This is a genomic window from Paenibacillus sp. HGH0039, assembly GCF_000411255.1.
In the GTDB taxonomy this organism is placed as follows: domain Bacteria; phylum Bacillota; class Bacilli; order Paenibacillales; family NBRC-103111; genus Paenibacillus_F.
This window is the reverse complement of record NZ_KE150413.1, coordinates 966,670-1,024,340: the sequence shown is the minus strand read 5'-3', so window position 1 is coordinate 1,024,340 and position 57,671 is coordinate 966,670. Positions and strand designations below refer to the sequence as shown.

General features: G+C 51.0%; 53 protein-coding genes and 2 pseudogenes (1 of these 55 running past the window's edge). 8 read left to right on the top strand and 47 right to left on the bottom strand.

The window, feature by feature from the left end:
• The first annotated feature begins 1,008 nt into the window (after window positions 1–1,008).
• The 3 genes from iscB (at window position 1,009) to HMPREF1207_RS18915 (ending at window position 3,809) form a co-directional block, all read left to right on the top strand.
• The gene (gene iscB, locus HMPREF1207_RS18925; protein WP_009671551.1) at window positions 1,009–2,268 is read left to right on the top strand and encodes an RNA-guided endonuclease IscB; all 1,260 of its coding nucleotides are present in this window, start codon (window positions 1,009–1,011) and stop codon (window positions 2,266–2,268) included.
• A gap of 24 nt (window positions 2,269–2,292) precedes the next feature.
• On the top strand, window positions 2,293–2,724 hold the full coding sequence (locus tag HMPREF1207_RS18920; RefSeq protein WP_231392113.1) for a hypothetical protein: 432 nt from the start codon (window positions 2,293–2,295) through the stop codon (window positions 2,722–2,724).
• Between the two features lie 287 nt (window positions 2,725–3,011).
• Window positions 3,012–3,809: a hypothetical protein gene (locus tag HMPREF1207_RS18915; RefSeq protein ID WP_009677152.1), complete on the top strand. Its 798-nt coding sequence runs from the start codon at window positions 3,012–3,014 to the stop codon at window positions 3,807–3,809.
• 231 nt (window positions 3,810–4,040) lie between these two features.
• Here the strand turns inward: HMPREF1207_RS18915 and HMPREF1207_RS29905 are convergent, their stop codons facing one another.
• Window positions 4,041–4,187, bottom strand: coding sequence for a hypothetical protein (locus HMPREF1207_RS29905; protein WP_009677149.1), 147 nt, complete (start codon window positions 4,185–4,187; stop codon window positions 4,041–4,043).
• A 178-nt stretch (window positions 4,188–4,365) separates the two neighbouring features.
• Here HMPREF1207_RS29905 and HMPREF1207_RS18910 point away from each other — a divergent pair, with 178 nt between their 5' ends.
• On the top strand, window positions 4,366–4,872 hold the full coding sequence (locus HMPREF1207_RS18910; protein ID WP_009677161.1) for a hypothetical protein: 507 nt from the start codon (window positions 4,366–4,368) through the stop codon (window positions 4,870–4,872).
• 178 nt (window positions 4,873–5,050) lie between these two features.
• Here the strand turns inward: HMPREF1207_RS18910 and HMPREF1207_RS18905 are convergent, their stop codons facing one another.
• From HMPREF1207_RS18905 to HMPREF1207_RS18770, 28 genes and pseudogenes are all read right to left on the bottom strand, one after another.
• Window positions 5,051–6,946, bottom strand: coding sequence for a putative bifunctional diguanylate cyclase/phosphodiesterase (locus tag HMPREF1207_RS18905; protein ID WP_009677126.1), 1,896 nt, complete (start codon window positions 6,944–6,946; stop codon window positions 5,051–5,053).
• Window positions 6,943–8,433: a PAS domain-containing sensor histidine kinase gene (locus tag HMPREF1207_RS18900; RefSeq protein ID WP_009677136.1), complete on the bottom strand. Its 1,491-nt coding sequence runs from the start codon at window positions 8,431–8,433 to the stop codon at window positions 6,943–6,945. Before HMPREF1207_RS18900 ends, HMPREF1207_RS18905 begins: the two co-directional genes overlap by 4 nt.
• A 219-nt stretch (window positions 8,434–8,652) precedes the next feature.
• On the bottom strand, window positions 8,653–9,024 hold the full coding sequence (locus HMPREF1207_RS18895) for a DUF423 domain-containing protein (RefSeq protein WP_009677133.1): 372 nt from the start codon (window positions 9,022–9,024) through the stop codon (window positions 8,653–8,655).
• Window positions 9,025–9,142: 118 nt separating this feature from the next.
• Entirely contained in the window at window positions 9,143–9,448 is a 306-nt protein-coding gene (locus HMPREF1207_RS18890) for a hypothetical protein (protein ID WP_009677148.1), read from the bottom strand.
• Window positions 9,449–9,599: 151 nt separating this feature from the next.
• On the bottom strand, window positions 9,600–11,111 hold the full coding sequence (locus HMPREF1207_RS18885; RefSeq protein ID WP_016423884.1) for a DHA2 family efflux MFS transporter permease subunit: 1,512 nt from the start codon (window positions 11,109–11,111) through the stop codon (window positions 9,600–9,602).
• Window positions 11,086–11,556: a MarR family winged helix-turn-helix transcriptional regulator gene (locus tag HMPREF1207_RS18880; protein ID WP_009677172.1), complete on the bottom strand. Its 471-nt coding sequence runs from the start codon at window positions 11,554–11,556 to the stop codon at window positions 11,086–11,088. The genes HMPREF1207_RS18885 and HMPREF1207_RS18880 overlap by 26 nt, the downstream gene beginning before the upstream one ends.
• Window positions 11,557–11,837: 281 nt before the next feature.
• A complete protein-coding gene (gene kduD, locus HMPREF1207_RS18875) occupies window positions 11,838–12,593 on the bottom strand; it encodes a 2-dehydro-3-deoxy-D-gluconate 5-dehydrogenase KduD (RefSeq protein ID WP_009677168.1) in 756 nt (251 codons plus the stop codon).
• Window positions 12,594–12,622: 29 nt separating this feature from the next.
• Window positions 12,623–13,372 (bottom strand): DeoR/GlpR family DNA-binding transcription regulator, encoded by a 750-nt coding sequence (locus HMPREF1207_RS18870; RefSeq protein WP_009677137.1) that lies wholly within the window; start codon window positions 13,370–13,372, stop codon window positions 12,623–12,625.
• Window positions 13,373–13,410: 38 nt separating this feature from the next.
• On the bottom strand, window positions 13,411–14,241 hold the full coding sequence (gene kduI / locus HMPREF1207_RS18865; RefSeq protein ID WP_009677151.1) for a 5-dehydro-4-deoxy-D-glucuronate isomerase: 831 nt from the start codon (window positions 14,239–14,241) through the stop codon (window positions 13,411–13,413).
• Window positions 14,242–14,647: 406 nt separating this feature from the next.
• Complete coding sequence (locus HMPREF1207_RS18860; RefSeq protein WP_009677135.1) at window positions 14,648–15,112, bottom strand: hypothetical protein; 465 nt, start codon at window positions 15,110–15,112, stop codon at window positions 14,648–14,650.
• Window positions 15,113–15,201: 89 nt separating this feature from the next.
• Window positions 15,202–15,668, bottom strand: a pseudogene (locus HMPREF1207_RS30355) (DoxX family protein).
• A 383-nt stretch (window positions 15,669–16,051) separates the two neighbouring features.
• Complete coding sequence (locus tag HMPREF1207_RS18850; protein ID WP_009677171.1) at window positions 16,052–17,377, bottom strand: SMI1/KNR4 family protein; 1,326 nt, start codon at window positions 17,375–17,377, stop codon at window positions 16,052–16,054.
• Window positions 17,378–17,396: 19 nt separating this feature from the next.
• Window positions 17,397–17,936 (bottom strand): endonuclease V, encoded by a 540-nt coding sequence (locus tag HMPREF1207_RS18845; protein ID WP_269212172.1) that lies wholly within the window; start codon window positions 17,934–17,936, stop codon window positions 17,397–17,399.
• A 104-nt stretch (window positions 17,937–18,040) separates the two neighbouring features.
• Window positions 18,041–18,805, bottom strand: a complete 765-nt coding sequence (locus HMPREF1207_RS18840) for an ABC transporter ATP-binding protein (RefSeq protein ID WP_009677124.1) — start codon at window positions 18,803–18,805, stop codon at window positions 18,041–18,043.
• Window positions 18,806–18,808: 3 nt separating this feature from the next.
• Complete coding sequence (locus HMPREF1207_RS18835; RefSeq protein ID WP_009677144.1) at window positions 18,809–21,127, bottom strand: ABC transporter permease; 2,319 nt, start codon at window positions 21,125–21,127, stop codon at window positions 18,809–18,811.
• On the bottom strand, window positions 21,112–22,410 hold the full coding sequence (locus tag HMPREF1207_RS18830; RefSeq protein ID WP_009677141.1) for an MFS transporter: 1,299 nt from the start codon (window positions 22,408–22,410) through the stop codon (window positions 21,112–21,114). The genes HMPREF1207_RS18835 and HMPREF1207_RS18830 overlap by 16 nt, the downstream gene beginning before the upstream one ends.
• Window positions 22,403–23,053 carry a TetR/AcrR family transcriptional regulator gene (locus HMPREF1207_RS18825; protein WP_009677164.1) on the bottom strand — a complete coding sequence of 217 codons (651 nt, stop codon included), beginning with the start codon at window positions 23,051–23,053 and terminating at the stop codon, window positions 22,403–22,405. Before HMPREF1207_RS18825 ends, HMPREF1207_RS18830 begins: the two co-directional genes overlap by 8 nt.
• A 372-nt stretch (window positions 23,054–23,425) precedes the next feature.
• Window positions 23,426–23,797 carry a YybH family protein gene (locus HMPREF1207_RS18820; protein WP_009677117.1) on the bottom strand — a complete coding sequence of 124 codons (372 nt, stop codon included), beginning with the start codon at window positions 23,795–23,797 and terminating at the stop codon, window positions 23,426–23,428.
• Between the two features lie 25 nt (window positions 23,798–23,822).
• Window positions 23,823–24,476, bottom strand: coding sequence for an HAD family hydrolase (locus HMPREF1207_RS18815; protein ID WP_009677143.1), 654 nt, complete (start codon window positions 24,474–24,476; stop codon window positions 23,823–23,825).
• 33 nt (window positions 24,477–24,509) lie between these two features.
• The gene (locus HMPREF1207_RS18810; RefSeq protein WP_009677153.1) at window positions 24,510–24,929 is read right to left on the bottom strand and encodes a hypothetical protein; all 420 of its coding nucleotides are present in this window, start codon (window positions 24,927–24,929) and stop codon (window positions 24,510–24,512) included.
• 32 nt (window positions 24,930–24,961) lie between these two features.
• Window positions 24,962–25,144, bottom strand: a complete 183-nt coding sequence (locus HMPREF1207_RS18805; RefSeq protein WP_442950136.1) for a DUF6199 family natural product biosynthesis protein — start codon at window positions 25,142–25,144, stop codon at window positions 24,962–24,964.
• A 120-nt stretch (window positions 25,145–25,264) separates the two neighbouring features.
• Window positions 25,265–27,166 (bottom strand): lamin tail domain-containing protein, encoded by a 1,902-nt coding sequence (locus HMPREF1207_RS18800; RefSeq protein ID WP_009677160.1) that lies wholly within the window; start codon window positions 27,164–27,166, stop codon window positions 25,265–25,267.
• Between the two features lie 218 nt (window positions 27,167–27,384).
• On the bottom strand, window positions 27,385–27,987 hold the full coding sequence (locus HMPREF1207_RS18795; RefSeq protein ID WP_016423882.1) for a glycerol-3-phosphate responsive antiterminator: 603 nt from the start codon (window positions 27,985–27,987) through the stop codon (window positions 27,385–27,387).
• Window positions 27,988–28,130: 143 nt separating this feature from the next.
• The gene (locus tag HMPREF1207_RS18790) at window positions 28,131–28,922 is read right to left on the bottom strand and encodes an HAD-IIA family hydrolase (RefSeq protein WP_009677139.1); all 792 of its coding nucleotides are present in this window, start codon (window positions 28,920–28,922) and stop codon (window positions 28,131–28,133) included.
• Window positions 28,923–28,956: 34 nt separating this feature from the next.
• Window positions 28,957–29,706: an MBL fold metallo-hydrolase gene (locus HMPREF1207_RS18785; RefSeq protein WP_009677150.1), complete on the bottom strand. Its 750-nt coding sequence runs from the start codon at window positions 29,704–29,706 to the stop codon at window positions 28,957–28,959.
• Window positions 29,707–29,719: 13 nt separating this feature from the next.
• On the bottom strand, window positions 29,720–30,532 hold the full coding sequence (locus HMPREF1207_RS18780; RefSeq protein WP_009677169.1) for a carbohydrate ABC transporter permease: 813 nt from the start codon (window positions 30,530–30,532) through the stop codon (window positions 29,720–29,722).
• A gap of 21 nt (window positions 30,533–30,553) precedes the next feature.
• Complete coding sequence (locus HMPREF1207_RS18775) at window positions 30,554–31,450, bottom strand: carbohydrate ABC transporter permease (RefSeq protein ID WP_009677173.1); 897 nt, start codon at window positions 31,448–31,450, stop codon at window positions 30,554–30,556.
• A gap of 152 nt (window positions 31,451–31,602) precedes the next feature.
• Window positions 31,603–32,919 (bottom strand): ABC transporter substrate-binding protein, encoded by a 1,317-nt coding sequence (locus HMPREF1207_RS18770; protein WP_036740487.1) that lies wholly within the window; start codon window positions 32,917–32,919, stop codon window positions 31,603–31,605.
• A gap of 378 nt (window positions 32,920–33,297) precedes the next feature.
• On the opposite strand from HMPREF1207_RS18770, the gene bluB reads away from it, so the two are divergent.
• Window positions 33,298–33,945 (top strand): 5,6-dimethylbenzimidazole synthase, encoded by a 648-nt coding sequence (gene bluB / locus HMPREF1207_RS18765; RefSeq protein WP_009677134.1) that lies wholly within the window; start codon window positions 33,298–33,300, stop codon window positions 33,943–33,945.
• A gap of 149 nt (window positions 33,946–34,094) precedes the next feature.
• On the opposite strand, the gene HMPREF1207_RS18760 is transcribed toward bluB, so the two are convergent.
• The 15 genes from HMPREF1207_RS18760 to HMPREF1207_RS18690 form a co-directional block, all read right to left on the bottom strand.
• Window positions 34,095–34,892, bottom strand: a complete 798-nt coding sequence (locus HMPREF1207_RS18760) for an NUDIX hydrolase N-terminal domain-containing protein (protein WP_009677123.1) — start codon at window positions 34,890–34,892, stop codon at window positions 34,095–34,097.
• A gap of 14 nt (window positions 34,893–34,906) precedes the next feature.
• Window positions 34,907–35,908, bottom strand: coding sequence for an MBL fold metallo-hydrolase (locus HMPREF1207_RS18755; protein ID WP_009677129.1), 1,002 nt, complete (start codon window positions 35,906–35,908; stop codon window positions 34,907–34,909).
• A gap of 40 nt (window positions 35,909–35,948) precedes the next feature.
• Window positions 35,949–37,394: a CoA-acylating methylmalonate-semialdehyde dehydrogenase gene (locus tag HMPREF1207_RS18750; protein ID WP_009677131.1), complete on the bottom strand. Its 1,446-nt coding sequence runs from the start codon at window positions 37,392–37,394 to the stop codon at window positions 35,949–35,951.
• Window positions 37,395–37,403: 9 nt separating this feature from the next.
• Complete coding sequence (locus HMPREF1207_RS18745) at window positions 37,404–39,365, bottom strand: hypothetical protein (protein ID WP_009677121.1); 1,962 nt, start codon at window positions 39,363–39,365, stop codon at window positions 37,404–37,406.
• Window positions 39,366–39,392: 27 nt separating this feature from the next.
• Entirely contained in the window at window positions 39,393–40,391 is a 999-nt protein-coding gene (locus HMPREF1207_RS18740) for a hypothetical protein (protein ID WP_009677163.1), read from the bottom strand.
• Between the two features lie 33 nt (window positions 40,392–40,424).
• Window positions 40,425–41,438, bottom strand: a complete 1,014-nt coding sequence (locus tag HMPREF1207_RS18735; protein ID WP_009677142.1) for a hypothetical protein — start codon at window positions 41,436–41,438, stop codon at window positions 40,425–40,427.
• A 67-nt stretch (window positions 41,439–41,505) separates the two neighbouring features.
• On the bottom strand, window positions 41,506–42,750 hold the full coding sequence (locus HMPREF1207_RS18730) for an LL-diaminopimelate aminotransferase (protein ID WP_009677145.1): 1,245 nt from the start codon (window positions 42,748–42,750) through the stop codon (window positions 41,506–41,508).
• Between the two features lie 67 nt (window positions 42,751–42,817).
• A complete protein-coding gene (locus tag HMPREF1207_RS18725) occupies window positions 42,818–45,706 on the bottom strand; it encodes an AMP-binding protein (RefSeq protein ID WP_009677154.1) in 2,889 nt (962 codons plus the stop codon).
• A gap of 1 nt (window position 45,707) precedes the next feature.
• The gene (locus HMPREF1207_RS18720; RefSeq protein ID WP_009677162.1) at window positions 45,708–46,427 is read right to left on the bottom strand and encodes a class II aldolase/adducin family protein; all 720 of its coding nucleotides are present in this window, start codon (window positions 46,425–46,427) and stop codon (window positions 45,708–45,710) included.
• 41 nt (window positions 46,428–46,468) lie between these two features.
• The gene (locus HMPREF1207_RS18715; protein ID WP_009677174.1) at window positions 46,469–46,726 is read right to left on the bottom strand and encodes an acyl carrier protein; all 258 of its coding nucleotides are present in this window, start codon (window positions 46,724–46,726) and stop codon (window positions 46,469–46,471) included.
• Between the two features lie 30 nt (window positions 46,727–46,756).
• Window positions 46,757–48,031, bottom strand: a complete 1,275-nt coding sequence (locus HMPREF1207_RS18710) for a cation:proton antiporter (RefSeq protein ID WP_009677170.1) — start codon at window positions 48,029–48,031, stop codon at window positions 46,757–46,759.
• A gap of 21 nt (window positions 48,032–48,052) precedes the next feature.
• Window positions 48,053–49,747: an NAD(P)/FAD-dependent oxidoreductase gene (locus tag HMPREF1207_RS18705; RefSeq protein WP_009677138.1), complete on the bottom strand. Its 1,695-nt coding sequence runs from the start codon at window positions 49,745–49,747 to the stop codon at window positions 48,053–48,055.
• Window positions 49,748–49,788: 41 nt separating this feature from the next.
• Window positions 49,789–50,040: an acyl carrier protein gene (locus HMPREF1207_RS18700; protein ID WP_009677159.1), complete on the bottom strand. Its 252-nt coding sequence runs from the start codon at window positions 50,038–50,040 to the stop codon at window positions 49,789–49,791.
• A gap of 15 nt (window positions 50,041–50,055) precedes the next feature.
• A complete protein-coding gene (locus HMPREF1207_RS18695; protein WP_009677165.1) occupies window positions 50,056–51,015 on the bottom strand; it encodes a hypothetical protein in 960 nt (319 codons plus the stop codon).
• 261 nt (window positions 51,016–51,276) lie between these two features.
• A complete protein-coding gene (locus tag HMPREF1207_RS18690; protein ID WP_016423881.1) occupies window positions 51,277–52,602 on the bottom strand; it encodes an MFS transporter in 1,326 nt (441 codons plus the stop codon).
• A 142-nt stretch (window positions 52,603–52,744) separates the two neighbouring features.
• Here HMPREF1207_RS18690 and HMPREF1207_RS18685 point away from each other — a divergent pair, with 142 nt between their 5' ends.
• Window positions 52,745–54,208: an aminotransferase-like domain-containing protein gene (locus tag HMPREF1207_RS18685; protein WP_009677146.1), complete on the top strand. Its 1,464-nt coding sequence runs from the start codon at window positions 52,745–52,747 to the stop codon at window positions 54,206–54,208.
• Between the two features lie 100 nt (window positions 54,209–54,308).
• Window positions 54,309–55,346 carry a metallophosphoesterase family protein gene (locus HMPREF1207_RS18680; RefSeq protein ID WP_009677122.1) on the top strand — a complete coding sequence of 346 codons (1,038 nt, stop codon included), beginning with the start codon at window positions 54,309–54,311 and terminating at the stop codon, window positions 55,344–55,346.
• 201 nt (window positions 55,347–55,547) lie between these two features.
• On the opposite strand, the pseudogene HMPREF1207_RS28845 reads toward HMPREF1207_RS18680, so the two are convergent.
• The 3 genes and pseudogenes from HMPREF1207_RS28845 to HMPREF1207_RS18670 form a co-directional block, all read right to left on the bottom strand.
• Window positions 55,548–55,667, bottom strand: a pseudogene (locus HMPREF1207_RS28845) (cell wall hydrolase); the annotation flags it as partial.
• Window positions 55,668–55,696: 29 nt separating this feature from the next.
• Window positions 55,697–56,605: an aldo/keto reductase gene (locus HMPREF1207_RS18675; RefSeq protein ID WP_009677147.1), complete on the bottom strand. Its 909-nt coding sequence runs from the start codon at window positions 56,603–56,605 to the stop codon at window positions 55,697–55,699.
• 121 nt (window positions 56,606–56,726) lie between these two features.
• Window positions 56,727–57,020: a Dabb family protein gene (locus HMPREF1207_RS18670; RefSeq protein ID WP_009677155.1), complete on the bottom strand. Its 294-nt coding sequence runs from the start codon at window positions 57,018–57,020 to the stop codon at window positions 56,727–56,729.
• Window positions 57,021–57,218: 198 nt separating this feature from the next.
• On the opposite strand from HMPREF1207_RS18670, the gene yhbH reads away from it, so the two are divergent.
• On the top strand, window positions 57,219–57,671 hold the 5' portion of the coding sequence (gene yhbH / locus HMPREF1207_RS18660) for a sporulation protein YhbH (protein WP_009677120.1). Its footprint extends 708 nt past the window's final position; 453 of the gene's 1,161 nt are visible here — the first part of the coding sequence; its start codon is at window positions 57,219–57,221; its stop codon lies off the right edge, out of view.

Here is a 57,671-nt window from a genome sequence, read left to right as displayed (position 1 = left end):
TATAGCGATTGCAAGCACAAATTATTTTCGCGTTTGCGAAATAAATATTCGAAAAGTAATTGACAGAATTTTTGCGAATGTGTATATTTAATTTAATAAATCGAAAATTAAATTCGTGAAAACGAAAATAAAAGGAGTTTCGTTATGAAAAACAAATTCGCAATTGCACTCTTCACCAATCCTATTAGACCTGTAAATGAAAATGATTTGCGAGGCTCGTTTAAGGCTAAGATGGCATAAAAAATTGATAAGGCGGTGATACCTTTGTTTACTTGCCCAAAGTGTAATTCTGAAGTTGATTTCGCTGGTTACCATGTTACAGACGAAGAAATAAAAGAACAATATGAATGCTTCAACGAACACTGCAACTATGTTGAGTTAAGGGATGCAATTACTCAAATTTAGGTATTTGGAACTACTCATTGACATCTTCTGGAACTAATGATACATTTTAATACGAACACACATTCTTATTTTGCGAACAAAAAAAGAACCTGTTTAAGGTTCTTTACTAATCTCTGAGTCCTTTACGGTAATAATATCTGCAATATCCAATAATCGTTTTTTATCGAAATCAGATAAGAGCTTACCGTTATGTGAAATTTTATTCTTACTACGTAATAGTTGCTTAAGTTCAATGAACATGTAGCGCCCAATTTCTTCGTGAACATAAATAACGCCCTTTGACCGATCCGTATATATCTCACCTTCATGATCACTCATTGATTGCTCATCGAGATAACCGGCTCTTTGTAATAGGTCTTCATAAGGATCAATAATCCACCACTTACCTAATGGTTGAAGTGGGGGCTTGAAAAGCCCTTATTGACTACCCTAAGTCTTTCGCAGACTACGTTGGATTGGTCATGACACCTTCGAATGCTCTTCAAGTTCGCTGCTCTGTCGTCTATGGTTAAATGTTCTGATGGGTAGGAACTGTGCTGTAGACCTAACAAGCCTTTCCAACATTGGGTATGAGGCATAATACTCCGAATGGAGGTATACGCAATGTTCGTATACGTTATCAATCAACATGGGAAACCTTTAATGCCTTGTTCACCAAGAAAGGCAAGGAATCTATTAAAGTCTAAAAAAGCAAAGGTTGCAAAACGTACTCCATTTACTATCCAGCTAGTTCATGGAAGTGCTGGTTACATACAACCGATTTCATTAGGTGTTGATGCCGGTACAAAGCATATTGGTATATCCGCTACTACAGAAAAGAAGGTTTTATTGGAAGCAGATATCAAACTGCGTACCGATATTCAAGAACTTCTGGCGACACGCTCACAATTTAGAAGAGCTAGGCGAAGTCGAACTACTCGTTATCGCAAAGCAAGGTTTCTCAACCGTAAAAAACCGAAGGGTTGGCTCGCCCCATCAATTCAACATAAAGTGGATTCACATGTTAAAATAGTAAAATTTGTTCACAATATTCTTCCTGTCACTCATATCATTATTGAAGTTGCACAGTTTGATACGCAATTATTAAAAAATCCTTCAATCCAAGGCGTGGAGTATCAGCAAGGAGAACAAATGGGTTTTTGGAATGTGCATGAATATGTATTATTTCGTGATAAACATATCTGTCAACGTTGTAAAGGAAAGAAAAAAGATAAAATCTTAAATGTACATCATATTGAAAGTCGTAAGACAGGCGGAGATAGACCAGATAATTTGATTACCCTTTGTGAAACATGCCATAACGAGATACATCAAAAAGGATTGGAACATACAATTTCACGTAAATCACCTTCCTTACGTGATGCTTCACAAATGACTGTAATGCGGTGGTTTATCTATAACGGATTGAAAGAAATCTATCCCCATGCAAAGTTAACTTACGGATATATCATAAAGAACACTCGTATAAGGCACGGATTAGAAAAATCCCATATGGCCGATGCGCGCTGTATTAGTGGTCATCCATTAGCGAAATCAAACGATGCGGTTTATACCATGAAATTTGTTCGCAAGAACAATCGTCAACTGCACACAGCAACCATTGGCAAAGGTGGAAGACGTAAGACTAATAAAGCAGAGCGTTTTGTGTTGGGTTTTCAGTTGTTCGATAAGGTAATCTATGAAGGGCAAGAGTGCTTCATCTTCGGCAGAAGAATAAGAGGTTATTTTGATATCAGACAGTTAGACGGCACTAAGATTCACACCTCCACTAGTTTCAAGAAACTAAGAAAAGTCGAATACGCAAGCACATTGTTAATAGAGAGGAGAATAAGCGATTCCTCCCCGACTTACTCATCCGCTTAAAAGTTGGGGTATCTTCGCTTACATTTGATGAACTATCTATTTGCTATTGCAATCTTTATTAATCCTAAAGGTAAGAAAGAACTTTATTATGGTGAATCAGAAGAAATCCAAAACAGACTCTCTAACATTCATGCCGATTTCAATTATTTCCAAAACGAGGAACAGCTAATCGCAAAATTAAAGATCATTTCAGAGACAAAGGAGTATAAAAAAATTAAATATACACCCTTGATGAGTAAATCTAGTATTATAATACCTCATTGGATATATCAAATATATAATTATAATGGGGTTTACATTCATTATGGCGAAAAAGAAGCCGTAAGGCAAGCTGTCGCAATTCATAGCAAAGGGAAACAAGTGTACGGAAAAGCTTATCCATCTAAATTTCAAATGTTATGGCAACTCGAATATTACAAGATTGAAAAGGAAAATGCGACATACATAGCTGTTTAAGTCATCATGAGACATAAGAGTAAAATGAAAGGAGACAATACTTTGAAAATTGAACCTATTAAGATTACCTACTCACATATTCCTCATTGGTCATTAAAGATACAATCAATCACATTTAAAGTCGAAATGGATAGCAATAGCAAAAAGGAAACTTAGGTATAGAGAAAGGCTCCAGATATAATAATCGGGAGCCATTTGCAATTTATTAGTGAATACTTTTAAACAATTCTATGACCTCACTAATGTGATATAATTATCCAGCATATTACAATTCAGGGGGAATGGATTTGACAGAAGAAATAAACAAGGGGAAGCATGAAAAATCTTCAAATGGACTAATTGGTGAAGCACTTATTGTTATCTTAATAACGGCCTTCGGTTATCTTGCTGGCTATCTTTATGAAGTTGGATATAAAGATTATTATGAGCTGCCAGACATGTTTGTAGAGGTAGGGTTACCGACAATCATTAAATCAACATGGAGCCTTTTTAGGTCTATCATGATTACACTTCTTTTAGTCAATTTTTTATCTTTCCTTGATTCAAATAGATTTGAAATCTCTACAAATCAAAACAGCTTATTCTGTTATATCGTACTGTTTAGCATTTTTTATAATCTTGGAAGCATGATTGTAATTTTCGCTGTTGTTGTTCTTTTTGCCTTCTCTATTTTAGTATATGTTATTATCCCGATATTTAAGTACAAGGAACTAAAAAAAATTAGTGCTCGCATTATTCATAATGAGAAGGTAATTGGAGACAACATACTTAAAGGTATTACGTTAAAGTATGGTAGTAAGGTAACTGTAATAATCTTTTTTGTTGCAATTGTTACTAGCAATATGTTCCTTGTTCAAGAGAAAGGGAAAAATGACGCAAGAGAAGAAACGGAATATTTAGTTACTAACACAACAGAACCAATGATCGTCATAGACTCATACAAGGATTACTTTATACTTGCACCCGTGGACATTAAGAATAAGACTTTTACCCCACAATACAAACTGCTCAAACAATCTAAAGATACCCCAGACTTACCTACATTTGAAAAGAAAAAAATAGGACCACTTAAACCAAAGGAATAGTCAAACAACCCACTATCTTAACTGTTAGTTGGTCTATTTAATTGGTGCAAATTTTGGACAAAAGTGTAATTTAAAATAGTCACGTTTTGAACCGTTTGTCCTTAAATTTTGGTCACAAGTGTGATCACAAAGACTTCAAAAAAGACATTTTGTCCATGTCTCAAAAAACATTCAAAAATCCCGTGAGGCCTTGTCCCATAAGGAATTACAGCTTTTCAAAGCCATTATTGTTCACCCTGTAAAATAGGGTATAAATTGGGCTCCGCACATGATATAGCCTTTATCCGTCGTCACGACTAGCAGCGTCGTTTTTGGCAGCTTTACTTCTATCGCAATGGCCGTATTTCCATCCAGTTCGATGGGTTCCACTTTCATCATAATGACACATCTCCTCGCTTCAAAATCATAGGCAGTATATGCCGGAGAGAAGTTTTGGTGCCGGAAAAACAGGGTGTATCTAAAGACCCATTTCATGCTATAGTAAAAGGACCAGATTCAGTGAGACGGAGGTCTTATTACGACTACTAACACGAACCAAACATCCAAACAAGGCCATTTGTTTACCGTTAAAATTTTGATGGAAGAAGAGACGAATGGACTTGCGCTTCAAAAGCTGCTGCAGGTCTTGAATAATGCTAATTTCACAGATTTTACGATCGAACAGGGGATTGAGCTCGGCAAGCTGATCGCATTAAATACGCCTTCCTCTGGCACATCTTCGACCGCAGCTTCTTCACATGCTGCCGTATCGGACGGATCACCGTCATCATCCGAGAAACAGCCGGCATCCGCTCCGGCATCCAAAACCGGATCGTCTGCGCCTCCCGCTGCATCCGCTTCCAATCAGCATAGGCCCCAGGTGGAAGACCAGCTCCGGAAGATGATCAAGGACAACACCCTGATCCGCCTTTCCGTCGTAAAAGGGGCTGGCATCCGTCTCAGTCTTCCCTGCCGGGTTCTGAATTTCGATGAAGAATCGGGCAACGTTACCGTCTACCATGTGGACGAAAAGAAAGTTTATCTGTTTAAGCTCAACGAGATTGACAATATGTCTTTACATTAAAAAAAGGCCCGGCGCTTACGCGCTCGGGCCTTTCTTCTATAGGGCGGCGAGGTTGACTGGCGTCAAACGGCGCCGCATCGGGCACCTGAACTGCATCCCGGCGCCGCTTTCTCTCAATCGCGAGTCTGGCAGAACGGTTTCCCGGAAACTGCTGGCTCTATTTGTTTTTCCGGCCGGTCTAGGCTTCCTTGAGCCTCCCTGCGCTGCAGGTGATCCGGCGCAGCATGGAGCCCATCTTATCCGCCGTCAGAGGCGGGCTGAACCAGTAGCCCTGAACCTCATGGCACTGATTGCGGTGCAGGAAGGAAAGCTGCTCCTCCGTCTCCACGCCCTCGGCGATCACTTTCAAGTTCAAGTGCCGCGTCATGGAAATAATCGTGGCGACGATAGCGGCGTCGCTCGGGTCCTCCATGATGTCCCGGACGAAGGAACGGTCGATTTTCAGCCGGTCGACCGGAAATCTTTTCAAATATGACAGAGAGCTGTATCCCGTGCCGAAATCGTCGATGCTCACCTGGACGCCGAGCTGCTTCAGTTCCAGAAGCGAAGCGATGGCATGCTCCACATCCATGGTCATGCTCTCGGTAATCTCGAGCTCCAGAAACTGTGGAGCCAGCCCCGTATGCTGCAGCACCTGATCGACTTTCGCCTTCAGATTGTGCTGGAGAAACTGCCGGGAGGACAAGTTCACGGATACCGGAACTTTCGGAAGGCCGGCATCCTGCCAGGTTTGGTTCTGCTGGCACGCCTCGTGCAGCACCCACTCCGAGATCGGCACGATCAGTCCCGACTGCTCCGCAAACGGGATGAAATCTCCCGGCGGAATAAAGCCCTTCTGGGGGTGGTTCCAGCGGATGAGCGCCTCCATCCCTACGATTTGACCGCTTTCGATCTCGACCTGCGGCTGATAATGCAGCACGAATTCGTTGTTTGTAATGGCCCGTCTCAGGTCGTTTTCCAATTGAAGTTTCTGAAGAGAGACGGATCTCATTTCGGAGTTAAAAATCTGGATGTCGCTTTTTCCGTTCTCCTTGGCCCGGGTGACGGCCATATTCGCATGCTTCATCAGCGTATCCGCATCCTCGCGTTCGCGCGAGAGCAGCGAGATGCCTATACTTGCGGTAACGTGCAGCTCATACTGCTCCAGCATGAAAGGCTCCTCAAGCACGGACAGCAGCCGGGAGGCGAGCTGCAAGGCCTGTTCCCTCCCCTGAATGCCCGTGTAGAAGAAGGCGAATTCGTCGCCTTCCGTTCTGGCGATGAAGTCGTTATCTGAGATGCAGCGGGTGAACCGCTCCGCCACCTGAAGGAGCAGCATGTCCCCGTAGTCGTAACCGAAGCAGTCGTTAAACAGCTTGAAGCCGTCGATGTCCACGTACATGACCGCTACCCGCTGATGATGGCTTTCCGCCAGAAGCAGCGCCTCCGTAAGCTGTTCCTTGAACAGCCGACGGTTCGGAAGGCCCGTCATATCGTCGTAGTAGGCCATGTGCCGGAACTGCTCGTCGGCTCTCCGCCGTTCCGTGATATCCTGGAACATGAACAGGAACCGCCGGCTTGCCCCCTGCGTCTCGAGCGGCACACCCGTAGCCGACAAGTCGATCCGGTACCCGCTCCGGTGGAGCACCGGGATATCGAACAGCTGCGGCGTTCCTGTGCGCAGTTCTCCGTAGCGCTGCTTGAGCTTATCCTGATGCTCGTCGGATACGTAAGCTCCGAAAGAATTGCCGACCAGCTGCTCGTTCGTCGCTCCGAGGAGCCGTTCCATGGTCCGGCTTACCCGGGTTAATTTGCCGTGCTCATCCGTTACGCTGATCGCGTTCGGGCTGTAATCGAATAAAGTGTCCAGCAATCGGGAGGATTCATCCGCTATTGGCGGGTCCACCGGCCTGTTGTCTAATGCCGTAAGTCCTTCCTGCCCGGAAGCAGCGGGGTTGCCGCGCTTGTTAAAGGTATACAGCGCCCCCGCCAGTACGGCCGAGGCTCCCAGGCAGATCCAGACTGCATAGGCTCTCAGCAGCACACTTCCGATCACGATAACTGCTGCATACCCGCCTAAGAGAACCGGTATCATTTCCGTTTTTCCTCCATTTCGCCGCTTTCTCTGTTTATGGGCAGCCGAACGTAAACGGTCGTCCCTTCCCCCATGACGCTTTCAATCTGAAGGATGCCTTTGTGCTCCTCCACAATTTTGCGGCTGACCATCATGCCCAGCCCGCTGCCCTGATCTTTGGTCGTATAGAAGGGAACGCCGATCTTGTCGATCAAATCCTGCGGGATCCCGCTTCCCTGATCCGCAATGGCGAAACAAATCCGCTTATCCGCCTGCTCCTGCAGCCGGATCGTGATAAGTCCTCCGTCCGGCATGGCCTCGATCGCATTTTTCAATAAATTCACGAACAACTGCTTCAGCTGATTCTCGGCCCCCATCATGCCGGAGAGACTGCCGTCCACATTCGTCAAGAATTCGACGTTCTTGAGAATGGCCTGCGCTTCAAGGAGCGCAAGTACATGCCGGATCACAAGCTCCGGGTTTAACCAGGCGAATTCGGACGCTTTGGGTTTGGCTAGCATAAGCAGTTCCGAAAGGATGAGATCGATCCGGTTAAGCTCGGACATCATGATTTCGTAGTATTCCTGCTTCCCCTCTGCCCCGGACTGCAGAAACTGGGTAAAGCCTTTCAGAGCTGTCAGCGGATTCCGGATTTCATGGGCGACACCCGCCGCAAGCTGCCCCACGGCCGACAGCTTCTCGGACGTTCTCAGCCGTTCTTCCGTTTCCCTGCGCCTCGTTACGTCTTTGGCTATCGCATAAATCCCTTCCACGCGGCTGCCTACCTGAATCGGAAGCGTGTTGACTTCCACGGTGATCCAGCTTCCGTCCTTGCGCGAGACATTGAATTCGCCCGTCCGGGTTCTTCCGTTTTTCGCAGCCTCGAAGAGTTCCGCCGCCGTCTCCAGGTCTCCCGGGAAAATGAACCTCTTGCAGGGATGCCCCGCCAATTCGTCCGTCTCGTACCCCGTGACCTGCCTCATGGTGGAATTAATGCTGACAATGTGCCCCTGCATATCCACTATGCAGACGATGTCCGGATTATACTCGAAAAGGGGCCCAAGTTCCTGACGGCTCCGCTCCAGCTTTTCTTCCATGGCTTTCCGGCCCGTCAGGTCTTGCAGCTGCACATAATAGACAAAGGAACCGTCCGTACCGGGGAGAAGAGACACGTTCAACATCGTCCAGACCCAGTGTCCGTCTTTATGCCGGAACCTTTTCTCCATCTGCAGCCTTTTGGTGGCGGCCAGTTCCTTCCACCGGCTCACCCAGTCCTCCGTGCCGACCGCTGCGTAAGCGATATCGTCCTTGTTCATCCCGAGAAGCTCCCGGCGCGTATATCCCAGCATCCGGCAGAGCACTTCATTCACTTCAAGAATATCTCCCTGCTGATTCACCACCGCCATCCCGATCAAGGCCTCTTTGAACGCGTAGGCAAACACGGGAATCATAGCGGGTGCGATAAAGCCCGATTCGTTATCCTCATCTGGACTGAATGACTTATACATCCGGTATTCCTTTCAACCAAAAGGATTTTGGGGGTTGCTGACCGGGACGGGGAGATTATCCTGCAAATCCGCCCTCAATCGACATTTTTCGTCTTCCGTCAAACACCTGAATCGACAGGCAAACGTGCAAATGGTAACAACTTCTACGCACTAGGTAAATTTTCCTGCTATTATTTAAGCCCCTTACAAAAAAGAAAAGAGCCGGAATAAATCCGGCTCTTATTTCATTGCGGCAATCGCCAGCATAACCCAGCCTGCCAGGAAAGCAACCCCGCCGAACGGCGTAATGGCTCCTAACACTTTAATACCGGACAAGCTCAGGACATAGAGACTCCCGGAAAATAAAATAATTCCGATCAGGATCGCCCAGCCCGAAGCATTAACCAGGGACTGGTTCTGCGTCAGACGATCCGCGGCGAGACCGATTGCGATAAGGCCGACCGCATGAATCATATGATACTGCACGCCGGTCTGGTAGACGGCAAGCATGTCCGCACTGATTTTTGTTTTCAGCATATGAGCGCCGAAAGCGCCCAGCGCCACCGCCAAAAACATATTGATGCTTCCCAGCATCATGAATAAACGCATCATGTCTCCATTCTCCTTTGTAAGCAAAGTCGTCTCTCCCCATGATAGCCGATTATCCGCGAAGAATCCAATCCGGATACGGTTTCCGCCGCCTTTTCAGCCCTGCCAAGAGCCTTGCGGATTACTCCGTTTCACCCACGTCGTGCTGGCCGATAATGAGCACCTGCGGCTCCAGGTAGGCACGGGTCGTAAACGGGTGCTGGAGCATGTCGACTTCGATGTCGACCACTTTAAAGCGGGCCGATTCGATGCCTTCCCTCTTGTCGTAAACGACTTCGAATTTCTTGAGACCGAGCGAATGTGTAACGACCGAAGCGCCTACCGTCAGTGCCGCCCCTTCGATCTCCCCGTGTACAAAGAGCTGCTGTGTCAGCGCTTCGTTGTTCATATCAACGATTTTCACCCATTGGCAAATGCTGCATTTCATTTTATAAGTCCCCTCTCTCTGCAAAGCCTGCATGGTTCCAAAATTCGACAACTCTTCGATAGATTCCTTCCTGGAGCATGCTGTTCCAAAGCAAAAAAAATCGTCCCGAAGCAGCCGCGGGGACTGCGTTCGGGACGATGTTCGTTTTACCTTATTTCGACGAAACCGTGACGGTTTCGACGTCTTTGTTTTCGATCACGACACTCTCGTGCTTGATCTCGACGTGCGGCTTCACTTTACGGATAAAGAAGGCCATAACAAGAGCGGCCACCGTCATCCATGTCGCCACGACGAAGGAATGGTTGATGCCGTAGACCGCGGACTGCTGGGCAATTTCCGCCATTTTGACCTTATCGGCGGGATTGATGCCGCCCGCGGCGACGAGCTCCGCTCCATGGGACTTGGCCGCATTGGTCATAAGGGACACGAGCAGAGCGGTGCCGATGGCGCCGGCCACGTTACGGAGCGTCTGCGACATGGCCGAACCGTGCGCGTTCAGACGCTGGGGAAGCTGATTCATCCCTGCGGTCTGGATCGGCATCATCAGCATCGACATGCCGAAGCTGCGGATCGTGTAGAGCAGAATGAGCGTGGTATACGTCGTATCAATGGTAAGCTTGCTGAATTCGTAAGTCGTCACGGTCATGATCAGCAAGCCTATAACGGAAAGCCAGCGGGCACCGACTTTATCGAAAATAATACCGGTAATCGGGGACATGATCCCCATCAGAATCGCGCCCGGAAGAAGCAGAAGTCCGGATTCGAACGGCGTAAATCCGCGGATGTTTTGCAGATAGAGCGGGAGAAGAATCATCCCGGAGAACATGGCCATCGTCACAATGACGTTAATGACGGTCGTAAGGGAATACATGTTGAATTTGAACACACGGAATTCCAGAATCGGCTTCTCGGTCACCAGCTCACGCCAGATGAACAGGATGAGCGAAACGGCGCCGACCGTCAGGCAAGTCACGACAATCGTGCTGTCCCATCCGTCTTTACCCGCGTCACTGAAGCCGTAGAGCAGCCCCCCGAAACCAAGGGTGGAGAGAATAACGCCGAGAATATCAAGGCGCGGCTTGGATGTGCGCGTCACGTTTTTAAGCGATACGGCTCCGAAGATCAGGGCAAAAGCGGAAAGCGGGATAATGATATAGAACAGGGCGCGCCAGCTGTAATGCTCCATAATCCAGCCGGACAGCGTAGGACCGATGGCCGGGGCGAAAATCATGGCGACGCCCATCATGCCCATCGCTTTGCCGCGCTCCTCCACAGGGAAGATCGTCAGGAAGACGATCGACATCAGCGGCATAAGCACGCCTGCGCCTGCCGCCTGGACAAGACGGCCGGTCAGCAGCAGCTCGAACCCGGGGGCGAATCCGCTTATGATCGTGCCCAGCGTAAACAAGCCGACCGCGGCGATAAACAGCTTCCGCGTCGTAAAACGTTCGATCAGAAAGGCGCTGATCGGGACGAGAACGCCGCTGACCAGCATATAGCCGTTGGACAGCCACTGGATGGTATTCTCGCTTACTTGGAGATCCTTCATCATGCCCGGCAGGGCGACGTTGAGGAAGGTTTGGCTGAGCAGGGCGACGAACGCTCCGATCAGCAGGGAGGCCACAATAGGCCCCCGCTTAAATTGGGGTGCTTCTGTACTCATGGGTTTCTTCATCTCTCACTTTCTGTAAAATCTCTAGGATTTGTGTATTGATACGCTCCAGTTGCCGCTGATCCTCTTCGGATACCGAAGCGAGAATATACAATCGGTCCATGTGGTCCCGTTCGACCAGGTTCCACTGTTCCAGCCCTTTCTCCGTCAGCTTGAGCGTAACGGACCGGCGGTCTGTCTCCGAACGCTCCCGGGAAACGAGGCCCGCTTTGACCAGACGGTCCACAATCCCGCTCGTCGTGCTGGTCCCCAGCAGAATATACTCGCTAAGTTCCCCCAATCCGATAAGAGGATGTTCCTTCAGATTTTTAAGGGTAAGCAGTTGGACCGGCGTGAGGCCGTACAGTTGGGCCGCCTTCATCAGGACTTGGAAAAAAGCCTGATTGACCTCACGGTAGGATTGAAAAATCCGGTGAATGCGATCCTGTTCCTCCAAGACTGATTCCTTCCTTTCTTTACTATTCGCCTCCAAATATTTTGCATACGAAATATTATAGGGTTTAAAAAGTTTCTAGTCAATCATATTCCTATAAACCTAATAAGTCTTTTATGAGTCCCTTTTTCCACCCCGATTGATTAAACTTGTTTGTCCAACGCAAAAAAACCCTTGCCGGGTTAAACGAGAAGGATGTTCTCATTGTAACCCGGAAGGGCTTGGCTTTATGCTGGGATAGCTCCCTGTCGCGATTGGGCGAAAGCAGGGCAAGACGGGACGGGTTAGCGCACCATCCAGCCCCCGTCGACGCACAGGATGTGTCCGTTCATGTAATCCGAGGCCCGGGATGCGAGCAGCACGGCCGGTCCGATCAGATCCTCGGATGTGCCCCAGCGTGCCGCCGGAATGCGCTCGAGAATCTGCTTGCTGCGGACCGGATCTTCGCGCAGCGCCTCGGTATTGTCCGTGCTCATGTAGCCCGGTGCGATACCGTTGACTTGAATGCCTTTGGAGGCCCACTCATTCGCCAAAGCCTTGGTCAAGCCGGCTACGGCATGCTTGCTGGACGTGTAGCCGGGCACGTTGATGCCTCCCTGGAACGACAGCATGGAGGCCACGTTGATGATCTTGCCGGAACCTTGTGCAATCATATGGCGGCCGGCAAGCTGGCAGAGCGTGAACACGGAGTTCAGGTTCACGTCCAGCACATCCTGCCAGTCCTGGTAGTCATGCTCGGCGGCCGGCTTGCGCCGGATGATGCCCGCGTTGTTGACCAGGATGTCGAGTCCGCCCAGGCCTTCGAGGGCCTGGCCGATCACGCCGGGCAGCAGGCTGCGGTCGGAGACATCCGCCTGGATGGTGACCGCGCGGCGGCCGAAGCTCTCGACCCGTGCCTTGACGTCATCCGCGGGAGTCCGGTTCGTCACCAGCGCCACGTCCGCTCCCGCCTCGGCCAGACCGATCGCGATAGTGGCGCCTAGGCCGCGGCCCGCCCCGGTTACGACGGCTTTTTTGCCGGACAAATCAAATAAATTCATTCCGTACACCTTCCTTAGCCTAACGGTTATTAGAGGGGGGCCTGCAAAATGTTGACGGCCTCCCCGTATTTGCTTAGCGTCTCGGAACCGATGCCGCTGTCGGTGATCAAGTAGTCGATCTCGTCAAGGCCGGCAAACGTGATCAAGGCCCCTTTGCCGAACTTTTTGTGGTCGGCGACGCAGTAAATCGTTTTGGCGCATTCCATGTAGACGCGCTTGAGCCTTGTCAGCTCCTCCGTGAAAATGGTCAGCCCGTAATCCGGATGAATGCCGGTGGCGGATAGAAACAGCTTATGCACGTTGAGTTTCTTCACCCAATCCGGATCGGTGCCGACGAGCAGGTTATGATGCCGGTACCCGCCCGGCACGACAAGCCGGATCTGGTCCTTGGCCGTGAGCTCACGGATAATGAGCAGATCGTTGGTCAGGACGGTGAGCGGCATGTTCTTTACCTTGCGGGCGATTTCCAGCGTCGTACTCCCGGCGTCGAGCGCAATGATGTCGTGCGGTTCGATGAAAGTCAGCGCGTATTCGGCGATGGCGGATTTTTCGCGGACATGCTTGATATTCGGAATCTGCGGCAGCAGGCTCTCTTCGTCGGGCAAAGGGACAGCTCCCCCATGTGTCCGCTTCAGAAGCCCTTTCTCCTCCAGCTTCTCGAGATCCTCGCGGATCGTCTTTTCCGTGACCTGAAATTTATCGCTAAGCTCGGAAACTTTGACGCTTTTCCGGCTTTCCAGTTCTTCCAGAATGGTACGATGGCGTTCAGCAGCCAGCATGAATAATTCCTCCTTGCCTGTCAAACAGGTTCATGCTTCTACTTTAACTCGTTCATAGGCACCATATCCATATCTTTAAAGGTATAATTTTCGCCGGCCATAGCCCAGATGAACGAATAGTTGCTGGTTCCCGCTCCGGAATGGATGGACCAGCTCGGCGAAATGACGCCCTGTTCATTGGAAACCACGAGGTGACGCGTTTCCGAAGGCTCGCCCATCATATGGAACACGCGCGCGTCTTCCTTCAGATCGAAGTACAGGTAAGCTTCCATTCTGCGGTCGTGGATATGAGCCGGCATCGTATTCCATACACTTCCCGTTTTGAGCTGGGTTACGCCCATCATCAGTTGGCAGCTTTGAATGCCGTCGGCATGAATGTACTGGTTCAGAATCCGTTCGTTGGACGTTTCCAGAGAGCCGAGGTGGTTCGGATTCGCTTCCTTGATCGAAATTTTTCTCGACGGGATTTCCGCATGAGCGAGCGCCGAACAGAAATAAACGCGGGCCGGATTCGAAGAATCCTTGCTGGCGATCGTTACTTTCTTGTTTCCTTTGCCCACGTACAGCGCATCCAGACGGCCCAGCTCGAAGCTCTCTCCGTCCGCCGTAATGACGGCGTCTCCGCCGATGTTCAGAAAACCAACCTCGCGGCGCTCCAGGAAGTACTCCGTTTTGAGCGTGTCGGCCGCTTCAAGTTCAAGCGTTTCCTTGACGGGAACCGCGCCTCCGATGACCATGCGGTCATAATGGGTGTAGACCATCGAAATGCGCTCTTCCTGAAACAAATTTTCGATCAAAAAGTCATTTCTCATGCGTTCGGTTGTAAAAGTTTTAAAGTCAGTCGGGTTTGTCGTGTGACGGATTTCCATATGGGGTAACCTCCTATAAGGTACGTTTATGTTCATTTAGGTTCGTTTTAAGTGTATCACAACCATATTGAACATAAAAGTACTTTTTTCATATCGGTCCGATAAACCCTTTTTTCATAGATTCGGGCGGCCGCCGCCATCTTTCTATCAATCTCGCATAGGATAATCTCAGAAAGGAGGAAAGAGTCCCCAACCCGCACAACGAACCCAACCGGCCCTGCCCCTCCTCTTCAAATAAAAAAAGCGGCCGCCTTCCGAAAATGAAGGCGGCCGCTTTTCCTGTGAGCGGACTGGTGAGACAGGCTCAGTCTCCAATCCGGGGAAAGCGTTCCAAAATTTTTCGATCAGCAGCCTGTAAGTCTTGTCGTGTTCGGACAACGATTTCTCCCTTACATTTTTGCTGCCCTTAATATTCTCCTTTGATTACAAAAAACGAGCCCCGAATGGTTCCGGCTAGTTTAGACTTCTGCCTGGCAAACTTAAACTTCCCTTCTAACTCCTGCGGTACCTCCATCCCCTCGGAAAGCTTAAAACCAACGGCCCGCTTCTTAGGGTCATCAACCGTATACATGACATTGAGCGCAAGCCCGTCCTCATAAAAGACGTAGGTAAATCGGATATTTTCCACTTGAAAACGCGACGTTTCTAAAGGTTTGGCCGCAAACGCAATATCACGTTCTTCTTTCAAAATGCGGTTCACATAATCAAGGTTCTCCTGACTTTCGCCGGCGGGTACTACCGTAAATTCATGCTTGTATTTGTTCATAAAGTAACGGGCTTCATTAGCACGTAATCCAGCAAGCGCTTCTGCTACAGGTGAAGACTCTAAACCAACCGTAGACACATTTTTAAAATCAACGATATACGACATTTCCATCTCTCCTCTTATCTTTTTGATTTCCTTAAAACAGGAGGGTACCGAATACAGTCTCTCCAAATTATTAGTTTTACAGTAGTCATCTATTGGTTGTATGAAGGGGCGGCCGATAATTTCACCACCTCCTTGCACATTTTGCGGCTCTTCGGACGCAGCGCCCACGAGGCGATATTTAGTGCGGCATAGAAAAGCGGAAGGATAAGATGAAACCCGTAATCCCCATAATCGTTAGCAAACGCATGAGATAAAGCCGCCCCCGTCATTAAGAAGAAAATACCGGCGTAAGCCCATTCTTTAGCCGAGGAAAACCCGGCACGATGATAGCAACGACTCCAAGCAATTTCCAACTTCCGAGAATGTTCGTGATGTATAACGGGAAACCGATATCGGTCACTAAGTCAACATTTCCCCCATATCGCATTAGCTGCCCGATACCGCTTAACGTAATGGATATTGCGAGCAGTAACGTGACGGTCCAATAAGCAATCATTTTTCCGCGGTGCTGGGTTACTACTTTCGCGGTTGTTTTCGCACCGATGATTGTACTCATTTTGTTTCCTCCTCATTGGTTTAAGTGAAACTTACTCAGGTTCCAAACCTTGTTAATAACTGGCCTTAAATTGGACGCCTTTTGGTGTCGCTTTCGATTATAGGATACCAAAAGGTGTCGTGTCAATCACATCTTTTCACTCTACATGAAAACTGCCAGTCGGCTATGTATGTCAACATTCCATGCCATTTGGCTCTTTGATTGCATGCAAAAAAGCTCCGGCACGATAATGCCGAAGTTTTTTGATCATGACTCAGTTTTGGCGGGCGTCAGGACTGCGAGAAATTCATGACCGACGGCGATATGCAAAGTTGAACCATCTAATTGGGTGTCCTACGTAAAGCCGCCCGAGTTTTCAATGGTATGGATATTGAGTAATTAAATTATTCTTTTTCAAAATAATCATCTGGCAAATTTAATTCTTTCAAACAAGCCATAAATTTTTCCCTGAAATTAGGATTGCTTTTATATTCCGGCCATGCAGCCTTATAATAAGGCAATAACTTCTCATGTGGGATAAGGCCCCAATATTGAATAGAGTTTTTCACAGCCTCCTTGCCGCCACCCATGAACATCCGTTGAATGATCTCCCAACTTTCCGATTTGTCATTGCAATCGCGTGTCGCATAGATTGCGGCAGTTTGTATATTCGAGTCGGTGTGGCACAGAAAGGGCGCAAAGTTTTGGAGTGTAATCGCGCCGGAAGATTCCAAAACATACCCCACATGACGCAACGTCTCCGGGTCGTGAACCCTGTCAAGACTTTGCACTATCACTTTTATAAATTCCGCTAAATCAAAAGATTTACCGTACCAGTTCAGAATCTGTAAAGCGTGTAATAAATCCTCATTTCTATCCGAATGCAACAGCTCCAGAAGATAGCCTCTTCCCGCGTCAACAGAGGTTTTGCAGATTAGTTGAATGGCTGTGGTGCGATCATTTTGTCTTTGCTCAGCAACGCTTTCTAAAAAATCAATGGTTGGCTGCGAGATTTTCTTAAACTTGAACATTCCATCAAGCGCTTTTGATTTGATTTCTTCGTTTGGGGCGTTTTGATAAACCTGTATCAATGCATTTTCATCGCCCGGCATTCTGCTGCCAAACCACGCGATATCATAATCCAGAATAATTTCGTCCAGCCAGCGCTCATACCAGTCCAGAAAGTTGTCTTCATAGACAAAGAAAAAGGGACGATCCGGATAAAAATCTGAAGTGTAAACGATTTTCCCCCTGTGTTTCCCTTCAATTACAAGATACATATCGTATTCGCAGCCTTGTGTGCCAATACACAACATGCCGCCCAACACCCTATCACGGGCGGCGTCGTATTCCAGGTCGGAGATGTCCTCATCATTGATCAGGGGCTCGGTCAGATGGTTCCATTCCTCTTTTGTCATTCCGGGGTGTAGAACGCATTTTGTAGTGAGTGCACTATCGGTATAAGAAGTTGCCTTTTCAATCGAATAAATCCCGTAATACGGCCCGGCACCTCCATTTCCGACTCTCGTTAAAAACTGCGTATAAGACTCCGGGAGTGTGACCTGATTCTTTGCTTGCCAGTCTGCAAGCTCTTTTGCTGTAAGCTTTTCATAAACCCTGTATTTGTGTGAGGATGCTCCAAACACCGAAAAAGCCGTATCTTTGCGCATGGCCTTTCCGAGTTTGTTTTTTATTCGATCAAGTTGCGTTTCTTTCTTCCAAAACAACATATTGAATTCCCCCTGTTGATTATAGCCGGGCTTCCTTCGTTTGCTTATCCAGCAATTTCAGCAGATGCGGAAATCGGTATTCTCCGTACATACTCTGTATGTGCTCGGCAGCGACTGCTAGCTCCATGCCGATAGAGGTGATATACAAAGGCTTGGAGCTGCTGCCTCGGTAAATCTTTTGGACAAAGGCTTCGTTGTCGTGAAAGGCACTTTTTGCCACACCGATCACTGGAATTTTTCCTGAAAAATCCGTGTAAACATAATGTCCGAGCCCGGGCTTTTTCTCATTGTTTAAGTACACATAGCCATCTACAACAATGGTATGTATTTGATTTATATCAGTAAGGTTCAACAGTTCCTGTATACAAGGGAGCTCTCGTTTATAGAAAAAACCCGTTTCGTATTCGTGGGGGTTTTCCGTATATGAGATGATGACTTCGAGTGGTTTAGAATCTTCCCAACTCTGAAAAATAACCCCCACTGATTTCGCTTGATTTTCCTCATAATACACATCGACAGCGATGATCATGGATAGCGATTCCTTCCTTTTTGCTGTCACTTATGATACGGTTCACCGCGCTGTCTGTGACGGCAAGTTTTTTTGTTCTCTGGACCCTCAATTCAGAATGTAGAGACTCTCAAGGCAATATTGTACACAACTATTTATATCCCGATCTCCCGCATTTTCGCCATGACCTTCTCCATCCTATCCTCAATATCTACAACACTATACTTCGGAAGCCGCATTTCGCTCACGATTTTTCCGTCGCACATAAACATTATACGCTCCGTCTTCGCCGCAATCTTGGCGTCATGGGTTACAAGCATAATCGCAGTACCCGCCGCGTTGATTTCGGAAAGTAGATTCATAATGGCCTGCGCAGCTTCCTGGTTAAGCGCACCGGTCGGCTCGTCACCAAAAATAATCTGCGGATTGCTCATAAGGGCGCGGCAGATGCCCGCACGCTGAAGCTGTCCTCCCGACACCTGGGTAATGTCCCGCTTTTCCAGCTCTGCTATGCCCACCTTCTTCATAAGCGTTCTCGCCTGTTCCGTGATTGTCTTGACATTCCTTCTGTTGTCGCGCATGGACGGAAGAATGATGTTATCCAGAATGTTCATATTCTTCATCAACGTAGGCTGCTGAAACACAAAGCCCATTTGGGTTCTGCGCAGGTCAGCCAACTCATCTTCGCGGAGTGCTGATAAATCCCTGCCGTCAAAAGTAACCTCCCCGCCGTCAATGCGGTCCATCCCGCTCATCGCGAACATCAGGGTCGACTTTCCCGAGCCCGAAGGTCCCATCACCGACACGAACTCCCCCTCGTTAATGTGGGCGGACACTCCGTCAAGAACCTTGCGCCTGTCACCACCCTGGCCGTAAACCTTTTCTATATTCTCACCGGTTATAAGCTTCTTCCTATTCATGACCTACTCCTTAATATTGCCGGATATTGTGATTTGTCCCGCTCCCGATGTGCCAATCATCGTTGCGATAAGTACTGAACCGATCAACATCAGCGGGCACAGCAGATACGCCGATAGCGGATTGACCACAAACGTAAACGACGATGCTCCAAACGAAGAAATAATTGCGCCTGACAATATCTCTCCGAGCGTGTTAGCCAGAAGCGTCCCGAGAACAATTCCGATAATGAGCACAACTACCGAACGCGCAAAATACTGTATTCTCAAATCAGAGTTGGTAAAACCTAATGACTTCATGACGGCAATCGAATATCGGTCCTTTGCAACAAGCATTCGCATGAACAACACCGTAACCAGAACACTTATAACCAGCATCATCACAATTGCGATCTGTGAGACCTTACCGACAGAGCTAATGGTCGAGCCGAAGGTCTGCGTAACATATTCATCAATGCCTGATACTTTGGCAAAACGAAATCTTTCCGCATATTCCCTAACTTTTCCGTCAACAACAGCCTCATCTGAAAGCTCCGCATAAATAACGGACCACACTCTATCCTCCGAACGCTCTGTAATAGCAGCCTTTGCGGTCTTCCCGCCATTGGTAATGTCCGAATACATTCCGCACACCGTGAGATCTCTGGCCTTCCCGTCAATCACCAGCGTAATGACATCGCCAACCTTCTTGCCCAGTTCATCGGCGTTCATCACGGACAGAGCAATTTCGTTATCTGCGGCTGGTCCTCTGCCTTGGGAATACTTCACCGGGAAAATAGAATGGTCGCCGAGCTCGATTTTGAGCCTCTCCTCCGATCCATCCTGCCTCCTTGCTGTGAAGGTTTCCGTTGTAAGCACGGCATATCGGGATATGGACGTGTCGCTCTCCATGACCTTTGCAACTTCCGCTTCTTTTGCAGCGATATGGTCCTTCTGTTGAATGTCCAGGCGCATATCGCTATTGCCTATCCCCATATAGGTGATGAAGCTTTTGGAGGAAATCGTGTTGTGCAGGTTCTGGGGAACAATCATAATAAATGCAGCGATCACAAGCACAGCAAGCATTGTCGCGTATAGACTTGTCCTTGCGAGCACATCCTTGACGCCGAGAAAAATATTCGCGTTCAGCAGCCTGTTTGCGCTCAGCGTAAAACGCCTTGCTCCCGCGGATTTGTCCTGTGAAATACCGAACCGAACCGCTTCTGCAGCGGAGATTTTCCGGAAGCGTCTCAGTACGCTGCTCACATAGCCAATGATGGCTAGGAACACTAGCACTACGCTGATTACTCCAAACAACAAGGCTAAGGAAGAGTTCTCGCTCCCTCCCATGTATAACCTTATATTTTCAAGCAGCAAGCCTCTGAACACAAATGAAAGGGCAAATCCAACCATACAGCCAAAGGCCGCAATTCCCGCGTACTTCGCAAGATATATCTTTTTAATATCAGATACACGTAATCCTATTGCTTTCATAACACCGATTTCGCGGTAATCACTCTCGATTGTGGCAAGGAGAGTAAAGCGTATACACATAAATGCGATGGCAACGACAAGCACGCTTACTATAAGGATGACTGCAATCATAAGTCCGTCGGATATTGCATTCAGCATTTTGAACAGGGGATAGGTAATCGTGGGGCCATTGGCTTCAAGCCCAGCAGAGGTGTAATCATCTTTGAATGCCCCGAGCATGGACAAGTCTTTGAGTCTGAACTCAATCAGATATTCTGTGCTTCCGGAGCTCTGTATTTCGGCGTAGTCATGTTCGCTTACAAGAAATCTTTTGGACGAGGCGAGCAGCGAATTCATCTGAGAATCACGGAGAAATCCGGTAACGGTAAGTTTCTTTCCGCCGATTACAGCCGTATCCCCGGTCTTCGCGGTGCCGTCCTTCATATAGCCGATTGGAACATACAGCTCCCCGTCGGATACCGTGATCCTATTCCCATCAAGGTCAAGCAGGTAATCAAATTTCCCGCTCTGCGTGCTGAAGCCGTTATCCTGAACATTGTCCACAAGTGAGTTGCCGTTTATGACAATCCGCGAACCATCAACATTGAGAAACTCAAGCACTTGAAACTCGTCAACCTTGTTGTTCTGGTCCGCAAAAGCCGTAAACCGTGCCCTATCCAGTTCCCCTGAATGCATCTGCAGAAAATGCGGGGTTTTTGCCTGCGTCATGAGTGTATCAATTGCACCCGTAAGATTGACGACAAGCATGGACGACAGAGAGACAAGCATAGCCGCGGCAGCGACGAAGATCATGGTGGTCAACGTAATTAGTTTGCTTTTTAACATATCATTGCGGATTATCCGGTAGTACATACGTCACCTCTGTCTTCAAGCCTTTTCATAGATTTCAAGTTATACAAAATTACAGAAGCAACACTTAACAGTATTCCGGCGATGATAATCAGAAGTCCCGTTCCCCGGCCGCTGCCTGTACCGATGATCCTGCCCACACTGCCCGCAAGTTCTCCGCCGTCAATCAGCAAAGGCGTGAACACATAATCCGCAAGCACACCCGACAGCATATAGGCAACAATGAATCCAAGCTGTGATACTAACCCGATCAGTGACCAAGCCCTGCCCTGAACAGATTTGTCAATGTTGGTGCGGACCAGAAAATCCAAGCTTGTGTTGACAAATGGCAGCATGGCAAAAAAGAGAAACCCCGAAATACCAAGAAGTATAATATTTTCCCGAAGTCCAAAAACCGCCATGAATATGCCTTCCCAAAATAGCGAAAGTGAAAGGATTTTGACAAAATTCCTTTTGATCCGAACCATTCCAATCAGCACACTCGATACAAGCATCCCCAGAGCGATAATCGTCTCAAGCGTTCCTAATACAGAGCTGTCCGAAAAAGCAAGGATCATGGGCATAGTAAGCGTTTCGATGAAACCAAGAAAAAAGGTCATTACGGAGGTCATAATTACAAGTACAAGCACACCTCTGTTACTAGAAACGGCTCTCCACCCTTCCTTAAATTCACGCATGAACGACCCGGTCTGTTCAGATTTCTTGGAAGCAAGGCCCCTGCGTACCGCAAGCGTCGAAGCAACGGTTACAAAAAAGGTGCAGATGTCGATAATAAGCAGCAGCTTCACATCAGAGACAATCAGCAGAAATCCCGCAAGTGCCGGGGAAATCAGATATTTGGCTGAGCCTGCCATCTGAACAAAACCGCTTGCCTTCGTATACTGCTCCTCGGTAAGCAGATCCGTAACCGTAGCTTTATACGAAGGATCAAGCAGCGATGAGAATACCGAGCTTAGGGTCACTCCCACGCAAATCTGCCACAGCTGTGCTTCTCCGTTAAGCAGACAAATCAGAATAAATACAAGTCCTATTGCAGAAAGGCTGTCGCCCAGTACCATTAGAATTCTCCGGTCATAGCGGTCCGCAAGCACTCCCGTCACGGGACTTAACAGCAGTGATGGCATAAATGCAAGCAGAGTGACCAGTGCCATGGCCGATGCCTGCCCTGTCTGCTGATAAATATAAACCCCAAGCCCAAATGATGTAAGCCCGCTTCCAATCGCTGAGACAAGCTGTCCCGACCACAGCAGAATAAATTTGCCGAAAGCTCCTCCCGGATTATTCATTGCCGTCTCTACCCTTACCAAATATCTGCATAACGCTCATCAGACTTCCGCTTTCGGCACCAAGCAGCCTTTCTATGTTAAAAATAAACGACAGCACACGTGAAGTTCGCTCCTCGTTCGTCATGTCAGCCCTATCCTCATCAAAGATGGTATTCGCATATACGATAACCATCTCCATGCATTCATACGGATACGGCGTGTTGAACAGGCCCTGCTCAATACCCTCGAGGATAATTGGTGTCAGGATCGGCGGAACGCCGCTTATAATGACCTTTTGTATCTTCTGATGCATTAGCGCGTTCTGGGGCCTGTGAATATGCTCCATAACTTCCTTGCCGCTTCCGTTATCGCTGTTTACGTTCAGTGCCATGACCACGCGGAGAATACGCTCGATGACGGGGACGCTCTTATCTAGGGCAACTTCCTGCGCTGCACCTATAAGATTGACGCTGTACCGCTCAATCAGAGCGTCCATAATATCCTCCTTCGACTTGAAGTGATGATATAGCGTTCCCCGTGCGATTCCCACCTTGACCAAAATATCGTTCGTACTTGTACCGTCAAAGCCCTTCTGCCCAAAAAGCTCATCCGCCGCGTCAAGTATTTCGTTTCTGCGTTCTTCTGCTTCTTTTACAACTCTCATCGTTACATCTCCTTGCTTGATGCCAGGCATCAACAGACCGACTGTCTGTCGGTTATGATGTAAATGATAGCATATTGTTTGAAGGAGTGAAAGTAAGTATGGCATAAATCATGATTTCTTTATTCGGGCCCTCCCGATCATTGTGGATGGAGCAATCTTTGCCCAACTCGATGCCACGGAAATCCTTGTCCGGAAGGGCTCCTTATATGTGGTGCAGAAGTTCGATGGATGACAATTTCAATGCCGTATGGAATATCATTATCCGTGGGATCGCACAATCGAAATAGTCGTATAATTGGGCGTACGACCTAAAAACTTGCCGTCACTTATGATACGACTCACCTCGAATAAGCTTATCCTCTGTACCTCACGTCACTGAACGGCACCGCTCAGATGCTCGTGCACGAGCTTCCACTCGCCCTCAGCATCTTTGACGAACACATTCGTCCCGCGTCCGCTGCCCGAAACGAATTCCCCTTTGTGATAGCCTTCCCAAAGATACGTGTAAATGCAGGCGGCCGACTGCGGCCCCTCCGCAACCCACTGCACATCACGGACTGAATACACCTCTTCTCGGATGAGATTCCATGCGTTCTCAAAGTACCCCCGGATTTGCTCCGGAGTCGTACAGCTCTTGTCCGTAAACCAGTAGACAGCCTGCGGGTGAAGAAGTTTTCTTACTTCACTGAAGTCGTGTGTATTCGTAGCGGCTATGTAAGCTTCCAATGCTTTTTGATAGGTCATGCTGAATCTATCCCTTCTTTTGTTCTTATGTTCTGGTTTGCCTCACAAGCTCCACAAGATCCCGGACATTTGTCAACACGTCGTCGGGCTCCGGAGAAAACAGCGCCGTTTGAACGGTCTCAAACCAGTGAGCTCCAATTGTCCACAATCCGGCCGACTTCCCGGCCTTAATATCCGCGCTGCTGTCTCCGACGAAGATCGCTTCTTCCTTGGACAACCCAAGCAGCTTCAGCGCTTTAAAAATCCCCTCGGGATCGGGTTTCGGCCGGTCCACCTCGTCACCGGATACGGTGGAGAAGAAAAACTTCTCAATGCCCAGCTTGTTCAAGCTAACATCGAGGGCTCTCCTGCTTTTGCCCGTTATGATGACCATCCGGACTCCTTGCCCGCTTAAATCCTCCAGCATATGCGCAATATCCCGGGGCATACTCACCCTTGCATGAAAATGATTTTCATAGAAAGAATAGTAATCCTCTATGGCTGCCGGCGCCTTGGAAGCGTCGCTCACATTCAGCCGGATGATGTCATCCTCGGTCGGCCCGAATTTGGCCGTAATCTGCTCGTCGGACAGCGTCACGTTTTCGTACGTTTCAAAAACACGGCGAAAAGCGTCGAATGAAAGCGGCAGCGTATCCGCCAACGTACCGTCGAAATCGAAAAGAACCGCCTGGATCGGCATGGGTGGGTCCTCCTTTTTTTATACAGAAAAAAATTAAGAATTCAGCATACGCCTGCTGTGCAGCATCAGGTTGGTCAAGCCTCCGAGGAGTGTGCCGAGCACAACGCTCACAAGATTGATCCCTGTCGTAATGAACCCAAGTATTCCGGCTCCTAAGTCACCTTCCGCGACCGGAAAAAACAGGCCACCGATGAAAATAAACAACAAAGAGCCGAGCGGGCTCAGCACAAGGAGAAAAGCCAACGCGGCCCAATATTTCGTCCTAAAACACGCGTAAACCGGGAGCGCGTACAAAATGCTCAGGGCGGCTAGGGCGAGACCTGAATTTTCCACTATCGCAGGGTATTTATAAGCGCTTAGAAAAAGCAGCTCTCCACCCGCTCCGTGAAGAAAGCTCAAAAGCAGAGTCAACCCGAGCGTGCCGAAAAACGTGCTATTCCACTTTTTTATCATGGTCTCTTCCCTCGTTCAAACGTATTCATCGCTCACAACCAACTTACCACGATTCCGGCTATTCCGATAAGCAGGAAAATACCTCCGCCCATCCTCGTCGATAAAATGTAGAGATCCGACGGTTCCGTTCCGTCGTTGGATTTCCAGCTTTCCTTAACGGTCCATACGGCCCCCGGCGCGAGCAGCATCAAGAGACCGACCGCAATCAGCACGATATAGATGAAAATAGCCTTCTCACCCTCTCCCCTTGCTTCCTTCCTATATCTTACATCCTTCCGCCTTTTCCCGCAAAATAAAAAACCGCCCGCTTCCCGAGAAGCGGACGGCCCGGCGATTTACATCTGGTCCCACTGGTTCCAGTTGATTTTGAGAACGCGGTCCATGATGTACGTCGTCGTGTACCGGTATTTGTTCGCGCCGGACTCGAACAGGACGAACAGGTCGCCGCCTACCGGCACGATGCCTTCGGTCATCGGAACAGCGGTCAGCTTGCTGTTCGTGGCCTTGGCGGACTGCCCGTCGAGGAACCAGACGGGCACGCTTGTCCCGCCCACGGTTCCCGTGGCGTGGGCCGGTCCCTGCAGCGGGTTGTTGTAGCGGTACAGCGTGCTGTCGTTGCCGCGTCCGTAGGACTGGCTAAGCACGATGGAATTCTGCATAAACGCGATGCCCTGGATTTTCTCCGTGATGGACAAGAGATAGTCCGGCACGGCCGGGGTGTCGGCGCTGCCGTTCCACTTGTCCGAACGGATCGTATCCGTGACCGGATCGAGCCGATATCCCGCGGTCCAGGCGTAATGCTGCACGCCGTCGCGGTTGACGAGCTTGTGGCTCGGGTCGGTCGGGTAGCTCTTCGCTTCGTAGAACTCGCCTACCCAAAGAACGCCGTCGGCGAACGTATTGAACGCCGCGTCCACCGGCACCGGCACGGAGCCGATGAAGGAGACTTCGCCATTGTTCTGGGCGCCGGTCACATCGCTCAGCCGAAGCTGATGCAGCGCTCCTTCGGAGGCGATCCACACATGATCTCGGCTGACCGCCACGCCTCCGGCATGCCCGGTATACGGGGTGCCGTCGCTGTTATACAGCACGATGGATTTGACGTACTGGTTCGTCGAGGCGTCCGTGACGGTGAGAGTCGCGGGACGGCCGTCTTCCAGGTACGCCACGGTGAGCAGCCAGTTGTTCGCCTGGTAATACGCCATTCCCTGGGGAACGAGATCCTGTTTCAGTCCCGGAACGACCGGGCCGTCGGAGCTGATGTTCCACAGGCTCTGGTATTTGCTGTCCTTCGGATTGACGGCTCTTTCTTCCTGCGTGATCAGTTGATGGGAAGGTGTAACGGTAACGGACGTTTTGGCCGACTCGTTCTCGGACAGATCCACAGCGCTGATCTGGAACGTATACGGTTTGTTTCCGATCAGGGAGTAAGCCGTGAACTCGTGCTGGGAAGCGGGAACCGTATAGAGCAGTGTCCCGTTCTGGTAGATGTTGTACTGGAACACATCTGCTTCCGGGTTCGCCGACCACGCCAGCTTCGCGCTGCCTCCGCCCGCAATAGCGGTAACCCCTGCCGGAGCCTGGGGCGCCTGATTGTCCTGCTTCGGACGAGCCGGCGCTTGTCCGGCAAGGAGTCTGCCGGGCGTTGGCGCCTGCAGTCCGGCGATTTTCTGCATCGCCGTACCGCCCGCTGCCGGATAGCGGTAGGTGATCGTCTTGCCTTCGGCCACATCATCGGCCGTATACGTAGCCTTGACCGCTTCCGCGCCCGCCGGGTCCAGAATCGTAACGGTCTGCGTTCCGCTGTTCGTCAGGCCGCCGACATTTTCAATGATGTGAAGCTTGCTGTCCGGTACGTACTTGCTTGCGTAGGAAAGGGAATAATAGCTGTTGAACGCCTCTTTGCCAAGCGGAGCGATTTCGGCTCTCCGGGTCCAGACCACGCCGGTTTCCCAAGGTCCCAGTTTGTAGGACTGGGCGATTTGAGCGTTCCAGCTGCCCGCTTTGAACCGGTAGCCCTGCAGGTCGACCTGTACGGCGCTGTTGTTGTACACCTCGATGTACTCGAAAGCGTCGTAGCTCGCGAAATTGGTCGTGTCCGGCACCAATTCCGTAATGAGCAGCTTCGGCACCGCCGCAGCCTGAACGGCTTTAGGCGGCGAGACCAGCAGTAGCGGAGCCGCTGCCAGTGCCAGAGTTAAGGCGCCGGCCATCTTTTTCCGTAAACTTTTGCGCATTCTACATCCTCCCGGGTGAATCAATTTTATATGAAAAACGGCCGAATAAAAGCGGATCTTGTTATCAAAGCCATCCACAAGTATTCAACCGTTATTTCCCAAAGGAGCCGCGCGCCGTAACCTTTACGCGGAAACGATACAAAAGCATCTATAAAATCCCTTGACTATCCTAACGCATCCGGCGCCGCACATCTAATGAAGAAATTGTTAAGGCGGCTCTAGCGGTTTTCATCCTGCCAGCGCCACAATTCCTTGCTGGACGTCGAGATTCCGATGACCCCGCTGCCGAGAGCGGCGTTAAAGTCTTCCAGATCGGTCATCAGGCCGCCTGCAATGACCGGCACATCCACTTCGGCCCGGATCCGCTTCATAATCCGCGAGCAGACCATTCCCGGAAGGACTTCGATCGCGTCAGGCTGGGAGCTTTTTGTCATTTTGATGCCGTTATCCAGCGATACCGAGTCAAAAACGAACAACCGCTGTACGGTAATCAGGCCATATTTTTTACCTTCGGCAATAATGTTGTTCTTCGTCGTGACGATCCCGTCGATGCCGATTTTCTCCGCCATATAGGCGACTCCCGCTTTGTCTTTGCCGATTCCTTCAATCAGATCGAAATGGACAAAGGACAGCTTCCCGGCTTCGCGGATTTTTTCCACGATGCCTTCGATCATAAAAATATCCGATTTCAATATAAAGACGATATTGGAGGAGGTCTGCAAAATGCCCGGCAGCTCCTCCGCATTCATCAAGCTTGTAATCACGGGTTTCTTTTTCAGACAATAAGCCACTCGCTGTGCACGTTCTGTCGTCTCTTTCATCCTCATCACCTCATCGTTGATTAAACATTCTCCAGGTCTCCGGTCCAATCAAACGTTCAGCACCTTCAGTCCCTTTATGCAGGTAACCATGCTGCATTTCGCTGGCTGCCTCTAAGCTGTATCTTGCGCCTCGTAGCGGCAGGTTACTGGGAAGAACAGCCCTGTTTCACAATGGCATGAACGGAAGGCACCACATAGGTCGGTTTAAACTCGGCCGACGCGATATCCGCTTCGCTCGTAATGCCCGTGAGGACAAGCGCGGTGCTCATTCCCGCCTCGGCTCCCATCCGGATGTCCGTCTCCAGACGGTCCCCGGTCATCAGGCAGTCTTTGGCTTCCACTTGCAAAATATCGAGTGCGGCCAGCGCCGTCATTACGGAAGGCTTGCCCATAATCCGGGTGACCTTTTTGCCGGTTGTACCTTCGATAGCGCCGATCATTCCTCCGCAGTCGGGAACGTCTCCGCCCGGCATCGGGCACGTTCTGTCGGGATGGGTCGCGATTGCCTCGGCTCCATGCTTGATCGCCTGGTAGGCGAAATCCAGATGGTTGTAATGGAAATCGCGGTCCCAGGAAATGACGACGACACCGGTTTCCTCCGGCGTGTCCGCGAACCGGATGCCGTTTTCCAGAAATTCTTCCTTTAGAATCGGCTCTCCGATGACGTATACCTTTTCGCCCGGATAGTGATTCTGCAAATAACGGATCGTGACGAGCGCGGGATTCAGCATCTGTTCCATGCCGATCTTCACGCCGAATTTGTCGAGCTTTTTAACGTAATTTTCACGGGATTCGATCGTCTTGTTCGTCAAGAACAAAAGTTTCTTTCCTTTGGACTGCAGATGATGGATCGTTTCCACCGCTCCTTCGATCGCATGATCGCCCAAGTAAATCGTTCCGTCCAAATCAAATATGTACCCCGCATAATGATCCATCTCTTCACTCCCTTTCTCTCGGTTTTGCTTTTTCTTACAGAGGGATTCTTTCCAGTTCCCGGCCCAAAGAAATTTTGGAAGAAACCGGCTCCGGTATTTCCTTCAGCAAATCTTCGTAAGGCTCGTCGTCCGTCAGGTGCACGAGTATGCCCCGGCCGATTTTGCTCCAGTCGTAGTAGCCGGCAATGTCCCGCAAAGTGCTGTGCATCGCCAGACTTCTCTCCGCCGTCGTCGATTCATGGACAAGCAGGTCGATCCGGTCCATGTCCCGAATGAGCGGGTTCGGCATCGTATCCGTCGAATAAACGAATACCGTCCCGCCGCATTCCACCTGGATGCCGACGGCCGCAACGCCGTGCCTGCTCGGAAAAACCGACAGAGCCGTTTCGCCTTCTTTCCATAGAAGCGCAGGCTTCTCCCACTGGAACGATTGGACCGAAATCTCGAAAGCGATGGGCCATTTCGTCAATTTCATCAGTTCCAGCCAGTTTTGCAGCCATTCTTTCTCCGACTCGTCACAGTAAATTTCCAGCGGGTCTTCCCGGCCGTCGATCCACATCCCCCACAGCAGGGAGGGCAGACCGTAAATATGGTCGATATGAACATGTGTAAACACCACCCGCTTGACTTCGTGCGTCGAAAGTCCGAGTGTTTTCAGCTTCCCGAGCGGGTTGCCTCCGATGTCTATAAGCGTGCTTCCGGACGTATCGCGCACAAGCAGATACGTATTGTCTCTGTCCCTGCCCGAAGAGGCACACGCCGTTCCCATTAAAATCAATTCCATGTCTGCGCGCCCCCTACTTGATACCGGAGTGCATAAAGCTGTCGACGAATTGTCTCTGGAACACGAAGAACCCGATGAGCAGAGGCAGGATAACCATCAACGTCGCCGCCGTTACCGTCCCCCATTGGGCGCCGGTTTCAAACGACTGGGCGAAAATCGCGATCCCTACGGTAAGCGGACGGGATTCGACGGAGTTCGTAACGACGAGCGGCCACATGAAATTGCTCCAGTGGGTGCTCACGGAAATGAGGCCGAACGCAATGTAAGTCGGTTTGGCGGCGGGCAGGTACACATACCAGAGCGTCTGCCACCATTTGCAGCCGTCCATGCGTGCCGCTTCGTCCAGATCGAGCGGAATCTGCTTGAACGTCTGGCGCAGCTGGAACACCCCGAACGAGGAGGCCCAATACGGCAGCATGATCGCCAGCTTCGTGTCGACAAGGTTCAGCTCTTTCATGATCGTGTAGTTCGGGTAGATCAGAATGTCCGGCGGAATCATGATCTGCGTCAGGAAGATGATGAACAGAATACCCGAGCCGACAAAATTCAACCGGGCAAACGCATAGGCGGCCAGCGTGACCGTAAAGAGCTGAACGGCCAGGATGCCGACGACAATGACGATCGTATTCCAGTAATACTGGAGGAACGGAATCGTTTTCCACGCGTTGATGTAGTTTATAAAGGTCGGATTTTCAATCGCAAACGGATTGGCCCTTGTAATGATTTCTTCCGAAGGCGTGAAGGAAGTGAACACCGTCCATACCAGAGGGATCAGGAAGGCGATGGCAAGCAGAATAACAATCGTCCGGTTGATGACTTGATGCATAAAGGGTGCCTCTCCTTTCTCCTAGTAATGGATTTTTTTATCGAGGTAAGCGTAGTTGAAAATGGATACGGCAAGCAGAATGACGAGCAGGATGACCGTCAGCACGGAAGCTTTGCCCATGTCCCAGAAGCTGAACGCCGTTTCGTAAATGTGATAAAGCAGCAGGTTGCTCCCGTTGTCCGGACCGCCCTTGGTCATAATGTACAGATGGTCCACCAGTTTGAAGGAATTCGTCACCGCGATGATAAAAACGAACGTCGTGGTAGGCATCAGCAGCGGAAACGTAATTTTGCGGAACACCTGAAAAGGGCTCGCGCCTTCCATCTTGGCGGCTTCGTACACTTCCTTAGGCAGACTTTGCAGCCCCGCCAGGTAAAAAATCATGAAATACCCGGCTTCCTTCCAGATGACCATAAACATCATGGCGTACATGACCCACTCAGGACTGCCGAGCCAGTTGGGGCTCTCGATGCCGAATACACCGAGAAATTTGTCCAAAAGCCCGTAATCCGGCGTATAAATGAACAGCCAGACGTTGGCGATGGCAATCATCGGAATGATGGTCGGATAGAAAAAGGCGGCACGGAGCAGCCCGTTGCCCTTCAGCTTGTTATTCACCCAGATGGCCATGTAGATGGCGAGAAAAATACTCGTCGGAACCGTGCCGACCGCCAGAAGAATGTTGTTCTTAATGACTTTGCGGAACACTTCATCCTGCAGGACGGATTTATATTGATCGAGCCCGACAAACGTGCTGCTTTCGAAGTTGGAGCTGTAGAAGCTGAGATAGATCGACTTGAGCGTCGGGTAAAACGTGAACAAGGCCAGGAAAATCAGAGAAGGCAGAAGGAGCGCGTAAGCGAACGCATTCTCTTTCCAGTTGAATTTGCTCTTGATGGTTGCGGTTCGTTGAGCCAATCAAATCACCCGTTTCTTCACATGGAGAGGTTGGTCGAAAACGACAGGAAGCCGCAGGTCGCATTAGGCGATCCCGCAGAGAAAGAAGGATCCCGTAACGCAACTGCGGCTTCTCATCGTCTCTAGCCGAACATGTTTTAAGTTAGTTAAAGTTATTTAAAATTCTTAAGAATGCCGTCGGCCGCTTCTTGCGATTTCTGCAAAGCTTCTTTCGCCGTCATCTTGCCGAGCAGCGCCGCCTGAATATTGTCGTTAAACAGCTTGGTTATCTGGCCGTTCTGGTACGTGGAAAGCTCACTGTTCGCGTACTCCAGCTGATCTCTGGCCACTTTGGCCTGCGGGAACGATTCGATGTACTTTTTCAGCTGATCGGTTTCGTAAGCGGCTTTCGTCGTGCCGACATATCCGGTGTCGATCGACCACTGAGCCACGCGCTCCGGCTTCGTCAGGAATTCGATGAATTTGACGGCCGCTTTTTTGCGCTCCTCCGGGATGTTTTTGAACACGTACAGGTTGCCGCCTCCGGTTGGAGAACCGAACTGTTTGTTGGCCGGCAGGAAAGCGACGCCGAAGTTGAATTTCGCATCGGTTTTGACTTTCGTCAGGTTGCCCGTCGTATGGAACATCATGGCCGTTTTGCCGCTGATAAAATCGGAAGGCACGGTCGCCCACTCGATCGCTCCGTTAGGCATCACGTTATCCTTCTGCCCCAGGTCCATATAGAATTGAAGGGCTTCTTCCACGTGCGGCTTGTTGAAAAATACCTGTTTGCCGTCGTTCGACATAATGTTGTCGCCGGACTGCAATGAGAGCGCTTGCAGCATCCAGTATTGATAGCCGGTGCTCGGGATTTCGATCCCCCACTGCGACACTTTGCCGGATGCGTCCTTTTTCGTCAGCTTAGCCGCTGCCTCCCGGAGCTCCGTCCAGTTTTTCGGCGCTTTTTCCGGGTCCAGCCCCGCTTCTTTGAACATATCCTTGTTGTAGTAAAGCACGATCGTACTGCGCTGGAACGGAACGCTCCAAACGGTGTCGCCGGACTTCGTGTTGCCAAGGAACGCTTCATAGAAGTTGCCGAAATAGTCTTTCGAGAACCGCGGAGTGAGATCCTCAATGGCTTTCATCGAAAGCAGCGTGTACAGATCCGTGGACAGCAGAACCGCCATATCCGGGGAGTTGTTGCCCTGAACCGCCGTAGCGACCTTCGTCATCGTATCCTGGTAACTGCCGCCGTAAACCGGCTTGATCTTGATGTCCTTGTTTTCCTTCTCAAAATCTTGGGCAAGCCCATCGATGATTTTCGTAATCGGTCCGCCTACCGCAACCGGGAAGTAAAATTGAAGCTCGACGGGTTTGCCGCTGTCTCCGACGGAACCTTTATTGTCTGTAGACGCCGTACTTCCGCCTCCTCCTCCGCAAGCTGAAAGAAGCATGGCTAGCGCGATCATAAGGACCATTAGTTTTTTCAAGAACGTTCCCCCCTGAAATTCGTTAAAATGTGTAAGTCTGTGCCGGTTTGAGTGAACTTTCACCTTTTTTGAAAACGCATTCATTTCTTTGCGGTATCCCGGACGCGATCTCTCCTTTCTATAAATAGGCATAAGAAAAAGAAGCCTCCAGCATAAAAACACCTCCGAAAAGGAGTATGCATGAAGGCTTCTCATTATCTCTAGCCGTCGTTGGATCAGGTATGATAGTTGTCTCCATCTTACACGGAAGCGGTTCCATTGGCAAGAGATTTTTGTCAAAAAAAATTCATAATAGGAAGGAGATTTACTTCTCTTCTCTTTTTTAACCAAACCAATCCGATATAAAAAAGCATATAATGGAGATGGAGGTGAACAGACATGTTCAGCAGTGAAGAAAGAGAAGCGCTTTATAAAATTATGTATACCCGGCGGGACGTCCGTACTTTTCGCAGCGATCCTATTTCCGATGAAACCGTTATCAAGCTGTTGGAAGCCGCCCATCATGCCCCTTCCGTAGGGTTTATGCAGCCCTGGAACTTTATCCTGGTGACGTCGGATGAAATCAAGGAACGGCTCGCCTGGGCGGCCGACAAAGAAAGAAGGGCGCTGGCTATTCATTACGAAGGGGAGCGCCAGGATCAATTTCTGAATCTGAAAATCGAAGGTCTGAAGCAGGCGCCGCTGACGGTGTGCATCACCTGCGACCCGACGCGCGGAGGTTCCCACGTTCTGGGACGCAACTCTATCCCGGAAACGGATATGATGTCCGTCGCGTGTGCTATCCAGAACCTGTGGCTCGCAGCCTGCGCGGAAGGTCTGGCAGCCGGCTGGGTCAGCTTCTACAAGAAGAACGATATCCGCGATATTCTGGCGATTCCGCCGCATATCGATCCGCTCGCTCTAATCTCCATCGGCTACACGGACCACTATCCCGCCCAGCCGATTCTCGAAACGGCAAACTGGGAGAAACGCCGGGCGCTGGATGGCCTGATTTACCGCGAAACGTGGGGGCAGCGCGGAAACTGAACAAGGGAGTATTCCGATTGGAATGCTCCCTTGTTTTTTGCGGCGTCGCGGCCCGCGGTTGCAGCGGTGCGAGTTCGTCGGGCAGGCACGGCTGCACATGTGATTCACCTTCACCTGCAAAAGCTTCTTCCCGATCCTCTACGTCCGATTTACCGGGCCGTTCCTGCCGCTTCGTGCCCATGTTCATTCCGGCTCTGCTCCAGGTAGTCTGAGGCAAAGTGAAAGCCTCGCTCGAGCAGTAGAGGAACGACTTTCTCCACCGTGCGGACGGTTTCTTCCCGGTTTCCTCCTCCGTCATGGAGCAGAATAATACTACCGGCCTCTGTCTTTTCCTCAATGAGGCGCACCATGTTGTCAACGCCGGGGAAAGACCAGTCGAACATTTCGAATTCCTCCGACCACATCATAATTTCATACCCCCGGGCCCGGACCAGATCGATGTCCCCTTGATTCAACAGGCCGTACGGAGGGCGGAAAAGAACGGGCGCAAAACCGACGGCATCCCGCATGGCTTCATCCGTCCGGGACAGCTCCTCGTTCAACTCTTTCTCATTAAGAAGGACCATGTAAGGATGGGTGTAGGTATGATTGCCGATCGCATGCCCTTCATCCAGTATCCGCTTGACGATGTGCGGGTGCTCCCGCACCCTTTCCCCCATTAAAAAGAACGTACAGGTGATGCCGTATTTCTTTAAAAGATCCAGGATCTGCGGAGTATAAACCGGATCGGGGCCGTCGTCAAACGTTAAATAAATTTTGTTTTCTCCGTTCGGAACTCTGCGAGGGAGATCCTCATGCGGCTCTCTGTAATGAGAAAGCATATCTTGCGCCGCTTCCTTAATAACCCCGTATCTTTTCAGATCGTTGCTGTCCGAGGCATAAGTAAGGCCCGCTTCGGCTATTACGCCGATCAGATGCGCCCAGTCCACTATTTTGTTTGCTTCCAAAGGTTCTCATCCTTTCATGGGTTCCGATTTGCATGTGCGGGTGCACGTCTGTAATAAAGCCGCCCGTCCGCTCCCGCTTCCGCTGTTTCAATCAAGTTCAGGCTCTGCAAATAATTCAGGCTGGCCAGCATTTCAAACAGCTTAAAACGGAGCTGTTCCGCATTTACCGGCACAAAGAACACGAGACAGCACAATTCAAAGGCGGTCATCGGCTTGTCCATCCGGGCCAGTATGTCGTCGATGCGCTGCCGGTACTGGGCCGCAATGTCGGCCGCTCGGGCGTTGTACTTACGGAAAGGAATCATATGCCCCGGATAAGCCTTCCGGACAGGCAGTTCGGCATGTTCCTTCAGCGAACTGAAATAGGAGCTGAGCGGATTCTCGTCAAATCCGAGCGTGAAATTAAGGTTCGGCAGCATTTTCGGAATCACATGATCCCCGCAAAAAACGAGCTGCTCTTGTTTGTCGTAGAGACAGAGATGTCCTTCCGCGTGACCGGACACCAGCTCGGCTTCGAAGATCGACTTACCGAGCGCAAGTTTATCGCCTGCCCTTATAAACTCCGTATCCGGGTGGGCAGTCATAGACTTCACGTAATGCTTCAGTTCAGGCGCCGTAACTTCAAGCAGATGCCCGGGGGCTCCGTGCCGGGTAAAAAGCTCCAGTACCTCTTCATCGTAGACGGAATCCGCCGACCAAATCCGCGAGGCCTGAAGGAAGCAGGCTTCCGTCATCCGCACCGAAGCCCCCGTCACATCCTGGAGCCTGGCGGCCAGCCCGTAATGATCCACATGATGATGAGTGATAATAATGGAGCGGATATCCCGCGGAGAAATCCCCAGATGTCTCCAGGCCTGCTGCCACAAGCCGAACGTTTCTTCATCGGGCATTCCAGCATCGAGCAGCGTGTATCCGTCTTCCCCACGGATCAGGTAGGCGTTCAGCCACTGCAGGACACTGCCGACAGGCAGTTTCACACTGACAATGTCCTCGGTTTCCTGTTTGAGCAGCTCCATTCGTCACGCTCCTTTCCATGTGTCCCGCATCGGTTTAGCCTCAGGCTTTCACGGTCATAACCTTTTTGCGCGTATAAAATTCAAGTCCGTCTTTACCGTTTACATGCAGATCGCCGTAAAAAGAATTTTTGTACCCGGAGAAAGGGAAAAGCGCCGTCGGAGCCGGTACGCCGATATTCACTCCCAGCATTCCGGCGTCTATTTCCTCGCGGAACTGGCGGACGGCTCCGAGCTGTCCGGTGTATATGCAGGCGCCGTTGGCAAAAGAAGAGCGGTTGGCTATCGCAATCGCCTCTTCTAAGCTGTCCGCCTGCATGATGGACAATACCGGCGCAAAAATCTCATCCTGCCAAATCTTCATCGCCGGCGTCACTTCGCCGAATACGGTCGGGCCGAGGAAATATCCCGCTCCGGATGCGGCCCCGTCTTTTCTGCCGTCCCGCAGCAGAACGGCGCCTTCCTGTTCGCCGGAGCTCAGATAATCCAGGGTCCTGTCTTTGTGGCTTTGGCGGATAAGGGGGCCCAGCTCCGTCTCCTTATCTTCGCCGTTACCGATTTGCAACCGATCCGCCGCGGCAAGCAGTTTCTGTTTTAAGCCGTCGCGATCTCCACCGACCAGAACGACAACGGAACAAGCCATGCAACGTTCGCCTGCAGATCCGAAAGCCGACTCGATAATGCTTTTGACCGCAAGCTCCTCATCCGCATCCGGCATAACAATGGAATGGTTTTTGGCTCCGGCCAGCGCCTGTACTCTTTTTCCGTGCTGTGCCGCCGTTTTGTACACATATTCCGCAACCGGCTGCGAGCCGACGAAGGATACGGCTTTGATCTCGGGATGCTCCAGAATGCCGTTCACCACTTCGCGCGCTCCGTGTACGATATTGAACACGCCATCGGGAAGGCCCGCTTCCGTGAACAACTCGGCAAGCCGGTTCGCAAGCAGAGGCGTGCGTTCGGACGGCTTCAAAATGAACGTATTGCCGCAGGCAATCGCCATAGGAAACATCCAGCACGGGACCATCATGGGGAAGTTAAACGGTGTGATGCCCCCCACAACCCCAATCGGGTAGCGCAGCATAGTCGTCTCCACACCGGTGCCCACGTCCGGGGTAATCTGTCCCATCATGAGGGACGGAATACCCGCCGCAAATTCCACGCATTCGACACCGCGCTGGACTTCCATATACGCATCTTGCTGGGATTTCCCGTTCTCCCTCGTAATCAGAGCGGCAAGCTCGTCCCAGGCCTCAACGAGAAGCTGCTGGTATTTGAAAAGAATCCTCGCCCTTTTCTGGACGGGTGTGTTTTTCCAGGGCAGAAAGGCGGCTTTCGCCGCTTGGACCGCCTGATCCAGATCCTTGCGGGTTGACAGCGGGACCTGAGCGATAACCCCGTCGTTCGCCGGATTATAGACCGTTTCGGTCACGGACGAAGAAGATTCCTGCCAACTGCCGGATATATAGTTTTTTAATAAAATGGTCACAGAAGCACGTCATCTCCTTTCGGCTTGCACACGATTTGAATAACGCGAACTTTGAAGCTTCACATAGCGGATGCAGTAAGCGGAGGGAAGAAGCGGCTCGTCCGGGATGCTGAGGTCCCCGCCGTCCAAGGGTGTATCCAGAGAGACACGGAACGGCCTCTCGCCTACTTTGAACGCGACGGTTCCCACCTTCGCTGCACGGTACTCAAAAGGATTTCCAGCAGGTATTCCGTTTATAGAAATGCGTAAGCGGCCATTTTCCGGATCAATGGACAGCACGCATTCATACTCGGTGCCCTCTTCGTAGGTTTGTAAGAATACGTCACTTTCTTCTTGCAGGACCGAAATACGTCCGTCCGTACTCCAATGGAGTCCGCCAGCCGTTTCGCCCCGGCCATCGGTCAGCTCGATCGTAAAAGGTGCCGGACCGATGGCAAGAGGCCGGATACCGATTGTCACATCCGTTTGAATGCCGGCGGGAAAAGTGAAAGTTTTCTCCACCTTGACGTAGTCATAGGGGTCGCGGCTGCTCAAGATCAGGCCGGAATCTACTCTTAATCGGATCTCCGACCACTTGGGCCGGTAGATACTCCAGCGGTCGAAATCTTCCAGGCCGGAGCTTGAAAGAGCGGGCATTTCGCAAGTCTGCTCGGCTGCGGATACGAGACCGGAGCCGCCGGTGTCCGGCATCGGGGCTGCTGCTTGTGCCGTTTCAATGGAAGAGCCGGGCAGGCCGTACACTCTTCCCTCAAGGATCGAGCCACCCGTATCCGTGTCTGCCGGAGGAGTTGCCGCATCTCCATCTTCATGAAAATCCGGCTCTAAGGGCACCGGAATGCGGGCCACCCAAATATCCTCCTTGTTCATGCTGTAAGCGACCCAGATTGCGTCCTCTTCCGGCGTGCCGTTTCCGGCCGATATTCCGCGGACATAATTCATCCCGTAAAATTTGTAAAAGCCCGTATAGCGGCGCGGGGGAACTTCTCCTCCGATTAACCGGAGGTTGTCGAAGTGAAGCCCGTCCTCGCTTACGGCTGCGGCCAGCGGCCAGCGGTACGCGTTGTTCGGGTTGGGATTGTACAGCAGCGCATATTTGCCGTCCGGCGTTTGCTGGCCCCACAGCTTGCTGCCCGCTGTGACCAGACCGTCAATCTCCCCCGTCTCTGTCCAGCTTTCCCCATCGTCTTCGCTTAGGGCATATTTGCCGTTCTTGCCGATACCGGCTACCTTGTTTCCGGGAAGGGGATAGCAGCTCAGCGCTTTGTAGCCCGTAAGCGGATAAAAACCATCCTCGCTCTGATCCTCTTCCCACCACTGAATCGTCGCCAGCCTATCTTGCAGTAGTAGCCGGCATGCCTCGACAAACCCCTCATCCCGCGATTCCGTATACGAAGGATAGCCTGTGTTACCGGCATTCCATCCCGCATGAGCGTTCAGCCGGATGAAATAAATGGGGCCCATGGACCCGTCCGGGTATATCTCACGTACGACCCGGCCGATTCCGCGGCCGTCATTGGGCATCACGGAAAGAACCGGACTGATGCCGTAGAAGCCCAGAGTCAGCAGTCTTCCGTCGGCTGCCGTGTAAAACCCCATACGCTGATGCATGACGGCAAGGCTGCCGCTCGGCAGGTCAGCCCCGTCCGGCCCGCTATATACCCCCGTCGGTATCACGTAGGAAGGAAACGCAATCACCGGTTCGGTCCATTCCTTGCCGTCCGTCGAACTTGTAATCATCGTCCGGGTGGGTGGATGATTCTCTTCCACAGGACATGTAATATACTGCAAATAAAACCGCTGTCTCCAGAAAGCCAGCATAGGCGCATTATGAAAGGTCCAGCCAGGTCCCCCTTCCAGATCTGGCTTAAGCCTGCAAGCCCGGATCGCCTGGTAATGCCGGACTCCGGGAACAGGCTGGAGCCCTCCATGGTGCTGGGACGCCTCCGCTTGTTCCGTACCGATATATTTCATAGCTTAGTGCCCTCCTTGGCCGCCTTCCTAAGATTCCTTGGAGAGTGCTGCGGCGCCGGTGCTTTCGAGAAGCGCCGACCAGAAATTTCTCTCCCGGTAAAGAAGCGGCACGGCCAGGGTCAGGAGCTGATCTCGGTTAAACCTTCTTTTCAGCGAAAATTTCGCTTTGATAAACACATTTTTCGCTTTGAACCAGCCCAGGGCCAATTCCTCCAGCTCCTGGTCAAGCGTCTGAAAATCAGCTTCCCGGATGAACCCTGCATCCAGTAAATACCGCAGCATAAGCCGATTTCCCGCCTGTCTGCTTTCGATAATATTGACGCCGACCAGTCCGTTGGTCATGCTCTCTTCAAACTTGTCCGGTTCCGGCGTTCCCTCCCACAAATGCTCCGTCTGCAGGTTGTCCAGCTCTCCGATCAGCCTTTCCGCATGACGGCTCAAATCGGAAAGCTTGAATTCGTAAGGCGGAATCCGGTCCTTCAGCCGGATCAGAGAACATGGAGGTTCCTGATATGCCGGATTATTCTCCGTCTGCGAGCTGAGAAAAGCCTCCTGGAGACGTTCGGGAGGAACTTCAAAATCCCGGAAGCCGTTGATATCGTCATCCAGAACCCGGTATACCGAACGCTCCGCATCGTAACCGGTGATCAGGGAGTAATGGTACCAGTGGTACTGTTTCCAGGCGAGCGAGTTCGGAATCCAGTGGAATAAATCCACGTGAACGACCGGGAGCTGACCGCTATCCAGCAGTTCGCCGATTTCTTTCCCGATTGCCTGCGGATTCCGGAAAAAGTAAGGCTCCCACTCTCGGATAAACGTATCAAAAACCTCATTCTGATACTTAAGCGGGTGGTCCATCGTTAAATAAGTGAATGAAGAATCCGTTGCGACCTGATACGTGTAGTGGTTCAGATAAGCAGCCGTCCGGTAGCTGGAATCATTTGAGACGGCAATGGAATAGACCGTGTTCGACACGCAGTTCATCCAGAAGTCGTTAAACGGGCGGAGAGATTGGTTATACGTCAACGCAGCGCGCTCCCTTCTTAATCGAGATGAAAATCAGCCCGGTATCATAGCCAGTCTTTCCAGCCAAAGTTCCAGAACCTGCTTTTCTTTCAGCGCCATCGTATCGAGACTTTGTATGATCTGTTCGATCAGACGCGCGCTTTGGGTGAGCTCGTATTTGAGCAATTTGTTTCTCAAGTTGAACAATTCCTGTTCCATTTGCTTGTATGCTTCCTGTACGATGTCCAGACCGGAATGTACGGCTATCCCATGCTCCTGCATGTATTGAAGCCGGACTCCCATGACTTTCTTGTGCTCCCAGAGGATATGGAGGTACGCGATATTCGTAACGACAGCACCTTCTCTGTCCAGAATGCACCTCAAAGACTCCGCAGCACTTTTGTATACGTCGAGTCCGAACACCAGTTGAGAGCGCTCGGGGAGTGCAAGACCGGTATGCTTATCCGCCGAGTCTACGTACTGGGTCAGAAGCGGGATCACCTTGTCCAGTTGGAACTCCGGATTGAAATCTTCTCTCGCCCTCAACAGGAAAACATCCGTAACGGGAGAGTGAACGATCCCTTTGGCAATGTCGGCGAAAGGGACGGTTGAAGAAGCGAACAGTCTGCTTTTGTTAAAGCCGAGAATCTGAAATGTTTGCTCCTCCAGATCGTATCCATAAATCAGCGCTTCCTGGACAACGTGTTTTTTTCCGTGGAAAGGGTTGTCCGCCACATAATATTTATCTACATAGGCATACACGTATTGGCCCCGGTCAATGGCTTCCACCGCCTGCCGGTGAATGTCCTGCTCTTTTCCCGCCGCCTCCGGCACTATTGTCAGCACTTCACTGAAACAGCCGGGCTCGTCCGCGTTATAGAAACGGATTTCCGCGACTTGCTCTTCCCGGGTCCTGGTCAGCGAATAAGCCTGCAGCTGTATAAAATTATTGAGCATCCAGGGCATATAAGAACCGGCCGGACCGAGTATGCTCAAAGGAAACGCGTAATACATGCGTCCATGGATGGGAGGTATCTCCACAGGCAGCACTTTAGTTCCCGTTTTCACGCGCCTTCACTCCTTCTTCAAATTGAGGGCAGCCTTCTGTCCTGTCCATGCTGCCTCTGCGCCGGGATTACCAGATGTACCGGAGTCCGTGCAGCCTCGATTTCAGCTCGTCGATCAATGCTCTTTCTTCTTCTTCGCCTTCCGCCTCGAACGTGACGGAGAAACGCACGTAAGCGCCCGCGTCGTCCCATGGCACGGTGGAGATGAGCTTTTCGGTAATGAGATACTGGGAAAAGTCCTCCGCACTGTCGAAACGGGGGCCGTCTTCTATCCCCTTGGGAGCCTGCGCGTACAAATAGAAGGTCGCTTTGGGCTTCCGCACTTTAAAACCGACCGAGCCTAAAGCTTCGGCCAGAAGACCGTGCCGTCTGGAATATTTGGCGGCGGTAGCCTCCGTAATTTCCGGATGATTCAGACAGTAGATCCCTGCCTTCTGAATCGCGAGAAACTGCCCGGAATCGTGATTGTCTTTCGCATAAGAAAATGCCTTAAGAACAAGCTCGTTGCCGGCTACGAAACCTAGCCTCCAGCCTGTCATGTTAAACGCCTTCGACAAGGACTGGATGGCAACGCCCACGTCTTTGGCCCCTGGGACGGACAGGAACGACAGTGGAGGTTCGCCGTCGAACGTCAAGGCCGCGTAAGCTTCATCGGAGACGACGATAATCTCGTTTTCTTTGGCGAAGCGGACGACTTCTTCATAAAACGCCCGGGTAGCCACGGCGCCGGTCGGATTGTTCGGGTAATTCAAATAGAGCAGCTTCGCTCTTTTCTTCACCTCGTCGGACAAGGCATTGAGATCGGGCAGATAGCCGTTCTCCTCCAGCAGCGGCATCTTGACCACTTCACCGCCAAGCCACTGGGTGTGGGTGCCTATAACCGGATAGCCCGGCACGGTCATCAGCGTAATATCTCCCGGATTGATGAAAACGGCCGGAATCTGGGCCAGGGCAGGCTTAGAGCCGATGCAGTGATTGATTTCGGTCGTCGGATCAAGCCCCTTTACACCGTAAATCCGCTCCATATAAGCGGCAGCCGCCTCCTTGAATTCGAACGACCCGTTATCCGAATAGAACCGGTTCTCCCGTTTGGCCGCTTCCGTGGAGAGAACGTTAACGACCTCCTTGTCTGCCATCCAGTCCGGCTCCCCTAATCCCATGTCGATAATGGGGATACCCGGTTTTTCCTTTAATGCTTGAGCCTTCGCGCGCTTAATTTTCTCGAATTTGTAAACCTCGTTTCCTTTGCCGAACTTGTCTCCGCCGATGCGGTTCGCAAAGGACTTTTGAATGTAATCTTGTAAAACGAGCATGTTTATCCCTCATTTATGCGTTTTATGGAGCACCGGCGGTGTTTCCCCGCCGGTGCGGGAGTTTTGCTTATGACAGTGAATCCGCTAATTCCTTGCGCTTGATTTTGCCGACCCCGCTGCGCGGAATGCTATCTACCGTAACGAATTTTTGCGGCAGCTTGAAAGGAGCCAGATACTGCTGGCAGTGTGCGATAAGATCGTCAATCGTCACACCCGGATCAAGTACGACGAAGGCTACCGGATACTCGGTCGTCTTCCGCTCATTCATGACACCGACAACGGCGACATCCTGGACGCCGGTCAGCTTCAGCAGGACATTTTCCACTTCAAGCGGGTCCATCTTCTTGCCGGCGACGTTGATCATGTCGGAAGAACGGCCGTTAATGTACAAGTGGTTGTGTTCGATAAAACCTCTGTCCGTGGTCTGATAATAGCCGTCCGGCGATATGACAAACGGGAAGGAGGCTTTATAGTAGCCTTTGGCCATGGAGGAGGAACGGACTTGAATAATGCCCGATTCACCATCCGCAACGGCAAAGCCCTCTTCGTTCACGATCCGGATATCGACTCCGGGAACCGGCGTACCGAGCGAAGCTTCTTTGCTGCCGTTGTTGAACGTACAAGGACCCGCCTCGACGATACCGTAATAATCGCAAATTTCCATACCGGTCTTGTCCAGAAACGCCTGCTTCACGGCATGATGCAGCGGAGCCGCAGAGGACAAGCACAAGCGGAGGCTGTGTTCCGGTTTGCAATATTTGGAGTTGTTGAGCAAATCGTAGACGACAGGGAAAGCGACCAGAATCGAGATGTTTTCCTTCATGACCGTTTCCCAGATCGACTTCGGTGTAATCTGCTTCGCGATAAACAGGCAGGCGCCCGACACGAATACGGCAAGCAGGGACGTATTGAATGCGAGTCCGTTATGAAACAGCGCGGTTACCTGCACGTTATCGGCGGAAGTGATCCCCGAAGCCTTGGCCCAGTTGACTCCGGCATTAATCACCGCATCATGAGTGAACATCAGGCATTTAGGCCGCCCTGTCGTACCCGAGGAGAAGCGGCAGGTCGCCACATTCGCAAATTCGTCTTCGTCGAACGAATCGAAGCTTTCTTCCCGAAGCTGGACCTGAATCCGGCCCTCTCCGTCAAGTGTAAGAAGCGATCCGATGTTGTAGTAAGAGCAGAGGTTGTCCACCTCATCCTGGGTAAAGGTGTGATCGATCAGCATCGGGATATATCCTTCCAGAAGAAGGCCGTAGTACGCGAACAAATAGTTCGGGCAGTTCTTCATGGAAATCCCCACGGGATACTGCTTCGGAATCTGCTGTTTGATCCACGCGCCCGTCTTCTCCACCTGATTCCAGAACTGGTGGTACGTATAGCTTTCATCCGCGTAGCGGATCGCTTCTTTCGGTCCGTATTTCAGCACCGCCTCATACAGCTTGTCGATGATGCGCTCGTTTTGAGCCGGCGAATCACCCTTTACCTCTTCGCTGTCTTTCGGTTTGTTCAGATAGTAGCGGTCCATTTTAACCTTGAAGGCGGAGTTGACGTCATCTTTGCCCAGCGTACCGGAGTAGAGCAGGTCCATGTTTTCCCCGAGGTTAAACAATTCCTTCGCTTCTTCGTCGTAATAACCGCCGATAGCGGAGTAACCCAGCTTCAGTTCTCCCGACTTCAGGTAGATCATTTGAGCCAGAATTCCCATATCTACCAGTCTTTGCTGATAGGTGTAAAAGTTTTTGTCATTCACCTGGGACTTATCAATCGCAAAGAAGAACAGGACCGACGAATCGTGTACGAATTCCTGATCGAAGCAAAGCTGCGTGGAGCGGGCTCTGAAATCGCCGGCCTTGATCATTTTCAGCTCGCTGCCGTTGAATTCGTACGTGCCGGGAATCATGCCCTCCACGGCATGGACGACGCAGAATATGCGGATCGGCATACCGAGGCTGTTTACAAATTCCAGCAGACGGATGAAATCGTGACGCGGAATTTCAACCGGCAGATAGGAGGAGCTGGAGCGGCGTTCGATGATCAGTCGCAGCATCTCATTGTAATCGTTCCATTCCGCCGGGATATGATGGCGTACCGTCCAGTCCTCAGACGGCTGCTGATGCTGGAGAGACTGGCGCACCTTCTCCTGGTACAACCGGATCGGTTCCCAGTCGAAAGCGGACAAACCGCTGTCGAACGTAGTGATGCAGCGGCTTTGATAATTCCCGCGATAGGCCTGCTGTACGGCCCGAGGTTTGGTTTCGTGCTGCTTGACGGCAATAATGCCGACCGGTTCCTCGTGGCTGTCCAGATGAAGCAGCGTTTTGATATGCTGATCTTTGCATGCGGTATACGTGGTAAAATTTACGCCGAGCGAATGGAAGATCGTCTGGAAATTTGCCAGGACATGGCCCGCGTCGATGAAGCTGAAACGGTAGCCGCGATGGGAGTATTTCCAGCAGCTGCGCCATGGAACGGCCGAAACCATGATGTAATAATCCGCGTCCTGGTCCTGTGGAAGGATCGCCTCATCCAGCAGAAAAAGGGAATCCGCGCAGGCGATTTTATGAAGAGAAGTATTGAGAGGCGAGTAATAATAAATGCCCGGCTCCACACCGTCCAGCGAACGGACAATAACATACACATCGACCGGATAGCAGCCTCCGGCAGACGGGAACGACCACAGCATTTCGGACTGGTAGCCGTAAAATTTAACCGACGTGACACTGAAGGAGCTGAGCAGCACCTGCTCCAGAATGCTTAACCCTGTCTTGGGCAGCATATCCTCATTGGTTTTGTTAAAAACGGATGTTTTCAGGCGGGTATAGGGTCCCTCGAAGTTTTTATGTCTTTCGGGACGCGGAGATTTGGAAAATTTGCTTCCCACGTATTCCCGGCCTTTTAAATTGTAGAAAATGGACAGAACATCCTCTTGAGTTAACAGTTGATTGGTCATGTTACACTCCTACCAAATGATTTTTGGAATGGGGATTAAAATGCCGGTCTGCCTTCCTGCACCAGTAGGCCCAGTATTCCCGGATCGCTGTCGCGCCAAAAATGATTTTGCTTTTCATTTTGATCTCATGGCCTTCTGTCCATGTGTAGGGAACACCTGTCGATTCGGCGATCAGCTGAAGTTTGCAAGCATTCTCCAGAACGGCCGCCCAGCAGACGGTTTCCGGAATCGTTTTGCCGGCTGCGACCAGCCCGTGGTTTTTGAGCAGCAGCGTGTTGCTTTTACCGAGCGACTCGGCTACCTGTGCCGCAATATTCGGATTCGTTACCGTATTTGTAGTCAGCGTAAACCGCTGTGTATTCATAATCGGCGTAGCATCGTGCGTGACCGGACGAAGGTCCAAATCCGTGGCACTGAAAATCATGGAATACGGGGGATGCGAATGGATAATGCAGTTCACGTCCGCCCTCGCTTTGTAGGTTTCTGTGTGAAGCGGCCATTCCGAGGGAATATGCCCCTCTCCCTTCAAACGGTTGCCTTCGGAATCGATAAGGATAAAATCGTCAGGCGTCGTTTCTTCCCAGCCCAGGAACCCTTTCCGGATCCAGATATTTCCCGATTCAGGATCACGGTAGGAAATTTGCCCGTTGTTAATGTCGTTATGTCCCTCCAGGTACAAAATTTGAGAGGCATAGACCATCTCTTCAATAAACTGGCTCACTGATTTTAGTCCCCTTCCGGTTGAAGAATGATTAAAGAGCGTTATACAGAAATTTTCTGGACTTCCTGCTCGATGAATTCCGCCAGACGGGAAATGGAATTGAGCACTTCCGGACTGATTTCCTCCACTTCAGTTTCAATATCGTAAGCTTCTTCCAGCAGAACGACGATTTTGATCTTCGCCAGGGAGTCGAGTCCCAATCTTCCGATGTCGTCGCCCACTCTTTCCAGATCCTCCGGCGTCACATTTCCGTCCGAGGCTTCCATAATAAATTGTTTGATTTTGTCTTGAATATTCATCGTTTTCCCACCTTCTTCAGATTGATGTTCCTATCCCCCGTCCTCTGTACGGTACTGGACTTTAGGAGGGAATACCGCCGAAGCCGCACGAGACTTGGTCCCCATGGAGAAATAATAGATCGGCATAGCGAGAGCGGTAGTAACAAGCGCCATCAGTACGAGCATGGCGTACAGCTTAGGCGTAATAATTCCGTAAGTCATCCCTATGTTGATGACGACCAGCTCCATCAGACCTCTGGCATTCATCAAGCCGCCGACTGCGGATGCTTCCCTCCAGCTGAATCCGATCTTTCTCATATAAAGCGTGCATCCGCCGTATTTGCCCAGAATGGAGAAAAGCAGCAGGATAAGGAACGGAAACAGCATATCGGCGCTGAACAGGTCCAGCAGATTCGTCTTCATACCCGAATAGGCGAAATAAAGCGGGAGAAAAAAGACGACGGTAATGTCCCTGATTTTGAAGTTCATTTCGTTGAGAAACACTTCGCTTCGCGGCATGGCCAGTCCCAGAATAAAACAGCCGAAGACAGCATAAATGCCGATGTATTCCGTGACGAAACTCGCGCCCAAAGTCAATAACAGCACTAAAGCCAATCCTCCGTGCGACAAAAAACCGGCTTTCTGAACCTTTGCGCCAAAGCGTTCCATGAGCGGTTTGACGACAAACAGCACAATCAGAACGAATAGAACGGTGTACAACAGAGTAGATATTCCCGAGAACATATTTTTGGCTTGTACCATGACGATGACAACAGCCAGAATACACCAAGAGATCACATCGTCTATACTTCCCGCCAGCAGAGTAAGCGAGGCGAAACGGGACTGAAGCAGCTTCTCCTCTTCGAGGATTCTCGCCAGCATAGGAATCGAGGTAATGGATAAAGCGACACCCATGTACAGGAAAAATTCGAGCTGGGTAATCTGCTGCTGCGCAAGGGACGCATACAGGAAGAGGGAGATTCCTCCCCCAAGCAGAAAGGGAGGAATAATTCCCGATGAAGCGAGCAAGCCGGCCTGCCGGAACGATTTCCGGTCGATGCCTTTCATCTCCATACCGACGAGCAGCATGTACAGGCACAAGCCGAAATTGCTTAAAATGTAGATCGCATTGCCGACATCCGCATTAAATACCGATTTGCTGATCTCGGGAAAGAAATACATGAAGCAGGTGGGTCCCAGAAGAATCCCCGCTACCATCTCCCCGATTACGGAAGGAAATCTCAGCATGACCGCCACTCTCGCCATAATCCGCGCAGACGTAAGAATGAGAATCAGAGCGACTATTACATTGAGAAGAAGATGCATGATTTACGTCCTCCCGACATGTTATACCGTCGCAACGGGAACCTCATTGGAAGCCGGCTCCTTCGTTCCCTTCAGGAAAGATTCGTCGATATCGAAATACAGCTTACGGATCGTATCCGGCGCCTGCTGCGCACCCCACATGACGACTTCATAGAGGGAAAGCATATCCATTTTGGAAATAAAGCGTCTTTCCGGGTTCAAAAATTCGTACTGCTCCGGAATGAAGCTCTGCACTTCTTCGTAATAACCGTAAATCCGTTTGGTCGCTTCTTCCGTAGAAAGCCCATGATCGCGGACCGCTTCCACCGTCGAAGCTACCTTTTCAAACAGAGGCTGGAACTCCGCAAAATCCACGCACAAGGAGCCGATGAAAGGAGCTTTCTCGATATCAAGCAGGATTTGCAAGTCTCTTTCTTTGTAAAATTTGGAGAGGACTTGAGTCAGACGAAGGGAAGTAAAAGCTTGTCCGAGCGCCCATACGCGGTACCAGGCATTCCAGAGGTTAAAATCACGGAAAGCGGTGTACGAGCAGGAAACGAGGCGGTCGTTCGTGTCATAAGATTGCTGGATGATACGGGAAACCGGTTCGAAGCGCTCTTCATTGAAGTCGTCTTCTCTCACGGCGTCGATTAAGCGCTGGGCAAGCGAGTTGATCGTCTCCGTCGTAATGGCAAGGCCCCTGGAAAACAGCGGGTCGATAAATGCGGAAGCGTGTGCCAGCAGACAGAAGCGCTTGCCGATAACCTTGCTTGCGGAATATTGAAGCCGGCCTCCGCTGGAAATCCATTCTCTTACCGGTTTAGCATTTTCGAACTGTTTTTTGACATCGGGATAAGCTTCGAGGAAGTCGGCAAATTCTTCCTCCGGCTTTTTGTTCGAAACGTTGTCCGGATTGCGATTCAGGTCGTATTGAAGACCTACGCTGCAAAGAATACTCGTCGATTTCGCGTTGTTGTCGAACGGGATGACCCACAGCCAGCCGCCGTCAAAAATATGATGCAGCGTACCGTTATGAATCCGATTCGGGAGCTTGTGCTCGTCCTTATTTGTAATTTCGTCGAACGGTTTTACGCCTACCATATGGGTGAAAATGGAACGGGATTTCGTTTTCATCCGCGACGGCTCTTCGCGCAGACCGAGACGTTTCGCCAATACGGAGTTGAAGCCGCTCGCGTCTACGATATACTTGGCGCTGAACTCTTCGTTCGCCGTCGTTTTGATGTTTACGCCATCCTCGTGAATGTCGATATCGGAGATCATCGTCTTCTGCTTCACTTTGGCGCCGTATTTAATGGCCACCGCCATCATGTAGGCATCGGTGTCCTGTCTGAACAAATGAGCCTCGGGTCCGTAAGGGATATTAGGCACCGGCAACTGCGTGCTTTCCTTCGGATTCTGGTCCTCTCCCTCACGGTGATAGAAGAACGAGAAATTGCGTTTTGTTCCGGAATTCGATGTGATATGATTTTGAACAAACGGCAGTGTGCTGCAGTGCATGATTTCCGGCACATCGTAGCGCTCGGCCATAATCCGCATCATAAAAGATGTGGCGGGAATCATGGATTCCCCGATCACAAAACGCGGATGAGTGGCCGCATCGATGACGAGCACGTTGAGCTGCTGTCTGGCCAATATGGCGGACAGGATCGTTCCCGCGATTCCCGCCCCGATTACGATCACATCATAGTGTGCTGCTGTTCCTGCTGTTTTTTCCATTAAAATAAATGCCCCTTCCCTATTTAAAATCCCGTTTTTTGTTAAGCGTTAGCTTTCTCGGCCACATTCGCGGACACGAAGTCCACCATGTTCTGAATCGTTTTGATGTTGTAAAATTCCACGCTTTCCTCATCGATTTCGAGATCGTAAAATTTAATGATTTCCAGCATGGATTTAATCAGGGTTAACGAGTTAAGCCCCATTGTGGTCATATCGTCATTGCTTCCGATCTGGTCGACGGCAATGTCCGCCTGTGTAAGAATTTCTCTGATTTTGTGCTCGATTGGATTCATAAAAGTTGACTCCTCCTATATTTTCTGTGCCAGCAGCTCTTCTTTAAGAGTCTGGATCATTTTAGGCTCGATTTCGTAGAGTTTGCCGCATGCTTCCGTAATTTTGGGAACACTGATTTTCCCCAAGATTTTGTAGTTGGTAATCAGCTTGCGGATTCGGTCGGTCAATTGGATGCTTTCATTTAAAGATTCGCGGATGGAGGTTTCAATGTTCATGACATCGAGGAATCGGCTGAACAGCAGCCGGGAGCTGTAAAGGAAGAAAAACGCATTCTGGTATGCCTCCAGTTCTTCTTCTACCTTGGAGATGTCTTCACGGTTGACTTCCAGAAAGTCGATAGTCTGCTGGTAAATTTTAAAATCGTCGCGGCATTCGTGGACCCAGAGCTCGAATTTCGCTTTGATTTGATCCAGTTCAGGATTGGCCGCCCGTTCGCGGTCGATGTCGAAAATCATGATTTCTTTCACAAATTGTTCTGTGGGGTTATCGTCATAGGCTTTTTCAACCGTTTCATGGGGGTAGTAGTCGAAGAAATCCGGCTGGGAGTGATCTTGAATAAACCATTTCTTTCCGCCCTCGTGGCTGAGCTGGGAAATCATCATGCAGTGGGGTTCATGCTTTTGGAGATAAGTAAAGGTGCGGTGTTTGAAATAGTACCCGTCGATGAAGAAAAACACGATTTTCCCCTCATCCAGCGCTTCGATAATTTTCGGTTCCGCTTCTTGGAACGTTTCGATTCTCTCCTGGCGTAATGTCAGGCCGAAATGATGAATATCGTCCAAAACGTGTTTTTTATCGTGGAAAAGCCAGCGGTTGTCCCTTTTTGCGACAAAATGCTCATAGACGTTACCGGTATCCTCCAAGGCGCCGTAAAACATATATTCAACCGGGATGCCTTCTGCTTTCCAATAGCTGACGTAATGACTTTCCACACAGTTAAAAAAATCTTCATCGTATCTTGGTATTATTTTCATATTTTAAAATCAACTCCTTAGTTTTCTATTAATATCCAATTTGTGCTTAAAAAAAAGGACTGCCTATGCCGACACCTCGCTTTCTTCACCTTCTCATGTTGTCTCATAGACTATATATCTCCAGTGCACACCGCGAAAAATACCGACGGCACAGAAATATCGAATCACGAACTCAAAAAGTAAGGAAAACGTCAAGCCGGACTTAGACTGCCGGTCAAGCAGAAGCGGGAGCAGTTTCCCGCCTCTCTTGAAAGTTTCCTATCAGGCGCCGACTTCACCGGTAAGAACAGGAGCTTTCTTGGTCCCGATTCCTTTGCGGTAAAGAACAAAATATCCCGCGGAAGCGACTAAGCTGAAAACGACATTGACCGCGATCAGGAACTGATAGTCATTCGCAAGGTCATAGTTGAGGCCGCCGGCAATGGCTGCAACGACTCCGCCCAACTGATGAATGAGCAGGAGAATACCCGTCTGCAGGCCGATTTGTTTCTTCCCTTCATTCAGTGCTTCTCCGGCAACGAGAATACCGCCAGGCACGGCGCCCAGGTATGTCGCTCCGAAAATCAGCGAGAAGAGAATAGGGGAATAATCGAAGTGGAAGAACAGGACCGCGAAACCCGCGATGCGGAAGAAATATAAGTAAGCAAGTGCTTTGACACGCGGCATGTAATCCAGAAGAAAGGAGAACGTGACTCCTCCCACCAGCTCCAGAAGTCCGAGCAGACTAAGGGACGAGGACATCATCCCATCCGACACGTGAGCCAACTGGTGAATGGCCATCAGGTTCATTTCGACGGTGCCCATGCTGATTCCGCAGGTAAGGAGCGCGAACATAATGACCAGCATAACCGGGCGGGTCAGGTAAACCATGAAAGACTTGAAGCCTTCCGACATTTTCTTCAGGGAAAAGACAGGTTCTGCGGGAGCCGGCGGCTGTTCTTCACCGGGTTCCTTATTTGTAGGTGACGATGAGTCCTGTACGGGTGCTGCCGGCGCCTCTTCTTCGGGCGCCTCTTTGTTGGAACGGACAATCAATAAAATCAAGGGAATAAACGCGAGCGAGATAATAAACAACACGGTGTACACCGTTGTCCAGGTCAGCCAGCTCTTGTTGCTGACAAGGACGGGAGTAAGCACCGCCAATCCGAGCGAGCCCGCGCTGCCAATGATCATTAACGCTTTGGCGCGGTGATGTTTGAACCAGTTCGCGACCAACACATAGCTGGCCGAGGCTCCTATGCCCGCTATGCCTGTAATCAATCCGAATCCGAGGAAGTAACCGATGGGATTCCGGAAAAGCAGGACGATAGCCAGCGAAAGAAGGTTGGCGATCGCCGTATAAATCATGACTTTCTTGTAGCCGATTTTGTCGATCAGCCAGCCGCCGAGCGGAGCGCTGATTGCCCCGATAAAAATGGCCGTTGACCAGGTGGCGCCCAGAAAGCTTCGTCCTACGCCCAGCGTTTCCGAAATGTCCTTCTGGTAATAGGCCATGACGAACCTGCCCAAAGATCCGACAAAACCGAATACCCATAAGAATGCCAGCAGAAACCAGGCATATTTTTTCTCTTTGAACAGCAAACGCATCTAACTCCTTTCACCCTCGTCATGTAGTAGCGAGTAAGTTCAGTATATCGCCTAAATTATGTAGACACACCAGCCAATCCCAGTTTTTTTCCCCATCCAATCCCCTCATGCGGTATAATAAACGAAACAAGGAGGGTTAGCCATGAATATGCGCTGGAAACCGCGGCCCTATGATCATACCCCTATATTTCGTCAAATTTGTACGTATTTCAAGGAACAGATCTTAAAAGGAGAGCTCTCGCCAGGCACCCGACTTCCGACAGAAAGAGAACTTGCGCTCCAATTGTCCGTCAACCGGAGCACCGTATCGGCCGCATACGAAGAACTCCGGGCCACCGGACTTGTTTATTCGGTACAGGGCAGCGGAACCCGGGTCAGCGAAAGCCTCTGGGAAACTACCGTCCAGACCGCGCCGAATTGGGATCATTATCTGGGACGGCGTTTCTTCAATCCCAACGCGGCCATAACCGACAAAATCGGCGAAGCCGCATCCATACCCGGTATCGTAAATATGATCAAAGGGGAGTTGTCCCCGGATCTGATGCCGCTCGGTCTGCTCGGCGAACTCGCCGCCCAAATCGACTACACGCAGGCCTACAGCTATTTTTCGGATAAGCGGGGGGAACCGTCCTTGCGCGCCGTCGTGTCCGATTTTATGAAAACCCGGTCCGGCATCTCCGCTTCTCCCGAAAGCATCCTGGTCACATCAGGAGTGAAACATTCGCTCCAGCTCATTTCCAACACTCTTCTCCAGCCCGGAGACGCAGTCGCTCTCGAAGGGCCTTCCTACATCTATGCGATGCAGGTTTTCTCATCATCCGGTATCCGCATGTTCCCGCTTCCCGTAGACGAACACGGCCTGATCCCGGACGAACTGCCGCGTCTGGTTCACAAGCACAACATCCGCATGGTTTTTACGAACCCCACCTACCAGAACCCGACAGGCACAACGCTCAGTCCGGCCCGCCGCGCCAAACTTATCGATCTGTGCGAACAGCTCCGGCTTCCGCTCGTGGAAGACGATCCGTACGGCCTGCTTCATCTGTCCGGCTCGCCGCCCGTTCCGCCTTTAAAAGCGTCGCCCGAAGGGGATAAGATCGTCATCTACCTCGGAACGTTGTCCAAAATATCAACACCCGGCATGCGAACCGGCTGGATTGTGGCTCCCCCTCCGGTAATCGACAAACTCGCCGAGACCAAAAACCGTATGGGTTACAGCTCCAGTCATTCGGGAGAACGGCTCGCGCAGCTCTACATGACCTCCCCTTCGTCCGTTCAATCCCTGATCTCCATCCGCGAAGCTTTGACGGCAAGAAGAAACACCATGCTCAGCACACTGCAAAGCGAGCTTTCTCCGTACGTATCCGTTTTCGGCGGAAATCATAACGCACCGGGGGGATATTACGTCTGGCTCAAGCTCAATCTGCCTTTGGAAGACAAGCAATTGGTCGATTTAGCTGTAAAGGAAGGCGTCATGCTGTGGCCCGGAAGCATTTACGGCATGAAAAAGGGATTTTTCAGACTCACGTACGCCTCGATCCGGGAACACGAGATCGTCGAGGGAATCCGCAGAATACGGCGTGTTTTCGAAAAAGCGGTTCTATAGCCTGATTTTCCTCGCCGCAGGTGTAACCGATTTGCCCGTAATCCGTATGAGTAGGGAGACTACGTGCTCCGGCACCACTATCTCCGAACGGAAGTGAGACATGAACAGACGGCAATTTCTCCGCTCCCTTGCGGGTGCTTTTGCGGCGGCCTCTCTCGGCGCCGCCGCTTTCTACTCTTTTTTTACCCGCGGCGCTTCCAAGGAACTGGGTTCGGGGTTGAAGACCGCTTCCCCCGGACCATCCGGGACTCCGGCTTCAATGCCTGCCGGCCCGGGAAAGCTCCTCGCATCACTCTGGCTGCTGAGCGACCTGCACGTCACCCCTTATGATTCAGCGACCTCCGACAAGCTCAAGAAAGCGCTTACCGATCTCGTGAAGCCGGAGCATCCCGGGGATGCGCTTATTTTGGGAGGAGATCTGACCGAGTACGGCTCGGATAACGATTATAAGCAGCTCAAAGGCGTGCTCAGCGGCTTCAAGCTGCCTCCGTTATACGCCAACATGGGCAACCACGACTATTACGACATCTGGATTGACGGCAAAGGAAGCTTCGCCACGGAAACGCAGCCTAACGGTAAAACGGATGCGCAGTCGAGGCAGCGGTTTCAGGCTTTTATGAAAACCGAGCGCCCTTACGGCAAGTTTGAAACCGGCGGGATTCCGGTGTTCCTGCTGTCCCAGGAAGCCTACGTGCAGGAAAAACCGGACGTTGGCGAAGGAGCCTGGTACTCGGATGCCCAACTGGCCTGGCTGAAAACCGAGCTGGCGAAACTGGAGAAACATCTCCCTGTTCTCGTCATGATTCACCAGCCTCTTCCGCAGGAAGGCTCCGACGGCGGCACTCACCGGGTAATCCGGGCCAACGAGCTTCGCGCTATTCTTGCCCCTTATCCCAACGTATTCGTATTCTCGGGCCACACGCACCGCGATTTTACGGCCAACCACTATACCCGCCACGCCACCTTTCACTGGTTCAGCAACTCCACTGTAGGGCGCAGCCGCTCCAAAGTATTGTCTCAGGGAATGTACATCCAGGTTTACGAGCACGAGGTTCGCGTACGCGGCCGGGAGTTCAGCAATGCTAGCTGGATTGGCGCGGCGGACTGGACCGTTCCGCTCAAAAAATCGGCGGACTGATCCCGTCCCGCCGGAGAGGCCCCGCCGCAGACGCAGACAGGCCGGAACCGGCATAAACCCCGGTGTCCGGCCGTTACCCGGCGTTATTGAGCTCCCCTCGCACTTGATTCCCGGCCAAACAAAAAGCCGTCCGGGAATGACATTCCCGGACGGCTTCCGCTGGGTCCCTCTGTGCGCAGGGGCTTTTTTTATGGGATGAAATCAGAACGTGTTGTACACGTTATCGCACTCTTCCGCTGTCGGCTCATAAAAGCAGTGCAGCTTGTAGCGTCCGACAAGAGGCTGATTATACCAGGTCGGCGGACAGTCGCCCGGCGGTTGATTCCCGCATTGCCTGTTAGCAGTTGTTCCTAACGGTGCTGCGCGTAGCGGGAAGCCTTGGAGATCCGGCGAATCTCCTCCAGTTCTTCCGCGGACAACGGGACCGCCGCTGCCGCCTCCGCGTTGTGCGCGAGCTGCTCCAGGGAGCTGGCCCCCGGGATGACGGCGGCTACCGCCGGATGGGACAACGCGTAGCGGATGGCCATATGGCCGGGGTCCCTGCCGGGGCCGGCCGCCTCAAGCAGCTGCCTGCGTACCTGCGGCAGTTCTTCCGGGCTGTAATCGAGATAGCCCTGAGCGGCTTTCTCTTCTCCGCTTGCGGTAAGAATGCCGCGGGCTACCGGGCCGCGGGCAATCAGGCTGATGCCTTTGTCCTCAAGCAGGGGCAGCACCTCTTCTTCCGGCCGACGGTCCAGGATGCTGTATTGGCTCATTACGCTGACGATGCCGGAGCGCTTCACATATTCGCGGATAACGTTCGGCCGGATAGAAGAGATCCCGTAATGGCGGATGAGCCCTTCCTCCTTGAGTTCCTCGAAAGCCTCGATCGTTTCGTCGATGGGGTCCTCCAGCGTACCGCCGTGAAGCTGGTACAAATCGATGTAATCGGTCCGGAGCCTCTTCAGGCTGTCTTTCACTGCCGATTTGATATACGCTTTGGACGGGTCCCACGTCCAGCCTTCTTGGCCCGGCACTCTGCGGTTGCCCACTTTCGTCGCCAGCACAACCTCGGACCTGCGTCCGCGGACGGCTTTGCCGACGAGCTCTTCATTGCGGCCCTCGTCGTACAAATCGGCCGTATCGAGGAACGTTACGCCCAGATCCAGAGCCCGGCGGACGAGTTCGACCGCCCTTTTTTCCTCCGTCCCGAGAGACATGCAGCCGAGCCCCACTTCACTTATAAACAGATCGGATTGTCCCAGACGATTCTTTTTCATAAACGGATTCTTCCTTCCTCTGTTTGTATTCGGAACGCCTTCCTATCCTATTAAAGGAAGCCGGCACCCATCCGGCACACGGCTTCGTATGTACGTTTATATCTTCGGGTCCGCTCCCCGATCAGATGCGGATATCAACCACAATGCTGTCCACACGGCCGACTTCGCGGATATAAGCGGCGACGGCTTGATGTTCCGGATGAGGCCCGTAAGCTTCCAGCGCCTCCTGGTTCTCGAAGCGGACGGAAAGGACCAGCTGGTACCCCTGGTTGTTGGTTGAGAAATTAAGGCCCGCCTGCAGGTCAATGACGCCGGACAGGTGGTTCTTCAACGCTTTAAATCGGGCGATAACGTCCTGAAGCTGCTCCTGCGTCGTGGATTCGCCGAATTTTACAAGCACGATATGATCGATCAATGGATTCCCTCTTTTCCAATCGTAATGCTTTCAGTATACCATATCGTTTTTTTAATGCTAACCCGGCGCGGCTGCAGGCATATTCCCGTTTCCTCACATTTTATCTCGCTCCCGATCACATATCGTCCCTTTCCGTGAATATACTTACTTAACAACAGGCCAAACTGTGCCCCATATTCCACAAGGAAGGTGCCCATCATGACAGACTCTTCGTTTATCGTCTCCCGAGAGGACTGGTCACTTCACCGCAAAGGCTACCAGGACCAGACGAGACACCAGGAAAAAGTCCGCGATGCGATCAAACAGAATCTGCCCGACATCGTGTCCGATGAGAGCATCATTCTGTCCAACGGCAAGCAGGTTGTCAAAGTCCCGATCCGCTCACTCGACGAGTACCGGTTCCGATATAACTACCAGAAAAGCAAGCATGTCGGACAGGGCGACGGCGACAGTCAAGTCGGCGACGTTCTCGGCGTAGATCCCCAGCCTTCCTCCAAAGGAGGCAAAGGCGAGGGAGCCGGCGATAAGCCGGGCGAGGATTATTACGAGGCCGAGGTTTCGTTCGAGGAGCTGCAGGCTCTGCTTTTCGAGGAGCTGGAACTGCCGTTCCTGCAGCGCAAAGATAAGAAAAATTTCGCGGTGAAGGAAGTG

Excerpts from the sequence above, each read along its gene's own strand:
- iscB (WP_009671551.1), top strand. The coding sequence starts at position 1,009 with ATGTTCGTATACGTTATCAATCAACATGGGAAACCTTTAATGCCTTGT.
- HMPREF1207_RS29905 (WP_009677149.1), bottom strand. The coding sequence starts at position 4,187 with ATGATGAAAGTGGAACCCATCGAACTGGATGGAAATACGGCCATTGCG.
- HMPREF1207_RS18905 (WP_009677126.1), bottom strand. The coding sequence starts at position 6,946 with ATGATACCGGTTCTCTTAGGCGGGTATGCAGCAGTTATCGTGATCGGA.
- HMPREF1207_RS18900 (WP_009677136.1), bottom strand. The coding sequence starts at position 8,433 with ATGTATAAGTCATTCAGTCCAGATGAGGATAACGAATCGGGCTTTATC.
- HMPREF1207_RS18895 (WP_009677133.1), bottom strand. The coding sequence starts at position 9,024 with ATGATGCGTTTATTCATGATGCTGGGAAGCATCAATATGTTTTTGGCG.
- HMPREF1207_RS18890 (WP_009677148.1), bottom strand. The coding sequence starts at position 9,448 with ATGAAATGCAGCATTTGCCAATGGGTGAAAATCGTTGATATGAACAAC.
- HMPREF1207_RS18885 (WP_016423884.1), bottom strand. The coding sequence starts at position 11,111 with ATGAGTACAGAAGCACCCCAATTTAAGCGGGGGCCTATTGTGGCCTCC.
- kduD (WP_009677168.1), bottom strand. The coding sequence starts at position 12,593 with ATGAATTTATTTGATTTGTCCGGCAAAAAAGCCGTCGTAACCGGGGCG.
- HMPREF1207_RS18870 (WP_009677137.1), bottom strand. The coding sequence starts at position 13,372 with ATGCTGGCTGCTGAACGCCATCGTACCATTCTGGAAGAACTGGAAAGC.
- kduI (WP_009677151.1), bottom strand. The coding sequence starts at position 14,241 with ATGGAAATCCGTCACACGACAAACCCGACTGACTTTAAAACTTTTACA.
- HMPREF1207_RS18860 (WP_009677135.1), bottom strand. The coding sequence starts at position 15,112 with ATGTCGTATATCGTTGATTTTAAAAATGTGTCTACGGTTGGTTTAGAG.
- HMPREF1207_RS18850 (WP_009677171.1), bottom strand. The coding sequence starts at position 17,377 with ATGTTGTTTTGGAAGAAAGAAACGCAACTTGATCGAATAAAAAACAAA.
- HMPREF1207_RS18840 (WP_009677124.1), bottom strand. The coding sequence starts at position 18,805 with ATGAATAGGAAGAAGCTTATAACCGGTGAGAATATAGAAAAGGTTTAC.
- HMPREF1207_RS18835 (WP_009677144.1), bottom strand. The coding sequence starts at position 21,127 with ATGTACTACCGGATAATCCGCAATGATATGTTAAAAAGCAAACTAATT.
- HMPREF1207_RS18830 (WP_009677141.1), bottom strand. The coding sequence starts at position 22,410 with ATGAATAATCCGGGAGGAGCTTTCGGCAAATTTATTCTGCTGTGGTCG.
- HMPREF1207_RS18825 (WP_009677164.1), bottom strand. The coding sequence starts at position 23,053 with ATGAGAGTTGTAAAAGAAGCAGAAGAACGCAGAAACGAAATACTTGAC.
- HMPREF1207_RS18820 (WP_009677117.1), bottom strand. The coding sequence starts at position 23,797 with ATGACCTATCAAAAAGCATTGGAAGCTTACATAGCCGCTACGAATACA.
- HMPREF1207_RS18815 (WP_009677143.1), bottom strand. The coding sequence starts at position 24,476 with ATGCCGATCCAGGCGGTTCTTTTCGATTTCGACGGTACGTTGGCGGAT.
- HMPREF1207_RS18810 (WP_009677153.1), bottom strand. The coding sequence starts at position 24,929 with ATGATAAAAAAGTGGAATAGCACGTTTTTCGGCACGCTCGGGTTGACT.
- HMPREF1207_RS18800 (WP_009677160.1), bottom strand. The coding sequence starts at position 27,166 with ATGCGCAAAAGTTTACGGAAAAAGATGGCCGGCGCCTTAACTCTGGCA.
- HMPREF1207_RS18795 (WP_016423882.1), bottom strand. The coding sequence starts at position 27,987 with ATGAAAGAGACGACAGAACGTGCACAGCGAGTGGCTTATTGTCTGAAA.
- HMPREF1207_RS18790 (WP_009677139.1), bottom strand. The coding sequence starts at position 28,922 with ATGGATCATTATGCGGGGTACATATTTGATTTGGACGGAACGATTTAC.
- HMPREF1207_RS18785 (WP_009677150.1), bottom strand. The coding sequence starts at position 29,706 with ATGGAATTGATTTTAATGGGAACGGCGTGTGCCTCTTCGGGCAGGGAC.
- HMPREF1207_RS18780 (WP_009677169.1), bottom strand. The coding sequence starts at position 30,532 with ATGCATCAAGTCATCAACCGGACGATTGTTATTCTGCTTGCCATCGCC.
- bluB (WP_009677134.1), top strand. The coding sequence starts at position 33,298 with ATGTTCAGCAGTGAAGAAAGAGAAGCGCTTTATAAAATTATGTATACC.
- HMPREF1207_RS18755 (WP_009677129.1), bottom strand. The coding sequence starts at position 35,908 with ATGGAGCTGCTCAAACAGGAAACCGAGGACATTGTCAGTGTGAAACTG.
- HMPREF1207_RS18745 (WP_009677121.1), bottom strand. The coding sequence starts at position 39,365 with ATGAAATATATCGGTACGGAACAAGCGGAGGCGTCCCAGCACCATGGA.
- HMPREF1207_RS18730 (WP_009677145.1), bottom strand. The coding sequence starts at position 42,750 with ATGCTCGTTTTACAAGATTACATTCAAAAGTCCTTTGCGAACCGCATC.
- HMPREF1207_RS18725 (WP_009677154.1), bottom strand. The coding sequence starts at position 45,706 with ATGACCAATCAACTGTTAACTCAAGAGGATGTTCTGTCCATTTTCTAC.
- HMPREF1207_RS18715 (WP_009677174.1), bottom strand. The coding sequence starts at position 46,726 with ATGAATATTCAAGACAAAATCAAACAATTTATTATGGAAGCCTCGGAC.
- HMPREF1207_RS18710 (WP_009677170.1), bottom strand. The coding sequence starts at position 48,031 with ATGCATCTTCTTCTCAATGTAATAGTCGCTCTGATTCTCATTCTTACG.
- HMPREF1207_RS18705 (WP_009677138.1), bottom strand. The coding sequence starts at position 49,747 with ATGGAAAAAACAGCAGGAACAGCAGCACACTATGATGTGATCGTAATC.
- HMPREF1207_RS18700 (WP_009677159.1), bottom strand. The coding sequence starts at position 50,040 with ATGAATCCAATCGAGCACAAAATCAGAGAAATTCTTACACAGGCGGAC.
- HMPREF1207_RS18695 (WP_009677165.1), bottom strand. The coding sequence starts at position 51,015 with ATGAAAATAATACCAAGATACGATGAAGATTTTTTTAACTGTGTGGAA.
- HMPREF1207_RS18690 (WP_016423881.1), bottom strand. The coding sequence starts at position 52,602 with ATGCGTTTGCTGTTCAAAGAGAAAAAATATGCCTGGTTTCTGCTGGCA.
- HMPREF1207_RS18685 (WP_009677146.1), top strand. The coding sequence starts at position 52,745 with ATGAATATGCGCTGGAAACCGCGGCCCTATGATCATACCCCTATATTT.
- HMPREF1207_RS18680 (WP_009677122.1), top strand. The coding sequence starts at position 54,309 with ATGAACAGACGGCAATTTCTCCGCTCCCTTGCGGGTGCTTTTGCGGCG.
- HMPREF1207_RS18675 (WP_009677147.1), bottom strand. The coding sequence starts at position 56,605 with ATGAAAAAGAATCGTCTGGGACAATCCGATCTGTTTATAAGTGAAGTG.